Annotated in this window: 72 protein-coding genes and 2 other annotated features (2 of these 74 cut by a window edge); of the genes, 2 read left to right on the top strand and 70 right to left on the bottom strand. The window is 39.8% G+C overall.

Translation table 11 applies throughout. The features are described from left to right. Together gerD and MKX72_RS00865 are read left to right on the top strand one after the other, a co-directional pair. A protein-coding gene (gene gerD / locus MKX72_RS00870; protein WP_033580786.1) for a spore germination lipoprotein GerD crosses the window boundary here: on the top strand, positions 1-464 show its 3' portion. The gene continues 166 nt to the left of window position 1, outside the view; the window shows 464 of its 630 coding nt (coding positions 167-630); the start codon falls outside the window, past its left edge; its stop codon occupies positions 462-464. Positions 465-651: 187 nt separating this feature from the next. Then, the gene (locus MKX72_RS00865; RefSeq protein WP_014462003.1) at positions 652-1560 is read left to right on the top strand and encodes a LysR family transcriptional regulator; all 909 of its coding nucleotides are present in this window, start codon (positions 652-654) and stop codon (positions 1558-1560) included. A 38-nt stretch (positions 1561-1598) separates the two neighbouring features. Here the strand turns inward: MKX72_RS00865 and MKX72_RS00860 are convergent, their stop codons facing one another. The 70 genes from MKX72_RS00860 to MKX72_RS00515 all read right to left on the bottom strand — a co-directional run. Then, positions 1599-2672 carry an Mrp/NBP35 family ATP-binding protein gene (locus tag MKX72_RS00860; protein WP_014462004.1) on the bottom strand — a complete coding sequence of 358 codons (1074 nt, stop codon included), beginning with the start codon at positions 2670-2672 and terminating at the stop codon, positions 1599-1601. Positions 2673-2762: 90 nt separating this feature from the next. Beyond that, entirely contained in the window at positions 2763-3470 is a 708-nt protein-coding gene (cwlD, locus tag MKX72_RS00855; RefSeq protein WP_014462005.1) for an N-acetylmuramoyl-L-alanine amidase CwlD, read from the bottom strand. 70 nt (positions 3471-3540) lie between these two features. Then, positions 3541-3963, bottom strand: coding sequence for a DUF2521 family protein (locus tag MKX72_RS00850; protein ID WP_028412723.1), 423 nt, complete (start codon positions 3961-3963; stop codon positions 3541-3543). A 111-nt stretch (positions 3964-4074) separates the two neighbouring features. Continuing rightward, positions 4075-4467, bottom strand: a complete 393-nt coding sequence (rpsI, locus tag MKX72_RS00845) for a 30S ribosomal protein S9 (RefSeq protein ID WP_013054959.1) — start codon at positions 4465-4467, stop codon at positions 4075-4077. Between the two features lie 22 nt (positions 4468-4489). Beyond that, on the bottom strand, positions 4490-4927 hold the full coding sequence (gene rplM, locus MKX72_RS00840; protein WP_013054958.1) for a 50S ribosomal protein L13: 438 nt from the start codon (positions 4925-4927) through the stop codon (positions 4490-4492). 156 nt (positions 4928-5083) lie between these two features. Continuing rightward, entirely contained in the window at positions 5084-5824 is a 741-nt protein-coding gene (gene truA / locus MKX72_RS00835; RefSeq protein ID WP_013054957.1) for a tRNA pseudouridine(38-40) synthase TruA, read from the bottom strand. Between the two features lie 18 nt (positions 5825-5842). Continuing rightward, positions 5843-6640, bottom strand: coding sequence for an energy-coupling factor transporter transmembrane component T family protein (locus MKX72_RS00830; RefSeq protein WP_028412724.1), 798 nt, complete (start codon positions 6638-6640; stop codon positions 5843-5845). Further along, positions 6637-7506 carry an energy-coupling factor ABC transporter ATP-binding protein gene (locus tag MKX72_RS00825; protein WP_028412725.1) on the bottom strand — a complete coding sequence of 290 codons (870 nt, stop codon included), beginning with the start codon at positions 7504-7506 and terminating at the stop codon, positions 6637-6639. Before MKX72_RS00825 ends, MKX72_RS00830 begins: the two co-directional genes overlap by 4 nt. Further along, positions 7482-8321: an energy-coupling factor ABC transporter ATP-binding protein gene (locus tag MKX72_RS00820; RefSeq protein ID WP_013054954.1), complete on the bottom strand. Its 840-nt coding sequence runs from the start codon at positions 8319-8321 to the stop codon at positions 7482-7484. Before MKX72_RS00820 ends, MKX72_RS00825 begins: the two co-directional genes overlap by 25 nt. Positions 8322-8459: 138 nt before the next feature. Beyond that, positions 8460-8822: a 50S ribosomal protein L17 gene (gene rplQ / locus MKX72_RS00815; protein WP_013054953.1), complete on the bottom strand. Its 363-nt coding sequence runs from the start codon at positions 8820-8822 to the stop codon at positions 8460-8462. Positions 8823-8866: 44 nt separating this feature from the next. Beyond that, entirely contained in the window at positions 8867-9811 is a 945-nt protein-coding gene (locus MKX72_RS00810; RefSeq protein WP_013054952.1) for a DNA-directed RNA polymerase subunit alpha, read from the bottom strand. A 180-nt stretch (positions 9812-9991) separates the two neighbouring features. Continuing rightward, positions 9992-10381 (bottom strand): 30S ribosomal protein S11, encoded by a 390-nt coding sequence (gene rpsK, locus MKX72_RS00805; protein ID WP_028412666.1) that lies wholly within the window; start codon positions 10379-10381, stop codon positions 9992-9994. Positions 10382-10404: 23 nt separating this feature from the next. Next, the gene (gene rpsM / locus MKX72_RS00800; protein ID WP_013054950.1) at positions 10405-10770 is read right to left on the bottom strand and encodes a 30S ribosomal protein S13; all 366 of its coding nucleotides are present in this window, start codon (positions 10768-10770) and stop codon (positions 10405-10407) included. 24 nt (positions 10771-10794) lie between these two features. After that, positions 10795-10908, bottom strand: coding sequence for a 50S ribosomal protein L36 (rpmJ, locus tag MKX72_RS00795; protein ID WP_003156543.1), 114 nt, complete (start codon positions 10906-10908; stop codon positions 10795-10797). 37 nt (positions 10909-10945) lie between these two features. Next, positions 10946-11164 carry a translation initiation factor IF-1 gene (gene infA / locus MKX72_RS00790; RefSeq protein ID WP_010285101.1) on the bottom strand — a complete coding sequence of 73 codons (219 nt, stop codon included), beginning with the start codon at positions 11162-11164 and terminating at the stop codon, positions 10946-10948. Positions 11165-11399: 235 nt separating this feature from the next. After that, positions 11400-12146, bottom strand: coding sequence for a type I methionyl aminopeptidase (gene map, locus MKX72_RS00785; RefSeq protein WP_028412665.1), 747 nt, complete (start codon positions 12144-12146; stop codon positions 11400-11402). After that, positions 12143-12796, bottom strand: coding sequence for an adenylate kinase (locus tag MKX72_RS00780; RefSeq protein WP_013054948.1), 654 nt, complete (start codon positions 12794-12796; stop codon positions 12143-12145). The genes map and MKX72_RS00780 overlap by 4 nt, the downstream gene beginning before the upstream one ends. 66 nt (positions 12797-12862) lie before the next feature. Beyond that, positions 12863-14155: a preprotein translocase subunit SecY gene (gene secY / locus MKX72_RS00775; RefSeq protein ID WP_013054947.1), complete on the bottom strand. Its 1293-nt coding sequence runs from the start codon at positions 14153-14155 to the stop codon at positions 12863-12865. Beyond that, positions 14155-14595: a 50S ribosomal protein L15 gene (gene rplO / locus MKX72_RS00770; protein WP_013054946.1), complete on the bottom strand. Its 441-nt coding sequence runs from the start codon at positions 14593-14595 to the stop codon at positions 14155-14157. Before rplO ends, secY begins: the two co-directional genes overlap by 1 nt. Before the next feature lie 33 nt (positions 14596-14628). After that, the gene (gene rpmD, locus MKX72_RS00765; RefSeq protein WP_013054945.1) at positions 14629-14811 is read right to left on the bottom strand and encodes a 50S ribosomal protein L30; all 183 of its coding nucleotides are present in this window, start codon (positions 14809-14811) and stop codon (positions 14629-14631) included. A gap of 14 nt (positions 14812-14825) precedes the next feature. Next, positions 14826-15326 carry a 30S ribosomal protein S5 gene (gene rpsE / locus MKX72_RS00760; RefSeq protein WP_013054944.1) on the bottom strand — a complete coding sequence of 167 codons (501 nt, stop codon included), beginning with the start codon at positions 15324-15326 and terminating at the stop codon, positions 14826-14828. 20 nt (positions 15327-15346) lie between these two features. Continuing rightward, positions 15347-15709: a 50S ribosomal protein L18 gene (gene rplR / locus MKX72_RS00755; RefSeq protein WP_013054943.1), complete on the bottom strand. Its 363-nt coding sequence runs from the start codon at positions 15707-15709 to the stop codon at positions 15347-15349. A 32-nt stretch (positions 15710-15741) separates the two neighbouring features. After that, entirely contained in the window at positions 15742-16281 is a 540-nt protein-coding gene (rplF, locus tag MKX72_RS00750) for a 50S ribosomal protein L6 (protein WP_013054942.1), read from the bottom strand. 30 nt (positions 16282-16311) lie between these two features. Beyond that, complete coding sequence (gene rpsH, locus MKX72_RS00745) at positions 16312-16710, bottom strand: 30S ribosomal protein S8 (protein WP_013054941.1); 399 nt, start codon at positions 16708-16710, stop codon at positions 16312-16314. Positions 16711-16740: 30 nt separating this feature from the next. Continuing rightward, positions 16741-16926, bottom strand: a complete 186-nt coding sequence (locus MKX72_RS00740) for a type Z 30S ribosomal protein S14 (RefSeq protein ID WP_013054940.1) — start codon at positions 16924-16926, stop codon at positions 16741-16743. Between the two features lie 33 nt (positions 16927-16959). Next, positions 16960-17499 carry a 50S ribosomal protein L5 gene (rplE, locus tag MKX72_RS00735; protein WP_013054939.1) on the bottom strand — a complete coding sequence of 180 codons (540 nt, stop codon included), beginning with the start codon at positions 17497-17499 and terminating at the stop codon, positions 16960-16962. 31 nt (positions 17500-17530) lie between these two features. Further along, the gene (gene rplX, locus MKX72_RS00730) at positions 17531-17842 is read right to left on the bottom strand and encodes a 50S ribosomal protein L24 (protein ID WP_013054938.1); all 312 of its coding nucleotides are present in this window, start codon (positions 17840-17842) and stop codon (positions 17531-17533) included. 49 nt (positions 17843-17891) lie between these two features. Then, positions 17892-18260, bottom strand: coding sequence for a 50S ribosomal protein L14 (gene rplN, locus MKX72_RS00725; protein WP_013054937.1), 369 nt, complete (start codon positions 18258-18260; stop codon positions 17892-17894). Positions 18261-18311: 51 nt separating this feature from the next. Further along, the gene (gene rpsQ, locus MKX72_RS00720) at positions 18312-18575 is read right to left on the bottom strand and encodes a 30S ribosomal protein S17 (protein ID WP_013054936.1); all 264 of its coding nucleotides are present in this window, start codon (positions 18573-18575) and stop codon (positions 18312-18314) included. A gap of 25 nt (positions 18576-18600) precedes the next feature. Beyond that, positions 18601-18801: a 50S ribosomal protein L29 gene (gene rpmC, locus MKX72_RS00715; RefSeq protein WP_013054935.1), complete on the bottom strand. Its 201-nt coding sequence runs from the start codon at positions 18799-18801 to the stop codon at positions 18601-18603. Continuing rightward, positions 18791-19225 (bottom strand): 50S ribosomal protein L16, encoded by a 435-nt coding sequence (rplP, locus tag MKX72_RS00710; RefSeq protein ID WP_013054934.1) that lies wholly within the window; start codon positions 19223-19225, stop codon positions 18791-18793. Before rplP ends, rpmC begins: the two co-directional genes overlap by 11 nt. 2 nt (positions 19226-19227) lie before the next feature. Further along, positions 19228-19884 (bottom strand): 30S ribosomal protein S3, encoded by a 657-nt coding sequence (gene rpsC / locus MKX72_RS00705; protein ID WP_013054933.1) that lies wholly within the window; start codon positions 19882-19884, stop codon positions 19228-19230. A gap of 3 nt (positions 19885-19887) precedes the next feature. Continuing rightward, entirely contained in the window at positions 19888-20229 is a 342-nt protein-coding gene (gene rplV / locus MKX72_RS00700; RefSeq protein ID WP_013054932.1) for a 50S ribosomal protein L22, read from the bottom strand. A 19-nt stretch (positions 20230-20248) separates the two neighbouring features. Next, on the bottom strand, positions 20249-20527 hold the full coding sequence (gene rpsS / locus MKX72_RS00695; protein WP_013054931.1) for a 30S ribosomal protein S19: 279 nt from the start codon (positions 20525-20527) through the stop codon (positions 20249-20251). Positions 20528-20584: 57 nt separating this feature from the next. Continuing rightward, positions 20585-21415, bottom strand: a complete 831-nt coding sequence (gene rplB / locus MKX72_RS00690) for a 50S ribosomal protein L2 (RefSeq protein WP_013081374.1) — start codon at positions 21413-21415, stop codon at positions 20585-20587. Positions 21416-21442: 27 nt separating this feature from the next. Continuing rightward, positions 21443-21730 (bottom strand): 50S ribosomal protein L23, encoded by a 288-nt coding sequence (gene rplW / locus MKX72_RS00685; RefSeq protein ID WP_028412664.1) that lies wholly within the window; start codon positions 21728-21730, stop codon positions 21443-21445. After that, a complete protein-coding gene (rplD, locus tag MKX72_RS00680) occupies positions 21730-22353 on the bottom strand; it encodes a 50S ribosomal protein L4 (RefSeq protein WP_013081372.1) in 624 nt (207 codons plus the stop codon). The genes rplW and rplD overlap by 1 nt, the downstream gene beginning before the upstream one ends. Before the next feature lie 28 nt (positions 22354-22381). Next, positions 22382-23011: a 50S ribosomal protein L3 gene (rplC, locus tag MKX72_RS00675; RefSeq protein ID WP_013054927.1), complete on the bottom strand. Its 630-nt coding sequence runs from the start codon at positions 23009-23011 to the stop codon at positions 22382-22384. A gap of 41 nt (positions 23012-23052) precedes the next feature. Further along, positions 23053-23361 (bottom strand): 30S ribosomal protein S10, encoded by a 309-nt coding sequence (rpsJ, locus tag MKX72_RS00670; RefSeq protein ID WP_013054926.1) that lies wholly within the window; start codon positions 23359-23361, stop codon positions 23053-23055. 315 nt (positions 23362-23676) lie between these two features. Further along, complete coding sequence (gene tuf / locus MKX72_RS00665) at positions 23677-24867, bottom strand: elongation factor Tu (RefSeq protein ID WP_013081371.1); 1191 nt, start codon at positions 24865-24867, stop codon at positions 23677-23679. A 116-nt stretch (positions 24868-24983) separates the two neighbouring features. Then, entirely contained in the window at positions 24984-27062 is a 2079-nt protein-coding gene (gene fusA, locus MKX72_RS00660; protein WP_028412663.1) for an elongation factor G, read from the bottom strand. A 57-nt stretch (positions 27063-27119) separates the two neighbouring features. Next, entirely contained in the window at positions 27120-27590 is a 471-nt protein-coding gene (gene rpsG, locus MKX72_RS00655; RefSeq protein WP_013054923.1) for a 30S ribosomal protein S7, read from the bottom strand. Positions 27591-27640: 50 nt separating this feature from the next. After that, positions 27641-28063, bottom strand: a complete 423-nt coding sequence (gene rpsL, locus MKX72_RS00650) for a 30S ribosomal protein S12 (protein WP_013054922.1) — start codon at positions 28061-28063, stop codon at positions 27641-27643. Positions 28064-28162: 99 nt separating this feature from the next. After that, entirely contained in the window at positions 28163-28411 is a 249-nt protein-coding gene (locus MKX72_RS00645) for a 50S ribosomal protein L7ae-like protein (protein WP_013054921.1), read from the bottom strand. Between the two features lie 131 nt (positions 28412-28542). Beyond that, a complete protein-coding gene (rpoC, locus tag MKX72_RS00640) occupies positions 28543-32136 on the bottom strand; it encodes a DNA-directed RNA polymerase subunit beta' (protein WP_013081369.1) in 3594 nt (1197 codons plus the stop codon). A 62-nt stretch (positions 32137-32198) separates the two neighbouring features. Further along, complete coding sequence (gene rpoB, locus MKX72_RS00635) at positions 32199-35762, bottom strand: DNA-directed RNA polymerase subunit beta (RefSeq protein WP_028412662.1); 3564 nt, start codon at positions 35760-35762, stop codon at positions 32199-32201. Positions 35763-36007: 245 nt separating this feature from the next. Next, positions 36008-36610, bottom strand: coding sequence for a class I SAM-dependent methyltransferase (locus MKX72_RS00630; protein WP_034263652.1), 603 nt, complete (start codon positions 36608-36610; stop codon positions 36008-36010). A 112-nt stretch (positions 36611-36722) separates the two neighbouring features. Then, positions 36723-37085 carry a 50S ribosomal protein L7/L12 gene (gene rplL / locus MKX72_RS00625; protein WP_013054917.1) on the bottom strand — a complete coding sequence of 121 codons (363 nt, stop codon included), beginning with the start codon at positions 37083-37085 and terminating at the stop codon, positions 36723-36725. 44 nt (positions 37086-37129) lie between these two features. Then, positions 37130-37630 carry a 50S ribosomal protein L10 gene (gene rplJ, locus MKX72_RS00620; RefSeq protein WP_013054916.1) on the bottom strand — a complete coding sequence of 167 codons (501 nt, stop codon included), beginning with the start codon at positions 37628-37630 and terminating at the stop codon, positions 37130-37132. A 40-nt stretch (positions 37631-37670) separates the two neighbouring features. Beyond that, positions 37671-37814, bottom strand: a sequence feature (ribosomal protein L10 leader region). Positions 37815-37879: 65 nt separating this feature from the next. Continuing rightward, complete coding sequence (gene rplA / locus MKX72_RS00615; RefSeq protein WP_013054915.1) at positions 37880-38575, bottom strand: 50S ribosomal protein L1; 696 nt, start codon at positions 38573-38575, stop codon at positions 37880-37882. Between the two features lie 110 nt (positions 38576-38685). Next, on the bottom strand, positions 38686-39111 hold the full coding sequence (rplK, locus tag MKX72_RS00610) for a 50S ribosomal protein L11 (RefSeq protein WP_013054914.1): 426 nt from the start codon (positions 39109-39111) through the stop codon (positions 38686-38688). A gap of 165 nt (positions 39112-39276) precedes the next feature. After that, positions 39277-39810, bottom strand: a complete 534-nt coding sequence (gene nusG, locus MKX72_RS00605; protein WP_014462032.1) for a transcription termination/antitermination protein NusG — start codon at positions 39808-39810, stop codon at positions 39277-39279. A gap of 195 nt (positions 39811-40005) precedes the next feature. Further along, positions 40006-40185 (bottom strand): preprotein translocase subunit SecE, encoded by a 180-nt coding sequence (gene secE / locus MKX72_RS00600; RefSeq protein WP_013054912.1) that lies wholly within the window; start codon positions 40183-40185, stop codon positions 40006-40008. 53 nt (positions 40186-40238) lie between these two features. Further along, positions 40239-40388, bottom strand: a complete 150-nt coding sequence (rpmG, locus tag MKX72_RS00595) for a 50S ribosomal protein L33 (RefSeq protein WP_013081365.1) — start codon at positions 40386-40388, stop codon at positions 40239-40241. A gap of 81 nt (positions 40389-40469) precedes the next feature. Beyond that, positions 40470-41120, bottom strand: a complete 651-nt coding sequence (gene sigH, locus MKX72_RS00590; RefSeq protein WP_028412660.1) for an RNA polymerase sporulation sigma factor SigH — start codon at positions 41118-41120, stop codon at positions 40470-40472. 68 nt (positions 41121-41188) lie between these two features. After that, on the bottom strand, positions 41189-41698 hold the full coding sequence (locus MKX72_RS00585; protein ID WP_013081364.1) for an NYN domain-containing protein: 510 nt from the start codon (positions 41696-41698) through the stop codon (positions 41189-41191). Positions 41699-41700: 2 nt separating this feature from the next. Next, positions 41701-42444, bottom strand: coding sequence for a 23S rRNA (guanosine(2251)-2'-O)-methyltransferase RlmB (gene rlmB, locus MKX72_RS00580; RefSeq protein ID WP_014462034.1), 744 nt, complete (start codon positions 42442-42444; stop codon positions 41701-41703). Further along, the gene (locus MKX72_RS00575) at positions 42434-42859 is read right to left on the bottom strand and encodes a Mini-ribonuclease 3 (RefSeq protein WP_013054907.1); all 426 of its coding nucleotides are present in this window, start codon (positions 42857-42859) and stop codon (positions 42434-42436) included. The genes rlmB and MKX72_RS00575 overlap by 11 nt, the downstream gene beginning before the upstream one ends. Before the next feature lie 7 nt (positions 42860-42866). Further along, positions 42867-44264, bottom strand: a complete 1398-nt coding sequence (gene cysS, locus MKX72_RS00570) for a cysteine--tRNA ligase (protein ID WP_033580789.1) — start codon at positions 44262-44264, stop codon at positions 42867-42869. Continuing rightward, the gene (gene cysE, locus MKX72_RS00565; RefSeq protein ID WP_025753192.1) at positions 44254-44910 is read right to left on the bottom strand and encodes a serine O-acetyltransferase; all 657 of its coding nucleotides are present in this window, start codon (positions 44908-44910) and stop codon (positions 44254-44256) included. Before cysE ends, cysS begins: the two co-directional genes overlap by 11 nt. 72 nt (positions 44911-44982) lie before the next feature. Further along, positions 44983-45206 (bottom strand) — a binding site (T-box leader). 39 nt (positions 45207-45245) lie between these two features. Continuing rightward, complete coding sequence (gene gltX / locus MKX72_RS00560; protein WP_033580791.1) at positions 45246-46703, bottom strand: glutamate--tRNA ligase; 1458 nt, start codon at positions 46701-46703, stop codon at positions 45246-45248. A gap of 105 nt (positions 46704-46808) precedes the next feature. Further along, on the bottom strand, positions 46809-47288 hold the full coding sequence (ispF, locus tag MKX72_RS00555; protein ID WP_013054903.1) for a 2-C-methyl-D-erythritol 2,4-cyclodiphosphate synthase: 480 nt from the start codon (positions 47286-47288) through the stop codon (positions 46809-46811). Beyond that, positions 47285-47986 (bottom strand): 2-C-methyl-D-erythritol 4-phosphate cytidylyltransferase, encoded by a 702-nt coding sequence (gene ispD, locus MKX72_RS00550; RefSeq protein ID WP_028412657.1) that lies wholly within the window; start codon positions 47984-47986, stop codon positions 47285-47287. Before ispD ends, ispF begins: the two co-directional genes overlap by 4 nt. Positions 47987-48011: 25 nt before the next feature. Beyond that, positions 48012-49109: a PIN/TRAM domain-containing protein gene (locus MKX72_RS00545; RefSeq protein ID WP_014462040.1), complete on the bottom strand. Its 1098-nt coding sequence runs from the start codon at positions 49107-49109 to the stop codon at positions 48012-48014. A 147-nt stretch (positions 49110-49256) separates the two neighbouring features. Further along, on the bottom strand, positions 49257-50336 hold the full coding sequence (disA, locus tag MKX72_RS00540; RefSeq protein ID WP_013054900.1) for a DNA integrity scanning diadenylate cyclase DisA: 1080 nt from the start codon (positions 50334-50336) through the stop codon (positions 49257-49259). A gap of 3 nt (positions 50337-50339) precedes the next feature. Next, complete coding sequence (gene radA / locus MKX72_RS00535; protein ID WP_013054899.1) at positions 50340-51716, bottom strand: DNA repair protein RadA; 1377 nt, start codon at positions 51714-51716, stop codon at positions 50340-50342. A gap of 123 nt (positions 51717-51839) precedes the next feature. After that, positions 51840-54281 carry an ATP-dependent protease ATP-binding subunit ClpC gene (clpC, locus tag MKX72_RS00530; protein ID WP_033580792.1) on the bottom strand — a complete coding sequence of 814 codons (2442 nt, stop codon included), beginning with the start codon at positions 54279-54281 and terminating at the stop codon, positions 51840-51842. A gap of 20 nt (positions 54282-54301) precedes the next feature. Beyond that, positions 54302-55375 carry a protein arginine kinase gene (locus MKX72_RS00525; RefSeq protein ID WP_013054897.1) on the bottom strand — a complete coding sequence of 358 codons (1074 nt, stop codon included), beginning with the start codon at positions 55373-55375 and terminating at the stop codon, positions 54302-54304. 3 nt (positions 55376-55378) lie between these two features. Beyond that, positions 55379-55921, bottom strand: a complete 543-nt coding sequence (locus tag MKX72_RS00520; RefSeq protein ID WP_028412656.1) for a UvrB/UvrC motif-containing protein — start codon at positions 55919-55921, stop codon at positions 55379-55381. 41 nt (positions 55922-55962) lie between these two features. Continuing rightward, a protein-coding gene (locus tag MKX72_RS00515) for a CtsR family transcriptional regulator (RefSeq protein WP_013054895.1) crosses the window boundary here: on the bottom strand, positions 55963-56420 show its 3' portion. 4 nt of this gene lie beyond the right edge of the window; the window shows 458 of its 462 coding nt (coding positions 5-462); its start codon lies beyond the right edge, outside the window; its stop codon occupies positions 55963-55965.

The raw sequence follows: 56420 nt of genomic DNA, 5'->3' as shown, positions 1-56420 counted from the left end.
TTATGAAAGACCCTTCTGTTAGACAAGATATTTTAATGGATCAAAACGCGATAAAAGATACAATTTCTCAAACCTTAGTATCAGATAAGGGCGTGGAATTTTGGAAAAAAGCCATGGATGATCCGAAGTTTGCTGAAAGCTTTGCTAAAAGTTTGGAAAAAGAAAATAAGACGGTCATCAAACAACTAATGAAAGATCCTGAATATCAAGGAATGCTTCAAGATGTTTTAAAGGATCCGGCTATGGAAAAAGAAGTACTGACTGTTTTAAAGAGTAAAGAATATCGCACTTATTTACAAAAGATTATGACCGAAACGTTTGATAGCCCTCTTTATCAATCTAAAATTCAAGACATTCTTTTGAAAGCCGCTGAAGAAACACAAGGTGGACAAAAACAAAGCAGCGACGATGGCGGTTCTTCTTCCGCTGGATCTGACTCAGGGGGAGAACAGCAACAGCAGTGATTAAATACGCATCTCACATGAGATGCGTATTTAATTATGTCATTTATTTTTATTAAAAAACCTAAATGACTTCTTTATATTTTTTAATACTTAGTATTTTTATTGGAATTGTAAACTTTAATTCTTAGCTTTATGGTAAAATATTAGAAATTAACACAATCGTTTTATAGCAAAAGGAGGGAATTCGATGGAATTTCGCGTTATTAAAACGTTTCAAACCATTGTTCGTTTAGGAAGCTTTCAATTAGCCGCTGAATATTTAAAGTACTCTCAGCCTACCATTACACTGCACATTCAAAAGTTAGAATCCGAACTAGGATTTAAGCTTTTAGAACGAGGAAAAAGCATTAAACTTACTGAAGCAGGTAAAATCTTTTACGAACGGGCAAATATTTTACTAAAGGAATATGAATATCTAAATAATACCTTAAAGGATTATTCAACAGGCGAAGCTGGCACGATCCGTATAGGTGCTGCAGAGCCTACAGCAAGCAGTCGACTGCCTTCCATTCTCTCATTATTTAAAAAAAGATATCCCAACACAGAAATTAGCTTACTCGTTGCAGACGAAAAGCACCTTCATCAACATATACGCAATCAAGAAATTGATTTCGCGATTGGCACTGTATCAGAATCGTTCAGAGATATAGAGTTTGAGGCATTGCTAACAGAAAAACTTGTGCTGCTACTACCATTCAATCATGCGCTAACAAAAAGAAAAACAATCTTTGCAAAAGATTTAATACACGAAACGCTGATTACAGCTGGGCAATCTTCCGTTCAAAAGAAAATTGAGCAGCTAATCTTTGAACGAACAGGACAGCTGCCTGCTAAAGTCCAGTTAGGCACTATTAGCACACTTCAGCATTTTGTAAAAGAAAACTTAGGAATAGCCGTTGTTCCACAAATAAGCGCAACTCTTCCGCCGGATCAAGTGGTGGTTAAAACGATTCATGACTTACATGAGGGGCCTGCAATCGGCATTTTAAAGCACCAGTCTCACACCGTAAGTACAGCTGGAAAAACATTTTTAGCTCTCTTAAAACAAAACCTCGCATTTGATTTAAAAAAGACGCAGATTGAACTCTCTGTATAATAATAAAAAGCACGCGCTCGAACAGCGCGTGCTTTTTATTATTTTCCTGTTGCTGCTTTTTCATTTTCGCAAATAAATGCAATCTTGCTTGCAATCTCTCCATATATTTGACCTAAACGATGTGATTCGTCGTAAATGGAAGGTGCAAAATCTTCTTCATTCCAATCAGGCTGACTTAACGGAAGCTGTCCTAACAGCTCTGTCTGAAGTTCCTCAGCCAGTTTTGGACCCCCGCCTTTACCAAATACATACTCTTTTTCCCCTGTTAGCTGGCTTTCAAAGTAAGCCATATTTTCTACAACTCCAATGACCTCATGATCGGTTTTCAAAGCCATAGCACCCGCTCTAGCTGCAACAAATGCCGCTGTAGGATGTGGTGTTGTAATAATCACTTCTTTACAAGCAGGAAGCATGGAGTGAACGTCTAATGCGACATCACCTGTTCCTGGAGGTAAGTCTAGTAAAAGATAATCTAATTCTCCCCATTCAACTTCTGTAAAGAAGCTCGTCAACATTTTTCCGAGCATAGGTCCTCGCCAGATAACAGGTGAATTATCTTCTACAAAGAAGCCCATGGAAATAACTTTTACTCCGAAACGATCAACTGGAATAATCTTTTCACCTTCTACTACAGGACGTTGTGTGATTCCCATCATGTCTGGGACGCTGAATCCATAAATGTCAGCATCAATTAAACCAACTTTTTTTCCTAAACGAGCTAGAGAAACGGCTAAGTTAACAGAGACTGTTGATTTACCAACGCCTCCTTTACCGCTGGCAATAGCAATAAATTCTGGTGCATTCGGACTAGTTAGTAAGTTGCCAGTATTCGGCTGCTCAGCGCGGTACTGCTGAAGTTCCTCAGGCGTAAACTCAACAAATCGCAGTCCAACCGACTGTACACCTGCTTTTTTTAATTCTTCTACAATTGTGCCTTGCAGGCTCAACTGTTCACTCGTACCTGTTTTTGCAACAGCAATCTTCAGGCTTATATGCTGTTTTTCAGCTTTAATTGTTATTTCTTTAATCGCATCTGTTTCTGATAGTTTTTTATTTAAAAATGGATCTGTAATTTCCCCTACTACTTCTTTTACTTGCTTTTCCGTTAGCATACTCCCACCACCATGTTAAAATCTATTTATTTATACTATCAAGTATATCATACATATTAGATTTTTCTGAATAGAAGGGTGCTATGCTTTTTATTTAGGCTTTTCTCCAGTAAAATACCGGCTGACTCCTTCATAAATGGATTCAGCTAACTTTTTTTGATAGCGTTTCGATTGAAGCATTTTACGTTCTGTAGGATTTGACAAGAATCCTACTTCAACCAAAGCACCGGGTGGCTTAGAATGCTTAAGAAGGTAAAGAGTTTGAATAGCTTTTGCTTCACGGGTCGTATTGTCCAGATTATTTCTTAGCTCTTGTTGAATGAGTTTGGCCACTTGCTCGTTTTCTTTTAGGGATCCGTAATAGAAAGTTTGAGCCCCTCTCCACGCAGAGGATGGAATAGCATTCAAGTGAATACTTAAGTACAAATCAGCGTTGGATTTATTAATCATCGTTAAGCGATTTTTTAAGTCTTCTACTTTTCTGCGACTGTATCCTCTTGTATCTTTGGCCGCTAGGTCTTCGTCTTTTTCTCTCGTCATAATAACAAGTGCCCCTTGCTCTTGCAGATAGTCTCGAAGCATTAACGAAATTTTAAGAGTTATTTCTTTTTCAAGCACCTCATCCTCTCCTACCGCTCCTCCATCAACACCGCCATGTCCAGGATCTAGTACAATAACTTTCCCGCTAAGAGGAAGTGAAAGCGAACCGGATGATGTTCTATGATCTATTTGATATTGTACAATGACAAAAAGAACAAGAAGCGCTATAATTGTGCTCATTATTTTTACTTTAGACATTTTATCCCTTCCCTTCTTGCCTCACCTATTTATTTCTATATGGGACAAGAACGGGAATTATGAGTACTTTTTAATGCAAACGTAAACGGCGTCTTTTTTCTGCGGTTCGATAACCTTCTTTCCACCAGTCTTGCACATATCCTTGACACAAATAATACAGGCCATCTTGATAAAGATCTGTTACAGACATGCTGACGGCTCCGTACAATGTATCAATTAAAAGAGACTCTTCTTGCTTACTGTGCTTCTGAACATCTTCGTAGCCTTTACCACGTTTACTCACCCGGGCACCTAATAAAAATGATTCGATAGCAATGTCAAGACAGTACTCCTCCACATGTTCGTCTCCTAGCATATTCCACTGAAACATTGGATGAAAATAACGGCGCAGCCTCTCTTGAAGCAAATCAAACGATAGTTCCCTTAGGACTTTGCGTTCATATTTCATTTCTTTTTCATAACGTTTTTCTTTTAAATATGTAACCTCGTTCACGATAACGCCTCCCTTTTTTACATATTGTCTGCACAAGCCTTCGTCTCATACGCAAACAACAAATAAAAAAAGCCTTGGTCCAAAGACCAAGGCTTGAAACGTAATATAAAATTAACGTTTTGAGAATTGTGGTGCACGACGAGCGCCTTTAAGACCGTATTTTTTACGTTCTTTCGCACGAGCGTCACGAGTTAATAGACCAGCACGTTTTAATGTTCCACGGTATTCAGGGTCTGCTTCTAATAAAGCACGAGAGATTCCGTGACGAATAGCGCCAGCTTGACCTGCATAACCTCCACCATTAACGTTTACAAATACGTCATAGTTACCTACAGTTTCAGTTAAAGCAAGTGGTTGTTTTACTACTTCACGTAGTGCAGCAAATGGAATGTATTCCTCGATTTCACGACCGTTGATTGTTACGCGACCGTTACCTGGTACTAAACGTACACGAGCAACAGAGCTTTTACGACGACCAGTTCCGTAATATTGTACCTGTGCCAAGATAATAACCTCCTCTTATTAATTATCCGCGAAGTTCGTAAACTTCTGGTTTTTGTGCTTCATGTGGATGTGTTTCACCAGCATACACATGTAATTTTTTGAACATTTGACGGCCTAGGCTACCTTTTGGAAGCATGCCTTTGATTCCTAATTCAAGCATTTTCTCAGAGTAGTTAGTACGCATTTCTAATGCTGTACGTTGTTTCAAACCACCTGGGTGCATGCTGTGACGGTAATAAATTTTATCAGTTAATTTTTTACCTGTTAATTCGATTTTTGACGCATTGATAAGGATCACGTGATCACCAGTATCAACATGTGGTGTAAAAGTTGGTTTATGTTTACCGCGTAAGATTGATGCTACTTCACTTGCTAAACGACCTAAAGTTTTACCTTCAGCATCGACAACATACCATTTACGCTCTACTTCGTTTGCTTTCGCCATGAAAGTTGTACGCATGAGTTTCCCTCCTAATTTTCATCATCAATTATAAAATTATTTCAACCTTCTATTTCAACACGATTAATTTCCGGGGCTAACCGTGGGGTTAAAATACATACCATATGATATATTATATCTTTAAGCTACTAATGTCAAGAAAATGTTACACCAGGTTTAGTTGTCATAGAAAACGCGCCATAAATATAGTCCTTGCGAAGGCGCAGTTTTCCCTGCACGAGGACGTGATTTGCTTTCTAGAATATCTTTTATAGCATCTGGTTCAATACGGCCTTGTCCTACTTCTAAAAGCGTTCCAACAAGAATACGAACCATATTATACAGAAAGCCACTTCCAACGAATCTAAACACAAGCTGACTATTCTCTTCATACATATCAATCTTGTAAATCGTACGAATCTTATCTTCCACTTCTGTCCTCGCTGAACAAAAGCTTGTAAAGTCGTGTGTACCGAGTAAATATGTGATGGCTTTTTTCATTTTTGAGTAGTCTAATGGATAAGGGTAATGGTATGCATAAGAACGAGTGAAAGGATTTCGATCTTCGCCGCGCAAAATATGATAGCGATACTCTTTTGAAGTAACGTCATACCGGGCGTGAAAATGTGCATCAACTTCACATACATTCTTCATTACAATATCATCTGGTAGCATTGAATTCAATGCTTTTTTCCACTTATCACATGGAATATTTAGGTTTGTGTCAAAATGAATGACTTGCCCCTGTGCATGAACATTTGTGTCCGTTCGTCCAGAGGCGTAAATCGGAACTTTTTTGTTATGCATTTTCTCTAAAACGGCTTCAATCTCCAGTTGAACTGTTCGCTTATTGGGCTGAACTTGATAACCTGAAAAGTGTGTGCCGTCGTATGCAACTATACATTTTAAACGTTTCATCTTTTCACCAAACAATCTTTACGTTCTAATCAGCACTAAAACAACTGCTACTGCCAGCAGAAGTAAAAGCATAATTGTATCTATGCTTCCCCATTTTAATTGACGATACTTTGTACGCCCTTCTCCGCCTTTATATCCTCTTGCCTCCATGGCAATAGCTAACTCTTCAGCACGCTTAAATGAACCTATAAATAAAGGAACAAGCAAAGGAACGACAGCTTTCAACCGATCCGTAACGGGACCGCTGCTAAAGTCCACTCCTCGTGCTGTCTGCGCTTTAATAATTTTATCTGTCTCTTCCATCAATGTAGGAATAAAGCGAAGAGAAATGGACATCATTAAAGCTAATTCATGAACAGGAAGCTTGAGCTTTTTAAATGGATTCAACAAGCTTTCCATTCCATCTGTTACTTCAATGGGCGTAGTCGTTAACGTTAGCATCGTCGTAATTAAAATTAAGAACAAGAAGCGCAAGGAAATTAAAACACCTTGAATAAGGCCGCCTTTATAGACAGAAAACCATCCCCATTCAAACAAAAGAGGACCTTCCTTCGTCATAAAAATGTGCAAAAGAAACGTGATGATAATAATAAATAGAACGGGCTTTAACCCTCTTAAAATAAAGGAAACGGGCACTTTACTCATGGCCACTATCACAAGGGTATACACACCTAAAAAAGCATAGCCGATAGGGTTATTTGCTAAAAACACAATTAATACATACGCAAATACGAGAAGCAGCTTGGCCCGAGGATCCATTCGATGGACAACAGAATGACCCGGGACATACTTACCAATAATGATTGAGTTCATCATATTCGTTCACCTTGCTGCATAAGGTGCTGCACTTTCTCTACCACTTCAGAAAAGGTAATAACCGTATCCGATGCTTCAAGCTGAAATTTCTCTTGCAGCTTCAGCATAAAGCGAAGCGATTCTGGAACATCCAATCCATATTCTTTTAGCTGCGTATGCTGACCGAAAACTTCTCTAGGTGACCCTTTCATCGCAATCGTTCCTTTATTCATTACAATTAGCTCATCAGCGTACATAGCTGCATCTTCCATGCTGTGAGTCACGAGAATCGTCGTCAAGCCTTTTTCTTTATGAAGACGATAAATCATATTCATAATTTCTTGACGGCCTCTAGGGTCCAATCCAGCAGTTGGCTCATCTAAAATTAGCACATTAGGATTCATCGCTAGAATACCTGCTATCGCTACACGACGCATTTGTCCACCACTCAAATCAAAAGGAGATCTGGTGAGAATGTCTTCTGGCAACCCCACTAACTTGATAAGCTCTCGTGCTTTTTGCTTTGCTTCTTCTTCCAAAACGCCATAATTCATTGGTCCAAAAGCTATATCTTTTTCCACCGTTTCTTCAAAAAGCTGATGTTCTGGAAATTGAAACACCACGCCTACCTGCTGACGAATAGCTTTTAAATTCTTTTCTTTTCGATTGGCTTTAATGGTGCGCTCACCGATTTGAATTTCACCAGCAGTTGGCTTCAATAAGGCATTCAGATGCTGTATGATTGTTGATTTCCCAGAACCAGTATGGCCAATAACAGCCAAAAATGTACCTGATTGAATGCTTAAATTTAAGTCATGCAGAGCAATTCGTTCAAATGGTGTATTAACTTGATAACGATGCTCTACTTCTTTGAATATAATGTCCATAGTTCGTCCACCAAGTCCTCATCTGTTAAATGAATTTTTGATAAAGGAATTCCTACGGAAGCAAAACGATGGCTTAGTTTAACGGAAAACGGCAAGTCTAGTCCAATATCCGTTAACTTGGAACCTAATGCAAATACTTCGCGTGGAGTACCTGTTGCATAGATCTTCCCTTTGTTCATCACAACGACTCTGTCAGCCATTGCTACTTCATCTAAATCGTGGGTAATTGAAATAACCGTCAGTTGTTTTTCTTCTTTTAATTTTCTAACAGTTTCAAGTACTTCAGTTCGTCCAATAGGATCTAACATAGATGTTGCTTCATCTAGAATGATAACAGATGGCTGTACGGCAATTATACCCGCAATGGCCACACGCTGTTTTTGTCCACCTGATAGCTGATGAGGCTCTTGATCCAGAAAAGCACTCATATTGACCATTTCGATTGCTTCAGGTATACGTTTTTCCATAATTTCAAATGGAATCCCGTTGTTTTCAAGCCCAAACGCAATATCATCTTGAACGGTTGAGCCAACAAATTGATTATCTGGGTTTTGAAACACCATTCCAATCTGCTTGCGCACATCCCATATTGTTTCTTCAGATAAAAGAGTATCGCCCACTCGAACCGTTCCTTTTTCAGGTAGCAAAAGGCCGTTTAGAATTCGTGCCAGCGTCGATTTCCCAGATCCATTATGTCCAGCTATCGCTAACCATTCACCTTTATAAGCAGAGAGAGAAAGGTGATCTAATGTTAGGTCTGCTTCAGGATCGTATCGAAAGCATAAATCTTTTACCTCTAAAGACATTTCTTTCAACGCTATCTTCCTCTCAGCTTTTTCTATTGCAGCATTGCCTACATTGGTTTTTTACGCTATTTACCCGGTTTAAGGTATAAAAAAAGGGCAACGACTAGTTACACACTGTCTCGCCCTTTTCTATCTGTATTAAAAATATTAAACTAATTCAATGATAACCATTGGAGCACCGTCACCACGGCGAGGTCCAACTTTTAAGATACGAGTGTAACCGCCTTGGCGATCTTCGTAGCGAGTAGCGATATCGCTGAATAGTTTTTGTAAAGCGCTTTGACCAGCTTCCTCGTTAGCTACTTCATTACGGATGTAAGATGCAGCTTGACGACGAGCGTGTAGATCTCCACGTTTACCTAAAGTAATCATTTTTTCAACAGTTGAACGTAATTCTTTTGCACGAGCTTCAGTTGTCTCAATGCGTTCACTGATGATTAAATCAGTTGTTAAATCACGAAGAAGCGCCTTGCGTTGTGCGCTTGTACGACCTAATTTACGGTAAGACATGTGAGGTCCCCTCCTTTGTTAAGTAGTTAAACAGGTAGATATAATCAGTCGTCCTTACGTAGACCCAAACCTAATTCTTCAAGTTTAGCTTTAACTTCTTCTAAAGATTTACGGCCTAAGTTACGAACTTTCATCATATCTTCTTCTGTTTTATTAGCAAGCTCTTGTACAGTATTGATGCCTGCTCGTTTTAAGCAGTTGTAAGAACGAACAGATAAATCCAGTTCCTCGATCGTCATCTCTAGAACTTTTTCTTTCTGGTCTTCTTCTTTTTCTACCATGATCTCTGCTTTTTGAGCTTCATCTGTTAAGTTAACGAAGATATTTAAGTGTTCCGTTAGAATCTTTGCACCTAAAGCAACAGCTTTTTCTGGCTCGATGCTACCGTCAGTCCAAACATCCAACGTTAACTTATCGTAATTTGTCATTTGACCAACACGAGTATTTTCTACATAATACGATACGCGAGTAACAGGCGTATAGATTGAGTCAATTGGAAGTACACCAATTGGTTGGTCTTCACGCTTGTTAGCATCGGCAGGATTATAACCTCGACCTGTGCGAGCAGTAAGTCTCATACGGAAATGAGCATCTGACTCAAGTGTTGCAATATGAAGATCCGGATTTAGAACTTCGATATCACTGTCTGCTTGAATGTCAGCAGCCGTTACTGTACCAGGACCTTTAACATCGATCTCAAGTGTTTTCTCTTCATCAGAGTAAATCTTTAACGCTAACTTTTTAACGTTTAAAATGATGTTTGTTACATCTTCAACAACTCCAGGAACTGTTGAAAATTCATGTAATACACCTTCAATTTGAATAGATGTTACAGCTGCACCAGGGAGTGAGGATAATAGGATACGACGTAAGGAGTTACCCAAAGTAGTACCATATCCACGCTCAAGTGGTTCGACGACGAATTTACCGTACTTTCTATCATCGCTGATTTCTACCGTTTCGATTTTTGGCTTTTCAATCTCTATCAATATAAACCCTCCTTCAAAACGTCGAAACCTCGGCTAGACGGCTGATTTCTCAAATGCCTAACCGAAATTCCCTATTAGACAGTTCCCGAATGTGCACAACAAATGGAAAACATTTCGTTGCATGAATAAATTCTACACCATCATCATTATAGACAACGAAATAGAATCTATACATATTAATTATACACGACGACGTTTTGGTGGGCGGCATCCGTTGTGAGGTACAGGAGTAACATCTCTAATAGCTGTTACTTCTAAACCTGCAGCTTGAAGAGCACGGATAGCTGCTTCACGACCAGCACCAGGGCCTTTAACTGTAACTTCAAGAGTTTTCATTCCGTTATCCATAGAAACTTTTGCAGCAGCTTCAGCAGCCATTTGCGCAGCAAATGGAGTGGATTTACGAGAACCTCTGAAGCCAAGTGCGCCTGCACTAGACCAAGCAATCGCATTACCGTGAACATCTGTAATTGTTACAATAGTGTTGTTAAACGTTGAGCGAATATGAGCTACACCAGCTTCAATATTCTTTTTCACGCGACGTTTACGTGTATTAGTTTTACGTGCCATCTGTTAATGACCTCCCTTACTAATTATTTCTTCTTGTTCGCTACAGTACGGCGTGGGCCTTTACGTGTACGAGCATTGTTTTTACTGTTTTGACCACGAACTGGTAAACTACGACGGTGGCGGATACCACGGTATGAACCAATCTCAATTAAACGTTTGATGTTTAAAGAAACTTCACGACGAAGATCGCCTTCTACTTTATAGCTATCTAAAATATCACGAATTTTACCTAATTCTTCTTCTGTTAAGTCACGAACGCGAGTATCTTCAGAAACTCCAGCTTCAGCTAGAACTTTTTCAGCAGTTGGACGACCAATACCGAAAATGTATGTTAATGAAATTACTACACGCTTGTCACGAGGAATATCAACACCAGCAATACGTGCCATATGAATAGTGCACCTCCTTATTGATTAACCTTGTTTTTGTTTATGCTTAGGGTTTTCACAAATTACCATTACTTTACCTTTTCTACGGATAACTTTACATTTTTCGCAGATTGGTTTAACTGATGGTCTGACTTTCATGTTTCATACCTCCTTGATAGTACGGAGTGCATAGGTTTTATTTGAAACGGTACGTAATTCTACCGCGAGTTAAATCGTATGGTGACAATTCTACAGTTACTTTATCACCAGGTAAGATTCGAATGAAATGCATGCGAATTTTTCCTGATACGTGAGCAAGTACTGTATGACCATTTTCTAATTCTACCTTGAACATAGCGTTAGGTAAAGTCTCAGCAACTGTACCTTCAACTTCAATTACATCGTCTTTTGCCATTAAAGTGCTCTCCTTTCTTTGAAACAGTAACAAGCTATCATTAAACGACTTAAAAAGAACCTGTTCTGAACATCCGGAGATCGTAATCATTAAATTCAAGATGATTGACGCTAATATACATCTTTACCATTTTAACAGCAATTCAGACGAAAAACGATCATCGTGAATTTAGATAATTACTGTTTACTGTCCAGTGCATCTAGCGAGGAATGGATAGAGATAACATCCTTTAACATTACAATGCTGTCAGAATTTCATATCCCGTCTCAGTAATTGCAATAGTATGTTCGAAGTGCGCACACATTTTACCATCCACTGTCACAACTGTCCAGTTATCAGGTAATGTTTTTACATATCGCATACCAGCATTCACCATTGGCTCAACTGCCAATACCATGCCTGGACGTAGACGCGGTCCTTTATTCGGTGGACCATAATGAGGTACTTGCGGATCTTCATGTAAGTCTTTGCCGACGCCATGGCCAACATATTCTCTTACAATCGAAAAGTTACGTGATTCTGCGTACTGTTGAATAGCATGTGAAATATTCGACAAACGCTCACCCGGCTTCGCTTCTGCTAATCCTTTGTAGAGAGATTGCTCAGTCACATCAAGCAGCTCTTGATTTTCTAATGAAATCTTTCCTACTCCATATGTCCAAGCTGAGTCACCATGATAGCCACCGAATTTAGCTCCGATGTCTAAACTGATGATATCCCCTTCATTAAGCTTGCGTTCTCCCGGAATACCATGAACTAATTCTTCATTCACAGAAGCACATACACTGCCGCGAAAACCATTATACCCTTTAAAAGACGGAATTGCATCATGTTGACGAATAAAATTTTCAGCAATTGCATCCAATTCTATAGTCGTAATACCTGGAACGATATGTTTTTTCAACTCTTGATGAGTTAAAGCCACGATTCGTCCAGCTTCACGCATGACCTCAATTTCCTCTGGTGTCTTGCAAATGATCATTGCTTAACCCCAGCAAGTAATTGACGAACATCCTCAAACACAATGTTAATATCTTGATTACCATTAATATTGCGTAGATAACCTTTTTCTTGATAGAAATCAAGTAGAGGTTGAGATTGTTTAACATTAACTGAAAGTCTAGTTGAAACCGTCTCAGCATTGTCATCTGCACGTTGATAAAGCTCTCCGCCACATTTGTCACAAACTCCTTCTTTCGCAGGAGGATTGAATACTAAGTGGTAAGTAGCTCCGCAATCTTTACAAATGCGGCGTCCAGTAAGACGCTCCATTAAAATGCTTTGATCTACATCAATATTAATCACATAATCAATTTGCTTGTTTAGTTCTTTTGTAATTGTTTCAAGAGCTTCTGCTTGGGCTACTGTTCTCGGGAAGCCATCAAGTAAAAAGCCGTTTTCACAATCTTGTTTGTTTAAACGCTCGCGCACAATTCCAATTGTTACTTCATCAGGAACAAGGTTACCTTGGTCCATAAATGATTTAGCTTTTAAACCTAGTTGCGTTCCTTCTTTAATTGCAGCTCGGAACATATCTCCTGTTGAGATATGAGGGATATCGTAATGCTCAACGATTTTTTCTGCTTGAGTACCTTTCCCAGCACCAGGAAGGCCCATTAACACTAAATTCATTTCTTGCTTCCCCCTCAGTATCTTATCCGTTTAATGGGAAAGCAGCCTGCCTCCCACTAAACAGCTTTACTTAATAAATCCCTTATAATGGCGTTTCACTAATTGACTCTCAAGTTGTTTCATTGTCTCAAGAGCTACACCGACAACAATTAACAAACTAGTACCGCCGATCTGAGCAGATGAGGGTAGGTTTGCAATTTTGATGAACAGAACCGGCAACACAGCAATTAACGCAAGGAATATCGAACCGATTAATGTCAGACGATATAACACTTTCGTTAAATAAGCTTGTGTGCTTTTACCAGGACGAATGCCTGGGATGTAGCCACCTTGCTTTTTCAAGTTCTCTGCTACTTGTTCAGGGTTAACTTGAACAAATGTATAGAAGTAACAAAAAGCAATGATTAACGCTACATACACTATCATACCAATTGGCTTAGTATAGTCAAATGTATTCTGAATCCACGTCGTTACATCATTTGGACCGAAAAATGATGCAATTGTTGGTGGTGTGATAATAAATGAAACTGCAAAGATAACAGGAATAACCCCAGCAGCATTTACTTTTAACGGTAAATGAGTGGATTGACCTCCAACAGGATTACGACCAGCTGAACCCTTTGCATATTGAATAGGAATTTTTCGTAGCGCTTGTTGGAAGTAAATAACCCCAACAATAATAGCTAAAACTGCAATCGCAATTAAAACTACCGTTACGATACGAATGAATAATTGATCCCCAACGTCTTCAAATTGCTGTGCATAAATTTGATTTAATGTTGTCGGAATACCAGCTGCAATCCCAGCAAAGATAATGATAGAAATACCATTACCTACGCCTTTTGCAGTAATCTGTTCTCCTAACCACATTAAGAAGGCAGTACCTGCCGTTAACACTGTAGCAATTAGAAGATACGTAGAAATTCCTGGATTAGCGATCAATTGTCCGCCCGAAATATTGTTGAATCCTATAGACATACCTAAAGCCTGGATAAATCCAAGCACAATTGTTCCATAACGAGTTACTTGAGCTAATTTACGGCGCCCAACATCTCCCTGCTTTGACCATTCTGTAAACTTAGGTACAACATCCATCTGCAATAATTGGACGATGATGGATGCTGTAATATAAGGCATAATGCCCATAGCAAGAATGGAAAAGTTTTTTAACGCGCCGCCGCCAAATGTATTCAGAACTCCGAATACATTTAACCCATCTTGCAATTTTAGTACATCCGTATTAACACTTGGTACAGGAATAAATGTACCAATTCGGAAGACAATTAACATTAACAAAGTGAAAAAGATTTTTTGTCTTATTTCACGCACGCGCATTAAATTGGAGATTGTTTGAAACATTAGATCACCTCAACTGTACCGCCAGCAGCTTCGATAGCTTCTTTAGCAGTTGAAGAGAATTTAGCAGCTTTAACAGTTAGCTTAGAGTTTAATGTACCGTTTCCTAGTACTTTAACGCCAGCTTTTGCTTTGCTTACTAAACCAGTTTCGATTAATAATTCTGGTGTTACTTCAGTTCCATCTTCAAAACGGTTAAGAGCTTCTAAATTAACGATCGCGTATTCTTTGCGATTGATATTAGTGAACCCACGTTTTGGAAGACGACGGAATAAAGGAGTTTGACCACCTTCGAAGCCAGGTCTTACGCCACCGCCAGAGCGAGCGTTTTGCCCTTTGTGACCTTTACCTGAAGTCTTTCCGTTACCTGAACCAGTACCACGACCTACACGGTTACGTACTTTACGTGAACCTTCAGCTGGTTTCAATTCATGAAGTTTCATTCCGGAGCACCTCCTTAGAGTGACAATTTATACTTATTGCTCTTTTACTGTAACAAGGTGAGCTACTTTGTTAATCATTCCGCGAATTGCAGGATTATCGTCTTGAACGACAGTTTGATTTAACTTACGTAGGCCAAGTGTACGAACAGTTACACGTTGATCTTCTGGACGACCAATTACGCTACGAGTAAGGGTAATTGCTAGTTTGTTTGCCATTCCATATCCCTCCCTTATCCTAACAGTTCTTCTACAGTCTTGCCACGTAGTTTTGCAACATCTTCAGCACGTTTTAGGTTAGCTAAACCGTTAAGAGTTGCACGTACCATGTTGATTGGAGTGTTTGAACCTAAAGATTTAGATAGAATATCACTTACTCCACCCAATTCTAGTACCGCACGAACTGGGCCACCAGCGATAACTCCTGTACCTTCAGAAGCAGGTTTTAAGAAAATTTGACCTGCACCAAATTGTCCAAGGATTTCGTGTGGAATAGTTGTACCAACCATAGGTACAGTAATTAAGTTTTTCTTCGCATCTTCAATTGCTTTACGGATTGCATCTGGTACCTCTTGTGCTTTACCAGTACCGAATCCAACGTGACCGTTTTTGTCACCAACTACAACTAATGCAGCGAAGCGGAAACGACGTCCACCTTTCACAACTTTAGCTACGCGGTTAACGGTAACAACACGTTCTTCAAGCTCTAATTTATTTGGATCAATACGACGCATGATTTTCCCTCCTTTTACAATTAGAATTGTAATCCAGCTTCACGAGCAGCGTCAGCTAATGCTTTAACACGGCCATGATATAAATAACCGCCACGGTCGAATACTACTTCGTTTACACCTTTTTCTACTGCGCGTTTAGCGACTAATTCGCCAACTTTGATAGCAGCTTCAGTGTTACCAGTGCTTTCTAAAGTCAGGTCTTTATCTAACGTTGAAGCACTTGCGATTGTTACTGAATTTAAATCGTCGATAACTTGTGCGTAAATATGTTGATTAGAACGGAACACGTTTAAACGCGGACGAGTTGCAGTTCCAGATAACTTCGCACGAACACGAGCATGTCTTTTTTTACGAACTTTGTTTTTATCAAGCTTCGTGATCATTTCGGGCACTCCTTTCTTTTACCTAACCGGCATTACTTCTTAGCAGTTTTACCTTCTTTACGACGTACATATTCGCCTTCGTAACGAATACCTTTACCTTTGTAAGGCTCTGGTGGACGAACGTCACGAATATTTGCAGCTAATGCACCTACGCGTTCTTTATCAATACCTTTAATAACGATCTTAGTTTGAGAAGGAACTTCGATTTCGATTCCTGTTTCAGGAGTAATCTCAACTGGGTGAGAGTATCCAACGCTCAATACTAATTTGCTACCAGATTTTTGTGCACGGTAACCTACACCGACTAATTCTAAACCACGTTCGAATCCTTTAGTAACACCTTCAACCATGTTACCTAAAAGGCTACGAGTAGTTCCATGAAGAGCGCGGTGCTCTTTATTGTCACTAGGACGATTAACAACTAATACGTTGTCTTCAACTTTAATTTCGATTTCAGGGTGGAATGTACGAGTTAATTCACCCTTTGGTCCTTTTACAGTTACAGTGTTGCTCTCGTTCGTAACTGTAACACCTGCTGGAAGTTCTAAAGGCTTTTTACCAACACGTGACATAGTTACACCTCCATTCACATTTAAAACTTATTACCAAACGTACGCTAATACTTCTCCACCAGTTTGCTTTTGACGAGCTTCTTTGTCAGTTAAAACACCTTGAGAAGTAGAAACGATTGCGATACCTAAACCGTTAAGTACACGTGGTACTTCGTTAGTTTTTGCATAAACACGTAGACCAGGTTTACTGATACGTTTTAAGCCTGTAATTACACGTTCGTTATTTGAACCGTATTTTAAGAAGATACGGATAATACCTTGTTTGTTGTCTTCGATGTATTCTACATCACGTACGAAACCCTCACGCTTAAGGATTTCTGCAATTTGCTTCTTAATGTTAGAAGCAGGAACTTCAATTTTCTCATGACGAACCATGTTCGCATTGCGGATACGAGTTAGTAAATCTGCAATAGGATCAGTCATTACCATATTAATTTACCTCCTTCCCAAACTTGGGTTTTACCAACTAGCTTTTTTAACACCAGGAATTTGACCTTTATAAGCAAGCTCACGGAAACAAATACGGCAAAGCTTGAATTTACGTAGTACTGAGTGTGGACGTCCACAACGTTCGCAACGTGTATACTCTTGTACTTGGAATTTTTGCTGGCGTTTTTGCTTCGCAATCATTGATTTTTTAGCCACATTTTCGCCTCCTCTGCTTAACGTTGGCAGTTATTACTTCTGGAATGGCATACCGAACTGAGTTAAAAGCTCACGAGCTTCTTCATCAGTGTTTGCTGTTGTAACAATAACGATATCCATACCACGAACTTTAGTTACTTTATCATAATCGATCTCTGGGAAGATCAATTGTTCTTTAACACCTAACGTGTAGTTTCCACGACCATCAAATGCTTTTTTAGATACACCACGGAAATCGCGCACACGTGGAAGTGATACTGATACTAATTTATCGAAGAATTCGTACATACGCTCGCCGCGTAAAGTAACTTTCGCACCGATTGGCATACCTTCACGAAGACGGAAACCAGCGATAGATTTTTTCGCACGAGTTACAACAGGTTTTTGACCAGTGATTTCAGCTAGTTCTTCAACAGCGTTATCTAAAGCTTTTGAGTTAGAAACAGCATCACCGATACCCATGTTGATTACGATCTTGTCGATTTTTGGCACTTGCATTACAGATTCATAATTAAACTTGCTAACTAGAGCAGGAGTAATCTCTTTTGTAAATTTCTCTTTAAGACGGTTCATGTGAACTAAACCTCCCTTCACATTTCATTAATTATTTATCTAAAGTTTCACCAGATTTTTTTGCTACACGTACCTTTTTGCCATCGATAACTTGGTACCCAACACGAGTTGGCTCACCAGATTTAGGATCCAACGGCATTACGTTTGATACGTGGATAGGTGCCTCTTGGCTAACGATTCCACCTTGTGGATTTACTTGAGAAGGTTTAGAGTGTTTTTTCACAACGTTCACGCCTTCAACAAGTACACGGTCTTTCTTTGGGAAAGCTGCAAGTACTTCACCTTGCTTACCTTTGTCTTTACCAGAGATAACCACTACTTTGTCGCCCTTTTTAACATGCATCCTATTCGCACCTCCTTAAAAGGCATTTTGTATTTGTTCTATATATCAATTAGATAACTTCTGGAGCCAATGATACGATCTTCATGAAGTTGTTATCACGTAATTCACGAGCAACTGGTCCGAAGATACGAGTACCACGTGGTCCTTTGTCGTCACGGATGATTACGCAAGCATTTTCGTCGAAACGGATGTAAGAACCGTCAGTACGGCGAACACCACTTTTTGTACGTACAACAACAGCTTTAACAACGTCACCTTTTTTAACAACGCCTCCTGGTGTTGCTTGTTTCACCGTACAAACGATAACATCACCAATGTTTGCTGTCTTACGACCTGAACCACCAAGTACTTTAATAGTAAGTACCTCACGTGCACCAGAGTTGTCTGCAACTTTTAAACGAGATTCTTGTTGAATCATGTACGAAACCTCCCTTCGGATGAATCATTCTTATCCGATCTATCTTAACTATTAGATGATAACAGCTTTTTCTACAACTTCTACTAGACGGAAACGTTTAGTAGCTGATAACGGACGAGTTTCCATGATCTTCACGATATCGCCTAGTTGAGCTGTATTGTTTTCATCGTGAGCTTTGAATTTCTTTGAGTATTTTACACGCTTGCCATAAAGCGAATGCTTTTTGTAAGTTTCAACAAGAACAGTAACAGTCTTATCCATTTTGTCAGAAACTACGCGGCCAGTGTAAACTTTACGTTGGTTGCGTTCACTCATTCTGAAAGCCTCCTCTCAGACTTAATTATTTATTAGCAGCAATCTCTCTTTCACGAACTACAGTTTTCATACGAGCGATCGATTTGCGCACTTCGCGAATACGAGTAGTATTCTCTAATTGTCCAGTCGCTAATTGGAAACGAAGGTTAAACAACTCTTCTTTTAAAGCCTTAACTTTTTGTTCAATTTCAGCAGTGGTAAGGTCACGAATTTCATTAGCTTTCATTAGAATCACCACCAATTTCTTCACGTTTTACAAACTTACATTTTACAGGTAGCTTGTGTGCAGCTAAACGTAAAGCTTCACGTGCAACCTCTTCAGATACACCTGAAATTTCAAACATTACTTTTCCAGGTTTAACAACTGCTACCCAACCTTCAGGAGCACCTTTACCAGAACCCATTCGGACTTCTAGAGGCTTAGCAGTATAAGGTTTAGAAGGGAAAATTTTAATCCATACTTTACCGCCACGTTTCATGTAACGAGTCATTGCGATACGAGCAGCTTCGATTTGACGGTTTGTAATCCAAGAAGCTTCAGTAGCTTGTAAACCGAATTCACCGAAATGTACTTCCGTACCACCTTTAGCGCGTCCACGCATTTTTCCGCGATGTTCGCGACGATATTTAACGCGTTTTGGTAATAACATAATTATTTTCCTCCTTCCTCAGTTTTCTTTTTAGTAGGAAGAACCTCTCCACGATAGATCCATACTTTCACACCAAGTTTACCATAAGTAGTATCTGCTTCAGCGTGAGCATAGTCAATATCAGCGCGAAGTGTATGAAGTGGAACTGTACCTTCACTGTAATATTCAGAACGAGCAATATCAGCTCCGCCTAAACGACCAGATACCATTGTTTTGATACCTTGTGCGCCAGCACGCATACTACGTTGGATAGCTTGCTTTTGAGCACGACGGAATGATACACGGTTCTCAAGTTGGCGAGCGATGTTTTCAGCTACTAGTTTAGCATCTAAATCTGCTCGTTTAATTTCAAGGATGTTAATGTGTACACGCTTGCCTGTTAATTGGTTAAGAGCTTTACGAAGTGATTCTACTTCAGTACCACCTTTACCAATTACCATACCAGGTTTTGCAGTGTGGATCGTTACGTTTAAGCGGTTAGCAGCGCGTTCGATTTCAACTTTAGAAACAGCTGCATCGTTTAAACGTTTAGCGATATATTCACGTACTTTTAAGTCTTCATGTAATAAGTCAGCGTAGTCTTTGCCAGCGAACCATCTTGATTCCCAATCACGGATGACACCGACGCGAAGACCGACCGGATTTACCTTTTGACCCATGAATTATCCCTCCTTCTTTTCTGATACCACGATTGTGATGTGGCTTGTGCGCTTGTTAATTTGGCTTGCACGTCCCATAGCGCGTGGACGGAAACGTTTTAAAGTTGGACCTTCGTTAACAAAAGCGTCAGTAATAACTAAATTGTTAGCGTCCATTTCATAATTGTGTTCTGCATTGGCAATAGCAGATTTTAATACTTTCTCAACGACTGGAGAAGCAGCCTTTGGCGTGTGAAGTAGCACTGCTAGCGCTTCACCCACTTGCTTACCTCGAATTAAATCTACAACTAAACGAACTTTACGAGGAGCAATACGTACTGTTCTCGCGACAGCTTTAGCTTGCATTTAAAAGCCTCCTCTCATATTAGCGTCTTGTTTTCTTATCATCACTTGCGTGACCTTTGTAAGTACGAGATGGTGCGAATTCACCAAGTTTGTGACCTACCATGTCTTCAGTAACATAAACTGGTACATGTTTACGACCGTCATATACAGCAATTGTATGACCAATGAACTGAGGGAAGATAGTTGAACGACGAGACCAAGTTTTTACTACTTGCTTGCTGTCAGTTTCGTTTAACTTCTCAATTTTGTTGATTAAATGGTCATCTACAAAAGGTCCTTTCTTTAAGCTGCGACCCATAAATGAACCTCCCTTCGTGATTGTCCTACGGTTCGTTTGAACCGTAGCTCAATCCCGTTATTTTTTACGACGACGAACGATAAATTTATCGGATTTGTTTTTCTTCTTACGAGTTTTGTAACCAAGTGTTGGTTTACCCCATGGACTCATTGGAGACTTACGTCCGATTGGAGAACGTCCTTCACCACCACCGTGTGGGTGATCGTTAGGGTTCATTACAGAACCACGTACAGTTGGACGAATACCTAACCAACGAGAACGACCGGCTTTACCGATGTTGATTAACTCGTGTTGTTCGTTACCAACTTGACCTACAGTTGCACGACAAGTTGCAAGGATCATGCGTACTTCACCAGAAGTTAAACGTACTAATACGTATTTACCTTCTTTACCAAGTACTTGAGCAGATGTACCTGCAGAACGAACTAATTGTCCACCTTTACCAGGTTTCAATTCGATGTTGTGTACTACTGTACCAACAGGGATGTTAGCTAAAGGAAGCGCGTTACCTACTTTAATGTCAGCTTCAGGACCTGACATAACTTCTAAACCTACTTTTAGGTTTTTAGGAGCAAGGATGTAACGTTTTTCACCATCAGCATAATGAATTAATGCGATGTTAGCTGAACGGTTTGGATCATATTCGATTGTAGCAACGCGTCCAGGTATTCCATCTTTATCGCGTTTAAAATCGATGATACGGTATTGACGCTTGTGCCCACCACCTTGGTGACGAACAGTCAATTTACCTTGGTTGTTACGACCACCTTTTCTCTTGACAGGTGCAAGTAACGATTTTTCTGGTTTGTCAGTAGTAATTTCAGCGAAATCAGAAACTGACATACCACGACGACCATTTGAGGTTGGTTTATACTTTTTAATCGCCATCTCAATTTCCCTCCTTCTCTAGTAATCTTAAGCTTCGAAGAATTCGATTTCGTTGCTCTCTTGAGTTAGTGTTACTACCGCTTTACGACGACGGTTAGTAAGACCACTGTAGCGACCTACACGCTTGAATTTACCTTTGTAGTTCATGATGTTTACTTTTTCAACTTTTACGTCAAAGATTTTTTCGATAGCATCTTTAACCTCAGTTTTATTAGCTTTTACATCAACATCAAACGTATATTTTTTCTCAGCCATTAAGTCTGTTGAACGTTCTGTAATTACGGGGCGCTTAATAATATCACGAGGATCTTTCATTATGCAAGCACCTCCTCTACTTTTTCAACTGCGTCTTTAGTGATTACAAGCTTATCATGGTTCATAACGTCTAATACGCTTAAACCATTAGCTGCAACAACTGTTACACCAGGAATATTACGTGCTGAAAGTGCAACATTTTCGTTAAGATCAGCAGTTACTACTAATGCTTTGCGTTCTACTGTTAGGTTTTTAAGAACTGCTACCATTTCTTTTGTTTTTGGAGCGTCAAAAGAAAGAGCTTCAAGAACAACGATGCTGTTATCTTGAGCTTTAGTTGATAATGCAGACTTAATTGCTAAACGACGAACTTTTTTAGGTAATTTGTAGCTATAGCTTCTTGGAACTGGACCAAATACTACGCCACCACCACGCCATTGTGGAGAACGGATAGATCCTTGACGAGCACGACCAGTACCTTTTTGACGCCATGGCTTACGGCCACCGCCTCTTACTTCAGAACGATTTTTAACTTTAGAAGTACCTTGACGTTGAGATGCGCGTTGCATTACGATCGCGTCGAAAAGTACTTTGTTGTTTGGTTCGATACCGAAAACGGCATCTTGAAGTTCGATCTCTCCAACGTTTTCACCGTTTTGGTTAAACAATGCTACTTTTGGCATTGGTTATTCCTCCTTTCTCGAAGAATTATTATTTAGATTTAACTGCAGATTTAACAGTAACTAGAGATTTTCTAGCTCCTGGCACGTTACCTTTTACTAATAAAAGATTGCGTTCTGCGTCAACTTTAACGATTGATAAGTTTTGCACAGTGATGCGCTCTCCACCCATGCGTCCTGGTAATAATTTACCTTTAAATACGCGGTTTGGAGCTACAGGACCCATTGAACCTGGGCGACGGTGGTAGCGAGAACCATGAGACATAGGTCCGCGAGATTGTCCGTGGCGTTTAATAGCACCTTGGAAACCTTTACCTTTTGAGATTCCTGTTACATCAATTACATCGCCTTCTGCGAAAATATCAACCTTGACTTCTTGACCAACTTCATATGCTGAAGCGTCCACACCGCGTAACTCACGGATGAAGCGCTTAGGAGCAGTATTAGCTTTAGTAGCATGTCCTTTTGCAGGTTTGTTAGATAGTTTTTCACGGATATCTTCGAAACCTAATTGGATTGCTTCGTAACCGTCTGTCTCAGCGTTTTTAACTTGAAGAACTACGTTAGCAGAAGCTTCAATTACTGTTACTGGGATCAAGTCACCATTTTCAGCAAATACTTGAGTCATACCGATCTTTCTTCCTAAGATTCCTTTGGCCATTAGTCACACCTCCTAAGTATCTTTTCATTCTTTATTTTAAATTAAAGTTTAATTTCGATATCTACACCAGATGGTAAGTCTAAACGCATTAATGAATCAACAGTTTGTGGTGTTGGATTCACGATATCAATTAAGCGTTTATGCGTGCGCATTTCGAACTGCTCACGAGAATCTTTATATTTGTGTACTGCACGTAGAATTGTATAAATTGATTTTTCAGTCGGTAATGGAATCGGACCAGATACAGCCGCACCAGAACGTTTTGCAGTTTCTACGATTTTCTCAGCAGATTGATCAAGAATTCTGTGATCATATGCTTTTAAACGAATGCGAATTTTTTCTTTTGCCATTATTTTCCCTCCTTTTTCGCCTATTTTACAATAGACATTCTCCGCGGAAATTTCCCCACACTCGCCATGGCAAAGCGGCCGGGTGTGTCGGCAACCTTCCGCATCATCGCAGTCAAAGACCAACATTTTTATTATACTAAAAATGGGTTCATATTGCAACAATAAAGTTAAAAAACTTTTTTATGTGTCGCACACTTTTTTCATTATATATAAAAGGAGATCATTTTGCAAGTGTAATAGTAAAAACTATCTTTACCTTTTATCACCAAATAAAAAAGGAGTAGGTTACCCTACTCCCTTTACTGAAACGAGAAATTACTCGCTGATTTTAGCTACAACGCCAGCGCCTACTGTACGTCCACCTTCACGGATTGAGAATTTAGTACCTTCTTCAATCGCGATTGGAGCGATAAGTTCAACAGTCATTTCGATGTTGTCGCCAGGCATTACCATTTCTACGCCTTCAGGTAAGTTACAAATACCAGTTACATCAGTTGTACGGAAGTAGAACTGTGGACGGTAGTTTGTGAAGAATGGAGTGTGACGTCCACCTTCGTCTTTAGAAAGAACGTATACTTCAGCAGTAAATTTAGTGTGTGGAGTGATTGAGCCTGGTTTAGCTAATACTTGTCCACGTTGGATTTCTTCACGTGCTACACCACGAAGTAAAGCACCGATGTTGTCGCCAGCTTCAGCATAGTCAAGAAGCTTACGGAACATTTCTACACCTGTTACAGTAGTAGATTTTGGCTCTTCAGTTAAACCGATGATGTCGATAACGTCACCAACTTTAACTTGTCCACGCTCTACACGACCTGTAGCAACTGTACCACGACCAGTGATTGAGAATACGTCCTCAACTGGCATCATGAATGGTTTTTCAGTGTCACGTTCTGGAGTTGGGATGTACTCATCAACAGCGTCCATAAGCTCGATGATTTTAGCTTCCCAATCAGCTTCGCCTTCAAGAGCTTTAAGAGCAGAACCTTTGATTACTGGTACATCGTCACCAGGGAAGTCGTATTCAGAAAGAAGGTCACGTACTTCCATTTCTACTAATTCAAGTAGCTCTTCGTCGTCTACCATGTCACATTTGTTTAAGAATACAACTAGGTAAGGTACACCTACTTGACGAGAAAGAAGGATGTGCTCACGAGTTTGTGGCATTGGACCATCAGCAGCAGATACTACTAAGATACCGCCATCCATTTGAGCAGCACCAGTGATCATGTTTTTAACATAGTCAGCATGTCCTGGGCAGTCAACGTGTGCATAGTGACGAGTGTCAGTTTCATACTCAACGTGTGCAGTTGAGATTGTGATTCCACGCTCGCGCTCTTCTGGAGCAGCGTCGATCATGTCGTAAGCCATTGCTGCACCTTTACCACTTTTCTTAGCAAGAACAGTAGTGATAGCAGCTGTTAAAGTTGTTTTACCATGGTCAACGTGACCAATTGTACCGATATTGGCATGTGTTTTTGAACGGTCGAATTTTTCCTTAGCCATTCGAAAATCCTCCTTAAAATTCATGTAGTTTATGGTTTATGAGGCCGTGAAAGGGAATGAGCTCCACTTTCACAGCGTACATAAGTAGTTATACTTCAATAAAGAGTGAAAATCAATTATTCACCTTTATTTTTTTTAATAATTTCTTCTGAAATTGATTTAGGAACTTCTTCGTAGTGATCGAAGTGCATAGAATATGTTCCGCGACCTTGAGTGTTTGAACGTAATGCAGTTGCATAACCAAACATTTCAGAAAGTGGAACGAATGCACGTACAACTTGAGCGTTACCGCGTGCTTCCATACCTTCTACACGTCCACGACGAGACGTAACGTCACCCATGATATCTCCTAAGTATTCGTCAGGGATAACAACTTCAACCTTCATCATTGGTTCAAGGATAGCTGGGTTACATTTTGATACTGCGTTTTTAAGAGCCATAGAAGCGGCAATTTTAAACGCCATCTCACTTGAGTCAACGTCATGGTAAGATCCATCAACTAAAGCAGCTTTGATATCGATTAATGGATAACCAGCAAGAACACCGTTTTGTAATGCATCTTCAAGACCAGCTTGAACTGCAGGGATGTATTCACGTGGAACTACACCACCAACGATTTTGTTCTCAAATTCAAAGCCTTTTCCTTCTTCGTTAGGTTCGAACTCAATCCAAACGTGACCGAATTGTCCACGACCACCAGATTGACGAGCGAATTTACCTTCAACTTTCGCACCAGCGCGGAAAGTTTCACGGTAAGCTACTTGAGGAGCACCAACGTTTGCTTCTACTTTGAATTCGCGACGCATACGGTCAACGATGATATCAAGGTGAAGCTCACCCATACCAGAGATGATGATTTGACCAGTCTCTGTATTAGTTTCCGCACGGAAAGTTGGATCTTCTTCTTGTAACTTTTGAAGAGCTGTCGTCATTTTATCTTGGTCAGCTTTTGATTTTGGCTCAACAGATAAAGAGATAACTGGCTCTGGGAATTCCATAGACTCAAGAATTACAAGACTCTTTTCGTCACATAGAGTATCACCAGTAGAAGTATCTTTTAATCCTACAGCTGCCGCGATATCTCCAGCGTATACTTCAGAAATCTCTTCACGAGAGTTAGCATGCATTTGTAGGATACGACCTACACGCTCACGCTTACCTTTTGTAGAGTTTTTGATGTATGAACCAGAGCTTAGTACACCAGAGTACACACGGAAGAACGTTAATTTACCAACATAAGGGTCCGTCATAACTTTGAACGCTAATGCTGAGAAAGGAGCGTTGTCGCTAGACTCACGCGTAACTTCTTCTTCTGTGTCAGGTACGATACCTTGGATTGCTGGTACATCAACTGGAGATGGTAGGTAATCAATTACCGCATCTAGCATTAATTGTACACCTTTGTTTTTGAATGCTGAACCACAGATAACTGGGTAGAATTCAACGTCACAAGTACCTTTACGGATACCAGCTTTTAGTTCTTCAACTGTAAGCTCGCCTTCGTCTAAGTACTTCATCATTAACTCTTCGTCAAGTTCTGCAACAGCTTCTACTAGGCTTGCACGGTATTCTTCAGCTTGCTCTTTGTATTCCTCAGGAATTTCACGAGATTCTGAACGAGTACCTAAGTCATCTTCGTAGAAGTATGCTTTCATTTCCACAAGGTCAATGATTGCTTCGAAGTCATCTTCAGCACCGATTGGCAACTGAATTGGGTGAGCATTTGCACCTAAACGATCGTGGATCGTTTTTACAGAGTACAAGAAGTCAGCACCAATTTTGTCCATTTTGTTAACGAATACGACACGGGGAACACCGTACGTAGTCGCTTGACGCCATACTGTTTCTGTTTGAGGCTCAACACCAGATTGAGCATCAAGAACTGCCACAGCGCCATCAAGTACACGTAATGAACGCTCAACTTCAACAGTGAAGTCTACGTGTCCAGGAGTATCGATGATGTTAACGCGGTGACCTTTCCAAGAAGCAGTTGTCGCAGCAGACGTGATAGTGATACCACGTTCTTGCTCTTGCTCCATCCAGTCCATTTGTGAAGCTCCTTCATGAGTTTCACCAATTTTATGGATACGGCCAGTATAATAAAGAACACGCTCAGTTGTTGTTGTTTTACCAGCATCAATGTGAGCCATGATCCCAATATTACGAGTGTTTTCTAAGGAGAACTCTCTTGCCATCTTAGGTATTTCTCCTTCCATATTATAATTTGTTTTTTAAAAAGTTTCGTTAAAAGATTACCAACGGTAATGAGCAAATGCTTTATTAGCTTCTGCCATTTTGTGAGTATCTTCACGTTTCTTAACTGCAGCACCAGTGTTGTTAGCTGCGTCAAGGATTTCGTTAGCTAAACGCTCTTCCATCGTTTTTTCTCCACGAAGACGAGCATAGTTTACTAACCAACGAAGACCTAAAGTAGTACGACGCTCTGGGCGTACTTCTACAGGAACTTGGTAGTTAGAACCCCCTACACGGCGTGCTCTAACTTCTAGTACAGGCATGATGTTTTTAAGAGCTTGGTCGAATACTTCCATAGCTTCTTTACCACTGCGCTCTTGTACTAAATCGAATGCTCTATAAAGAATAGCTTGTGACTTACCGCGCTTTCCATCAAGCATCATTTTGTTGATTAAGCGAGATACAAGCTTAGAATTGTAAATTGGATCTGGTAATACGTCTCTTTTTGCAACAGGTCCCTTACGTGGCATTCTACTTCCTCCTTTCACTTTTAAAAGTTTATCTATTAATTGTTAAGCTATTATTTTTTAGCTGCTTTTGGTCGCTTAGTACCATATTTAGAACGACCTTGCATACGGCCATCCACACCAGCAGTATCAAGTGCACCACGTACGATATGGTAACGTACCCCTGGTAAATCTTTTACACGTCCACCGCGGATAAGTACCACGCTGTGTTCTTGTAAGTTGTGACCAATACCTGGGATATAAGCTGTTACCTCGATACCGTTTGTTAAACGTACACGAGCATATTTACGAAGAGCCGAGTTCGGTTTCTTCGGTGTCATAGTACCCACACGTGTACATACACCACGTTTTTGTGGAGAAGATTGGTTAGTTTGAGCTTTCTTGAAGCTGTTGTAACCTCTGTTTAAAGCAGGTGAGTCAGATTTTTTACCTTTACTCACACGACCATTACGGATTAATTGGTTAATAGTAGGCATTTAATTTTTCCTCCTTTCGCCTTTTGTAAGACCACACATCCAGGTGGTTCATTTTTTAGCAAAAAACAAAGTCTTTGAAACTAAAAGTTCAAAAACGTGTTAACTAATAATTGCAACAGTTGCAGCGTTAACTTCTATCCTACAAGCTTGACCAAGCTTTCGCATAGAAGGGACATACGTATACGGAACGTTTTCTTGCTGTGCCGTTTTTGCCACAATGGATGTGACATAAAAATCAGCGTCTTCAGCAATGATGACTTCCTTTACTGTACCTTTTTTTAATGCTTTCACCGTCTGCTTTGTTCCTACAATAATATGATCAGCCTGTAATACTTTTTCATAAGACATTATCATATCCTCCAAAGTAACAGGTAGTTTATAGGAGCACCTTTGATATAGTATCATTCCCTAGAATGGATGTCAACTAACGTTTCGTAGTTTTTTTAAAAAACATCCATTCTAGAGTAATGATTTTATAATTAGTCGATTGTTACCGTTTCTTCAGCTTGGTTTTTGATTGGTTCAGCATTACGATATCTCGTCATACCTGTACCAGCCGGAACTAGCTTACCAATGATAACATTCTCTTTAAGTCCAAGCAACTCATCACGTTTTCCTTTGATTGCAGCATCTGTAAGAACACGAGTTGTTTCTTGGAATGACGCAGCAGATAAGAAGGAATCAGTTTCAAGAGATGCTTTTGTAATACCAAGTAATACAGGACGGCCTGTCGCTGGACGATTGCCTTCAAGTAATACTTTTTCATTAGCATCAGTGAATTGGTGAATATCAAGTAATGAACCTGGTAATACATCTGTATCTCCTGAATCCATTACGCGCACTTTACGAAGCATTTGGCGAACCATTACCTCTACGTGTTTATCTCCAATTTCTACCCCTTGCATACGGTATACTTTTTGCACCTCACGAAGCAAGTACTCTTGTACAGCCGTGATGTCTTTTACTTTTAGTAATTCTTTAGGATCAATTGAACCTTCCGTTAATTCTTGACCACGTGCAATGCGCTGTCCTTCAATAACTTTCAGGCGTGCACTGTACGGAGCTGTGTAAGAACGAGTTTCAATCTCTCCTTGAACAGTAATTTCGTGCTGACGATCGCGTCCTTCAGAAATGCCGGCAATTGTACCTTCAATTTCAGAAATAACGGCTTGACCTTTAGGGTTACGCGCTTCGAAGATCTCTTGGATACGCGGTAAACCTTGAGTGATATCGTCTCCAGCAACCCCACCTGTATGGAATGTACGCATCGTTAACTGTGTACCTGGCTCACCGATAGATTGAGCAGCGATGATACCAACTGCCTCACCCACTTCAACTTCTGAACCAGTTGCAAGGTTACGACCGTAACATTTTTTACATACACCGTGGCGAGTGTTACATGTGAATGCAGAACGAATCCATACTTCTTCAACACCAGCATCCACAATTGTTTCAGCTAGGTCTTCTGTAATTAGTTCGTTTTCTTTCACTAACACTTCGTTTGTTCCTGGGTGAAGTAGTGTTTTTCTTGCATAACGTCCAATTAGACGCTCATCAAGTTTCTCAATTTCTTCTGTTCCTTCTTTGATTGCAACAGCCAGAATACCGCGGTCTGTACCACAGTCGTCATCACGTACGATAACGTCTTGTGCCACGTCAACCAGACGACGAGTAAGGTAACCTGAGTCAGCTGTTTTAAGAGCCGTATCGGCAAGACCTTTACGTGCACCATGGGTAGAGATAAAGTACTCTAATACTGTTAAACCTTCACGGAAACTAGATTTGATTGGTAACTCAATGATACGACCAGACGGGTTGGCCATTAGTCCACGCATACCTGCAAGCTGAGTGAAGTTAGATGCGTTACCACGGGCACCAGAGTCACTCATCATGAAGATTGGGTTGCGTTTGTCTAATGACGCCATTAATTTACCTTGGATAACGTCTTTCGCGCTACTCCATACAGAGATAACACGCTCATAACGCTCATCTTCAGTAATTAAACCGCGACGGAATTGTTTTAGTACGTTATCTACTTTAGCTTGCGCTTCTGTTAAGATAACTTCTTTTTCTCCTAAAACCACGATATCAGCTACACCAACTGTAATACCAGCTTTAGTAGAATATTTGAAACCTAGGTCTTTCATACGGTCAAGCATTTTAGAAGTCTCAGTAATTTTGAAACGTTTAAATACTTCAGCGATAATATTACCTAAGATTTTTTTCTTAAACGGTGCGATAGCCGGTTGATTCTTGATGAATTCCTTCACATCTGCACCTTTTTCAACAAAGTACTTCTCAGGAGTTTTCACTTCTAAGTTTTCTCTTGTTGGTTCGTTAATGTATGGGAACGATTTTGGTAAAATTTCGTTGAAAACTAATTTACCAACCGTTGTAACAAGCAACTGTTGATTTTGTGCTTCTGTAAACGTTTCGTTGTTTAAAGAACCTGCATACACACCTACACGTGTATGCAGATGCACATAACCGTTTTGGTACGCTAATAGTGCTTCATTTGTATCCTTGAACACCATGCCTTCTCCAACTGCCTCTTCACGCTCAAGCGTTAAGTAGTAGTTACCTAATACCATATCCTGTGAAGGTGTAACAACTGGTTTACCATCTTTAGGGTTCAAGATATTTTGAGCAGCAAGCATTAAGATACGTGCTTCTGCTTGTGCTTCCGCAGATAATGGCACGTGAACCGCCATTTGGTCACCGTCAAAGTCAGCGTTATATGCTGTACATACAAGCGGATGAAGACGAATAGCGCGACCTTCTACAAGCGTAGGTTCAAATGCTTGAATACCTAGTCTGTGTAGCGTTGGTGCACGGTTTAAAAGAACTGGATGCTCTTTAATAACCGATTCTAATACGTCCCATACTTCAGGTTGCACACGTTCAATTTTACGTTTTGCACTCTTGATGTTATGAGCTAAACCGCGTTCAACAAGCTCTTTCATTACGAAAGGTTTGAAAAGCTCTAACGCCATTTCTTTTGGAAGACCACATTGATACATCTTTAAGTTCGGACCTACAACGATTACCGAACGGCCAGAGTAGTCAACACGTTTACCTAATAAGTTTTGACGGAAGCGACCTTGCTTACCTTTTAACATGTGAGAAAGAGATTTTAATGGACGGTTACCTGGTCCTGTTACCGGACGGCCACGACGACCATTATCGATTAATGCATCTACAGCTTCTTGAAGCATACGCTTTTCGTTTTGAACGATAATGCTAGGAGCTCCAAGGTCTAATAAACGCTTTAAGCGGTTGTTACGGTTAATTACACGGCGATATAAATCATTTAGATCAGACGTAGCAAAGCGTCCACCATCTAATTGAACCATTGGACGAAGTTCTGGCGGAATAACCGGTAGAACGTCTAAAATCATCCAAGAAGGTTCGTTACCAGAATGACGGAAAGCCTCTAGTACCTCTAAACGTTTAATAGCACGTGTACGACGTTGACCTTGAGCAGTTTTCAATTCTTCTTTCAAAGCATCTACTTCTTTATCAAGATCGATGTCATGCAATAATTTTTTAACAGCTTCAGCACCCATTGCTGCATGGAAAGTTTGTCCGTACTTCTCACGATACGCACGGTATTCTTTCTCTGATAAAAGCTGTTTCTTTTCAAGTGGTGTATCACCAGCATCTGTTACTACATAAGAAGCAAAATAAATGATTTCCTCTAGCGCACGAGGGGACATGTCTAAGACAAGTCCCATGCGGCTAGGAATACCTTTGAAGTACCAAATATGTGAAACAGGTGCAGCTAGTTCGATGTGACCCATGCGTTCACGACGAACTTTTGCGCGCGTAACTTCTACGCCACAACGATCACATACAACACCTTTATAACGAACGCGCTTATATTTTCCGCAGTGACATTCCCAGTCCTTTTGTGGACCAAAAATACGCTCACAGAATAAGCCGTCTTTTTCAGGTTTTAACGTACGATAGTTGATCGTTTCAGGTTTTTTTACCTCACCGTACGACCAAGAACGAATTTTATCTGGCGAAGCTAGACCGATTTTCATATACTCAAAGTTATTTACATCTAGCAAGGAGCCTACCTCCCTTTTAATCTACAGGTTTTTTCCCTTAACGTTTATATGAAAGTAATTCCTTACTCTTTTGTGACAGGATCTTTTTGTCCTTCAGAAAGGCTTTCTTCGTTATCTGCAATAATTGATTCTGTTGGTTGCTCATGGTCCTCTTCTGAGTCCATGATATCAATTTCTTGCTCGTCAGCAGAAAGCATCTTCACATCCATACCTAAACTTTGTAGTTCTTTGATTAATACTTTGAACGATTCAGGTATGCCAGGTTCTGGAATGTTTTCACCTTTAACAATTGCTTCGTATGTTTTCACACGACCTACTACGTCGTCTGATTTCACTGTTAAGATCTCTTGTAATGTATAAGCAGCACCGTATGCTTCAAGTGCCCATACTTCCATCTCACCAAAACGCTGTCCACCGAACTGCGCTTTACCACCAAGTGGTTGTTGTGTAACAAGTGAGTATGGTCCAGTAGAACGAGCGTGAAGTTTATCGTCTACCATGTGAGCAAGTTTGATCATGTACATGATTCCTACTGATACACGGTTATCGAATGGTTCACCTGTTCGACCATCATATAGAACTGTTTTAGCATCACGAGACATGCCAGCTTCTTCGATTGTTGCCCAAACATCTTCCTCACGCGCACCATCAAATACTGGAGACGCAACGTGAATGCCAAGCTTACGAGCAGCCATACCTAAATGAAGCTCTAGCACCTGACCGATGTTCATACGAGATGGTACCCCTAATGGGTTTAACATGATGTCAATTGGCGTACCGTCTGGTAGGTAAGGCATATCTTCTTCCGGTAAAATACGTGAAATTACACCTTTGTTACCGTGACGACCGGCCATTTTGTCACCTTCAGAGATTTTACGCTTCTGAACAATGTATACACGGACTAATTGGTTTACACCTGGTGGTAATTCGTCGCCATCTTCACGGTTGAAGACTTTAACATCAAGGATAATTCCACCGCCGCCGTGCGGTACACGAAGAGAAGTATCACGAACTTCACGCGCTTTTTCACCGAAAATAGCGTGTAGAAGACGTTCTTCAGCTGTTAGTTCTGTTACACCTTTTGGCGTTACTTTACCAACTAAAAGATCTCCATCTTTTACTTCTGCACCAATGCGGATGATTCCACGCTCATCTAAGTTGCGAAGCGCATCTTCACCTACGTTTGGAATGTCACGCGTAATTTCTTCAGGTCCAAGTTTCGTATCACGAGACTCAGATTCATATTCTTCAATATGAACAGACGTATATACATCGTCTTTCACAAGGCGTTCACTCATGATGATGGCATCCTCATAGTTGTAACCATCCCATGTCATGAAACCAACCATTACGTTTCGTCCTAAAGCAAGCTCACCTTTTTCCATTGAAGGACCGTCGGCTAAGATCTCACCTTTTACTACTTCGTCGCCAACTGAAACAATTGGACGCTGGTTGTAACAAGTACCTTGGTTAGAACGAACGAATTTTAATAATTTGTATTGATCTAAGTTACCTTTAACTTTTTGTCCGTCTACTTCTTCATAGCGGCGAACAAAAATTTGTTTTGCTTCTACGCGCTCTACAACGCCAGGGTATTTACAAATCACGGCTGCACCAGAGTCTTTACCAGATACATATTCCATACCTGTACCTACGATTGGTGCTTCAGGATTTAATAAAGGTACTGCTTGACGTTGCATGTTCGCACCCATTAATGCACGGTTAGAGTCATCGTTCTCTAAGAATGGGATACATGCTGTAGCGGCAGATACAACTTGTTTTGGTGATACATCCATATAGTCTAAACGATCGCGACGGATAACCGTGTTTTCTCCACGGAAACGTGCAACGACATTTTCATCTAAGAATGAACCATCATCACCTAGACGAGCGTTCGCTTGGGCTACAACATAGTTATCTTCTTCATCAGCTGTTAAGTAGTCAATTCGCTCTGTCACTTTACCTGTTTCAGGATCGATACGACGGTAAGGTGTTTCGATGAAACCGAATTTGTTTACTTTTGCATAAGAAGAAAGTGAGTTGATTAACCCGATATTCGGACCCTCTGGCGTTTCAATCGGACACATACGGCCATAGTGGGAGTAGTGAACGTCACGCACTTCGAAACCAGCGCGTTCACGCGTTAAACCACCAGGTCCTAGAGCTGAAAGACGACGTTTGTGCGTCAATTCGCCTAATGGATTCGTTTGATCCATGAACTGTGATAATTGAGAACTTCCAAAGAACTCTTTAATCGCCGCAATAACTGGACGAATATTAATTAATTGTTGAGGTGTGATTGTATTCGTGTCTTGAATTGACATTCTTTCACGAACAACACGTTCCATACGAGATAAACCGATACGGAATTGGTTTTGTAACAATTCACCTACAGAACGCAGACGACGGTTACCTAAGTGGTCGATGTCATCTGTGTCTCCTACTTGATGAAGCAAGTTAAAGAAGTAACTGATTGATGCTAAAATATCAGCAGGTGTGATATTTTTAACTTCTTCTGTTACATAAGCGTTGCCTGATACAGTGATGACTTTTTCACCTTCTGGATCATTTGGCGCATAAATCTTAATAGATTGTAATGTAACATCGTCTTCTACTACTCCACCAACCGGACTATAAGTTTTGAAGTTTACTCCACCTTCAAGCATCGGAATCAAGCGATCTAGCAGACGGCGATCAATCATTGCGCCTTTTTCTGCAATAATTTCACCTGTTTCAGGATCAACTAATGTTTCAGCTAGCTTTTGATTAAATAAGCGATGTTTGATATGAAGCTTTTTATTAATTTTATAGCGACCTACGTTCGCTAAGTCATATCGTTTTGGATCAAAGAAGCGAGATACTAATAGAGACTTCGCATTCTCAACTGTCGGTGGTTCACCCGGACGTAAACGCTCATAGATTTCTAATAGCGCTTTTTCCGTTGTTTCCGTATTATCTTTTTCAAGCGTATTACGGATGTATTCATTATCACCGATTAAATCGATAATCTCTTGGTCAGAACCGAAACCTAGCGCGCGTAACAGCACTGTTACTGGCAGTTTACGAGTACGATCAATACGCACGTATACTACATCTTTTGCATCAGTTTCATATTCTAGCCATGCACCACGGTTAGGGATAACAGTTGCTGTATATCCTTTTTTACCGTTTTTATCAAGCTTTCCACTATAGTAAACACTTGGTGAACGAACCAACTGTGATACGATAACACGCTCAGCACCATTAATTACAAAGGTACCTGTTTCGGTCATCAATGGGAAATCTCCCATGAACACATCTTGGTCTTTTACTTCACCTGTTTCTTTATTAATTAACCGCACCTTAACACGAAGAGGTGCTGCATAAGTTACATCACGTTCTTTAGACTCTCCTACTGAATACTTTGGCTCACCTAAGCTGTAATCAATAAATTCTAGTGATAAGTTACCTGTAAAATCATCAATTGGAGAAATATCTTGGAACATTTCTCGTAAACCTTCATCTAAAAACCATTGGTATGAAGCCGTTTGAATCTCGATTAAGTTCGGTAACTCTAAAACTTCACTAATACGAGCATAACTTCTGCGTTGGCGGTGGCGTCCATACTGAACTAGTTGACCTGTCAACTGATTCACCCCTCAAATCAAGCGTTATTATTCAAAATATATAATAAACCATATGTTTATTATTGAACAAAAGAAAAATGGTCTCTTTAAATAGAAAACCACAATTTCATAAAAACGTACTATTGATTTTATTAGTTTTTCCCATATAATTCAAAATTATACCTTTTATTTTATGTATAACCCGAGCTTATATGGAATATTTATATATTGGCATTTTATAATGCTAACATACTAAAAAATATTAGTCAACATTTTTTAGCACATATGATATAATACCCTTTTTTCTTTTCTACTACTTCTACTTCATTAAATAGAGATTCTAATTTCGCAAGAGCAGATGGCGCTCCTTGCTTTTTCTGAATCACAATCCAAAGTTCTCCTTGGTCAGCAAGGTGATCTAATGACTTTTCTAGAATTTCATGAACAACTTTTTTACCCGCACGGATCGGCGGATTACTAAGAATAGCTGCAAAATTCGTTTCCTTCACATTTTCATAGCAAGAGCTTTGATAGATTGAAACATTTGATACTGAATTAACTTCAGCATTTTTTTGAGCTAGTGCTAATGCACGTTCATTAACATCGACCATATGAACGTTTCTTTGGCTATCCTCTTTTGCAAGAGCCAACCCAATCGGGCCATATCCGCACCCAACATCCAGAAGCGGGCCGGGACTCTCAGGCATTTGAAACGTTTCAATTAACAGGCGCGATCCAAAATCGATCTCTTTTTTTGAAAAAACACCGCTGTCACTCGTAAATGAAAAAGAGGTTCCTCTCAATTCAAATGAAAAGCGCTCTTCATTACTTGCAGACGATGGTGTATTAGAAAAATAATGTTCTGTCAAAATAGAACCTCCTAATCAATATGTTCTTCTTTACTATAAATGAAAAGGATGACAGAAGCAAAAAAGCTCGCTTGTACAAGCGAGCTTTTTTATATCAGTTGTTAAGCAATAATTACTTAACTTCTACAGAAGCGCCAACTTCTTCAAGTTTAGCTTTTGCTTCTTCAGCTTCTTCTTTAGAAATACCTTCTTTAAGAGCTTTTGGAGCGTTATCAACGATTTCTTTAGCTTCTTTTAAGCCAAGACCAGTGATTTCACGTACTACTTTGATAACTTTGATTTTTTGTCCGCCAGCACTTTCAAGTACTAGGTCAAATTCAGTTTTCTCAGCAGCAGCTTCACCAGCAGCACCGCCAGCTACAGCTACAGGAGCAGCAGCAGTTACGCCAAATTCTTCTTCGATTGCTTTTACTAAATCGTTAAGTTCTAAAACAGTCATATTTTTAACTGCTTCAATGATTTGTTCTTGAGTCATTGTTAATTTCCTCCTTGTGATTGTGTTATATATAACAGACTAGATTATGCACCTTGTTCTTCTTTTTGATCTGCCACAGCTTTTGTAGCAAGAGCAAGGTTGCGAATTGGAGCTTGAAGCACGCTAAGCAACATAGAAAGTAAGCCTTCGCGAGATGGTAGTTCTGCAAGTGCTTTAATTTCTTCAACAGATGCAACATTACCTTCAATTACACCAGCTTTGATTTCTAACGCTTCGTGTTCTTTAGCGAAGTTGTTTAAAATTTTAGCTGGAGCAACAACATCTTCTCCACCAAATGCGATTGCATTTGGACCTACTAACGCATCATTAAGATCTGTTAGTTCAAGTTTTTCTACAGCACGGCGAGTTAAAGTGTTTTTGTAAACTTTGAACTCAATGCCTGCTTCACGTAATTGCTTACGAAGTTCAGTAACTTCAGCAACATTCAAACCACGGTAGTCAACGACAACTATTGAGTTACTCGCTTGAAGTTTTTCAGCAATTTCGTCTACGACTTGTTTCTTTTGTTCAATTACGTTGCTCATCTTTACACCTCCTGTAGATTTCCTTCCGTACACTCAGACAAGGTGCAATAAAAAACCTCCATGACAATAAAGACATGGAGGTGTAGTAAGCGAACCATAACGTTTCACTAATTTATCTCACACACCTCGGTAGGAAATTAAGCTTTGCAGCACCTACTGTCTACGGTACAAATGTTATTCTTTTTAACAACATTATCTATTATAATCAGGGACTTTCAAAAAGTCAACACCGATTTATTTCCAAATTTATTAAGCAGAGAATGAAGCAGTATCAACTTTGATACCAGGGCCCATTGTTGAAGTAACAGCTACGTTCTTCATGTATGTGCCTTTTGCTGCTGCCGGCTTAGCTTTTACCATAGTTTCGAAGATTGTAGTGAAGTTTTCAACTAACTTGCTCTCTTCGAAAGATACTTTACCGATTGGTACGTGGATGTTACCAGCTTTATCAACACGGTATTCTACTTTACCAGCTTTGATTTCGTTAACTGCTTTTTGAACATCAAATGTTACTGTACCAGTTTTAGGGTTTGGCATTAAACCTTTAGGTCCTAATACACGACCAAGTTTACCAACTTCACCCATCATGTCTGGAGTAGCTACGATTACATCGAACTCGAACCAACCTTGTTGGATTTTGTTGATATAGTCAGCATCGCCAACGTAGTCAGCGCCTGCAGCTTCAGCTTCTTTAGCTTTTTCGCCTTTAGCGAATACTAATACACGTTGAGTTTTACCTGTACCGTTTGGTAGTACTACTGCACCACGAATTTGTTGGTCAGCTTTCTTAGGGTCAACTCCTAAACGGAATGCTACTTCTACAGTTGCATCAAATTTAGTTGTGTTTGTTTTCTTTACTAATTCAATCGCTTCTTGTACTGAATAAGTTTGTGTACGATCTACAAGCTTAGCAGCTTCAACGTACTTTTTACCTTTTTTAGCCATTTTTGTTTCCTCCTTATGTGGTTTTAACGGAATAACCTCCCACTAATAAAGGTTGCGAGCATAGGAAAACTTCCATTTCTCGCAACCTTCTAACACCCAATCAAATGGAATTAGTCTTCAACTACGATTCCCATACTGCGCGCTGTACCTTCTACCATGCGCATTGCAGATTCAACGCTAGCAGCGTTTAAGTCAGGCATTTTAGTTTCAGCAATCTCACGCACTTTGTCACGCTTGACTGTTGCAACTTTATTACGGTTTGGTTCACCAGAACCAGACTCAATACCAGCCGCTTTCTTAAGTAGTACAGCAGCAGGTGGAGTTTTCGTAATAAATGTAAATGAACGGTCTTCAAATACCGTGATTTCAACAGGAATGATAAGACCAGCTTGATCAGCTGTGCGAGCGTTAAACTCCTTACAGAAACCCATGATGTTAACACCGGCTTGACCTAATGCAGGACCAACTGGTGGCGCTGGATTTGCTTTACCTGCAGGAATTTGTAACTTAACAAGTTTAATTACTTTTTTAGCCACGAGACACACCTCCTTAAGTCCGTGATGTGGTAATAGGGCGATGCCCTCCCACTCAATGTTCTTTATATATAAAATAAAGAAATAGTTGTTTTAGTCTCTAGTTTTGAGACATACTGACTTATGAAATATTAACATTAAACTTCATGAATTGCAAGGTCTTACAGATTATATTTTTTCAATTTGTGTAAAGTCTAGCTCTACTGGCGTTTGTCTTCCGAACATATCGACATGAACCTTAACTTTACGTTTATCTGTATCGATTTCTTCAATGGTACCTTCGAAGTTTGCAAACGGACCTTCTTGAACCAATACTGTTTCTTTTAGTTCAAAGTCAAAGTCAGCATGCTGCTCGTCCATGCCCATTTGTTTTAAGATCATTTCTACTTCTTCTGGTAGAAGAGCAGTTGGCTTTGATCCAGAACCTGCTGAACCTACAAAGCCCGTAACGCCAGGTGTATTACGAACTACATACCATGAATCATCTGTCATGATGATTTCAACTAACACGTACCCTGGGAATACTTTTTTCTTTGTAATCTTTTCTTTGTTGTTCTTAATTTCTCTTTCTTCTTCTTCAGGAACAACAACGCGGAAAATTTTATCTTGCATACCCATTGTTTCTACGCGCTTTTCTAAATTTGTTTTTACTTTATTTTCATATCCAGAATAAGTATGGACTACATACCAATTTTTCTCCATTTCTGAGGACTATACGTCCTTCCCTCCCAGCTCACTATAAAATAAGATGTCCTAATCTATTGCACAGACAACGCACTAGGAAAATAGTTGACTCCTAGCACAATCATTCTTAAAGCAAATTAAAAAACCCGTCTCCGGGCTTTTCTGAAAAAAACATAATTTAGCTTTATTATACCATGATTTAAGTCAATTTATTCAAGGGATTAAACGAATAAGTGACGAAATTCCGTAATCAACTACTACAAAAAAGAGTGTCATAAATACAACTGTAGAAATAACAGTAATTGTATAACGAGTTAGCTCATTTTTTTTAGGCCAACTTACCTTCTTCATCTCACGCCCAACATCACGCAAGAAATTTCCTACACGGTTCATGTTTGTAACCTCCAATAAATTAAAAGGGGTATTAGTCTGTGCAGATTATTGATCTACTTTGTTTCACGATGAATCGTATGTGCGTTACACGTTTTGCAAAACTTCTTCATTTCTAAACGCTCTTCGTTTTGCTGTGTGTTTTTCATAGTCGTATAGTTACGACTAGCGCATTGCACACACGCAAGTACAACTTTTTTACGCATAATGTCAACCACCTATAGAGTGATAATGTCTATAAAAAAGTATCACAGACTTTCTTAGCATGTCAATATGAGGATAGAAGGCTACATTGTGATTTCACGAATCTCGAGGTAGCGCTCTAATTTCCTCTTCACACGCTGAAGTGCATTGTCGATGGATTTGACGTGGCGGTTTAACTCTTCTGAAATTTCTTGATAAGATTGACCATCTAAATAAAGAACGAGAACTTTTCGCTCAAGATCACTTAACAGTTCAGCCATCTTTAATTCAATATCATCAAACTTCTCTCGATTAATGAGCAACTCTTCTGGATTTGCTACTTTTGTCCCCGAAATAACATCCATTAAGGTTCGGTCGGACTCTTCATCATATATTGGCTTGTCCAATGATACATAAGAGTTTAATGGAATATGTTTTTGCCTTGTTGCGGTTTTAATAGCGGTAATAATTTGCCTGGTAATGCAAAGTTCAGCAAAAGCTTTAAACGAAGTTAGCTTATCTTCTCTAAAATCTCTAATTGCCTTGTATAACCCTATCATACCTTCTTGTACAATATCTTCACGGTCTGCCCCAATTAAAAAATACGACCGCGCCTTTGCTCGCACAAAGTTTTTGTATTTATGAATCAAATACTCTAATGCGTCAATATCGCCTTTATGCACAAGATCGACAACTGTTTCATCCTCTTGTTGTTCGAAATGAGCATGCAGTTTTCTCCCATAAGTATCGCCCATATCGATCCCCCCGACCGCACAGTAGATAGAAATATTATACAGTAGCTAATTCCGTACCGTCAATAACCTCACCGCTGTCCCCGGCGCCATTTTTCGAAAATTTCGGCTACTTGATTGGAAAGTTGAATGCGTGCCGCTGGCTTTTGATTTTGAATAGACTTCACATCAAGATTAATATGTTTCTCAATTTGCTCAATTTCGTTGTACAATTCTCGAGCAGAAATTCTAAGCGCACCTTGTCCAAAGATTGCCCACTGCTCCGTAAAATCAGATGTAGCAACATGAATCTGTGTCTTTACATTGTTTAGCTCTTGAGCCAGCTTTTCAATGTACTCATCCGCTGTTTCATTTTCTCGTGTAAATACAACGTCAACCTTATGATTTTTTGCCTTCTTTTCAATTCCTTCGACCATATGAGCATCGAAGACAATAATGACACGATACCCCATATATGCTTGATACTCTGCCATCTTTTCAATTAACAGGTCTCGAGCACCCGCTAAATCATTATCTCTAAGCTTTCTTAGGTCGGGCCACGCACCTATCATGTTATAACCATCCACCAGTAGAATATCCATTTTTATTCACCTAGAGGATGGCGTTTTCGGTAAACCTCATACATGAGAAGACTAGCTGCTACAGATGCATTTAACGATGTAACATGCCCAACCATTGGAAGCTGTACAAGAAAGTCGCATTTTTCACGAATCAAACGACTCATGCCTTTTCCTTCACTTCCAATCACTAACGTAAGCGGCATACCTCCATCTAAGTTGCGGTAATCGTCACTTTCTTTCGCATCCGTTCCAACAATCCATACGCCTCGATCTTTTAATTCATCAATCGTCCTTGATAGGTTTGTTACCCTTGCTACAGGAATATGTTCAATCGCTCCTGTAGACGCCTTTGCTACAGTGGCCGTTAATCCAACTGAACGGCGCTTTGGAATAATGATACCGTGTGCGCCAACGGCATCGGCTGTTCGCATAATAGAACCTAAATTATGGGGATCTTCGAGCTCATCTAACAGAAGGAAAAACGGACTTTCATTACGTTTTTCCGCTAAGTTAAATAAATCATCTAACTCTGCATACTGATAAGCAGCAACTTGTGCAGCTACTCCTTGATGAATACCGTCTACCATTTGCTCAATTTTCTTTTTCGGTACAAACTGCACCAATACACCATTACGTTTTGCTAACTGCGTGATTTGCCCCATAGAACCGCCTTGCGATCCTTCGGCAATCCATAGCTTGTTAATGTCACGCCCAGACTTTAGGGCTTCTAGGACCGGATTACGTCCAATGATAAATTCATGTTCCATGATTCATTCCTCCCTCTCCTTCATCGACGAAAGAGATAGCTTTAGTAATAAGTTCCATCATTCTTTCTTCTTCACCTAAAAGATACAAATAGCCTACGACCGCTTCAAATGCTGTACTGTAGCGATACGTTTGCACATCTGTGTTTTTAGGGACTGTACCAGACTTTGCATTGCGTCCTCGGCGCAGTACACCTTCTTCTTCTTCAGTAAAAAAGTTTTCATTTTTAAAATAATATACGATTTGTGCTTGTGCTTTTGCTGATACATATTTTTTAGCTTTATTATGAAGCTGGTTAGGGCGCACTGTCCCTAACACCAGCAGGTGGCGGCGAACATGTAAATCAAACACCGCATCACCCATATAAGCAAGAGCTAAGCTATTTAGCTGTTTTACATCTAATTTACTGCTGCTCATAACACTATTATCCTCTTTTCCATCTTGTTCCTTGCGCCGTATCTTCTAAAATAATATTTTTAGCCTTTAATTCATCTCGAATTTGATCTGCTAATTGGAAATTACGATCTTTACGAGCTTGAATACGATCTTGGATCAATTGATCAATTTCTTCGTCTAAAAGTTCAGCTTCTCCAAATGCAATGCCTATTGCAGCACCTAGTTCTTTAAACTCTTTAATAAAGGCTTCAATTACATCTGTAGACGTTGTTTGTTCTAATAAATACAAGTTAGCTTGCTTTGCTAGCTCGAACAGAACAGAAATGGCATTTGCCGTATTAAAATCATCATCCATCTCTTCAACAAAGGTCTCGCGAAGCTCTTTTAGCTTTTCAAACCATTCTGAAGCATCTTCTTGAAGATTTGTTGCTGCCTCTAGACGGTGAGTTAAGTTGCCGTAAGCTGTTTGCAGACGCTCAAACCCTTTGCGCGTATTCTCTAAAATTTCTTCGTTATAGTTAATTGGGTGACGATAGTGAACAGATAAAATAAAGAATCGAAGTAGGGAAGGATCATGCTTTTTAATAATGTCATGAACTAACACGAAGTTCCCTAGTGATTTAGACATCTTTTCATTATCAATATTGATATATCCGTTATGAAGCCAGTATTTCGCAAACGATTTCCCAGTGAGCGCTTCTGATTGAGCAATTTCATTTTCGTGATGAGGGAAAGCTAAATCCTGACCTCCCGCGTGGATATCAATTGTATCACCTAAATACTTGCGCGCCATCGCCGAGCATTCAATATGCCAGCCTGGTCTTCCTTGACCCCAAGGACTATCCCATGCAATCTCTCCATCTTTGGTTGCTTTCCAAAGAGTAAAGTCTAATGGATCTTCTTTCTTTTCTCCAACTTCGATACGAGCACCGGATTGCAATTCATCAATGGACTGATGTGATAATTTTCCGTATCCTTCAAATTTACGCGTACGATAGTATACGTCGCCCTCTGACTCATACGCATAGCCTTTTTTCACCAGTTCATCAATGAATTCAATAATGATATCCATATTTTCAGTTACGCGTGGATGCACATCGGCATGCTTGCATCCAAGAGCTGACGTATCTTCAAAGTAGGCATCGATAAAGCGGTTTGCGATCGTTGGAACATCTTCTCCTAACTCTTTTGCTGCCTTAATTAATTTATCATCCACATCTGTGAAGTTTGAGACATACTCCACGTCGTAGCCTCTAAATTCTAAATAGCGGCGCACCGTATCAAATACGATCGCAGGACGTGCATTTCCAATATGAATATAGTTATACACGGTCGGTCCGCACACGTACATTTTGACTTTGTTTTCTTCTAGCGGTACAAACGTCTCTTTTTGACGTGTTAACGTGTTATATAGCTTAATTGCCATGGTGAATCTTCCCTTCTTTTAATTCCTTTAATTGATTTTGCAGGTGTAAAATTTCTTTCTCTAGCTGTTTGAAACGCTCTGCATCTGGATCTGGCAAATCTTGATGATTCAAATCTTTTGGAATCCGGACGCCATTTTGAATGACGACTCGGCCAGGGATACCAACAACCGTTGAGTTTTCTGGGACGTCATTTAACACAACTGAGCCTGCTCCAATTTTGGAGTGCGCATGAATCGTAATCGACCCTAGCACTTTAGCACCTGTTGCAATTAAGACATTGTCTTCAATCGTCGGGTGACGCTTTCCTTTTTCTTTCCCTGTTCCTCCGAGTGTTACTCCTTGATATACTGTTACATTATCTCCAATTTCGCACGTTTCCCCAATAACAATTCCCATTCCGTGATCAATAAAAAAGCGGCGGCCAATTTTCGCACCCGGATGAATTTCAATCCCTGTGAAGAATCGGCTAATTTGTGAGATTACACGTGCCAGAAAAAACCACTTTCTTTTAAAAAGCCCGTGAGCGAATCTATGTGCCCAAATAGCATGCAACCCTGAATAGGTTAATATCACTTCAATATAACTTCTTGCTGCAGGATCTTGTTCAAATATGGCCTCAATGTCTTCCTTTAACAACTTTAGCATCATCTCACCCCAATTCCGCTATTCCTTTATCTACTCATTGATTGTATAAAAAAACGCCCCTATGTCAAATGACACAGAGACGTATATACGCGGTTCCACTCTGTTTGGATCAACAAACAATCCCAACTCTTCTCTCATAACGTGAAAGTAACCGCTTTTGCCTACTTACTTAGTAGCATTCAACAAAAGACTCAAAGGCGCACTTCAACAAGTTTTGTCATAGGTTACTTTCAGCCGGTGATAACCCTCTCTGATATGCAATGAACTTGCCTACTCTTCCTTCTCAACGATATCCATATTTGATTATTTTATCATATGGGCAAAATAGAAATTTGTTAACTATAAATGCTTTCTAGACGAGCTAAAACTGTTTCTTTCCCTAAAAGAGAAATAGCTTTTGGAAGCTCGGGACCGTGTGTTTCGCCTGTTGTTGCTACACGAATTGGCATAAATAGTTTTTTACCTTTTTGACCTGTTGCTTTTTGTGCAGCCTTTGTTGCTGCCTTAATTTCATCAGCGCTGAATTCTTCTAAGGAAGAAATCTCTTCAGCAAATGCTTTTAACACTTCCGGTACTTGTTCTTCAGCAAGTACTGCTTTTGCTTCTTCACTGTAATCAATTTCTTTCTTAAAGAACATTTCAGTAAGTTCAACAATCTCAGCGCCAAAGCTCATTTGTTCTTGGTATAGAGCGACTAAGTCACGTACCCATTGTTCTGTTTCTGCATCGCGCGTTTCTTCAACTTTTCCAGCTTTCACTAAGTGAGGAACTGATAAAGCTACTACCTCGTCTAAATCCAATTGTTTCATGTATTGGTTGTTCATCCAACGTAATTTGCTTGTATCAAATAGTGCTGGAGATTTTGACAAACGAGCTGGGTCAAAAATTTCAATAAACTGTTCTTTAGAGAAAATTTCTTCTTCTCCCACAGGTGACCAGCCAAGCATTGTAATAAAATTAAATAGTGCTTCTGGCAAGTAGCCTAATTCTTTATATTGCTCGATAAACTGAATGATTGACTCATCACGTTTACTTAGCTTGCGACGATTTTCATTTACGATTAACGTCATATGACCAAATACAGGAGGCGTCCAACCTAAAGCTTCATACACAAGAATTTGCTTCGGTGTATTGGAAATATGGTCATCTCCGCGTAGAACATGTGTCATCTTCATTAGATAATCATCAATGGCTACAGCGTAGTTATATGTTGGTGTACCGTCTTTTTTCACAATAACGAAATCACCAATGCCTTCAGACTCAAACGATACTTCATCTTTGACAATATCATTCCACTTAATTTCTGTGTTACTAGGAACACGGAAGCGAATGCTCGGCTCACGGCCTTCTGCTTCTAGTTCAGCACGCTGTTCAGCTGTTAAGTTACGGCACTTACCTGAATAGCGCGGCATTTGACTGTTCGCCTGCTGTTCTTCACGCTCTTTTTCAAGCTCTTCTGACGTACAGTAACAGTGATAAGCTAATCCTTTTTCAAGAAGTTCTTCCGTATATTTTTGATAGATTTCCGTACGTTCAGACTGGCGGTAAGGACCGTACTCCCCGCCTACGTCGATACTTTCATCCCATTCAATACCTAACCATTTTAAATAGCGCAGCTGACTTTCTTCGCCGCCTTCGATATTACGCTTTTGATCTGTATCTTCAATACGGATAATAAATTTACCGTTTTGATTTCGTGCAAATAAATAATTAAATAGTGCTGTTCTTGCATTCCCTATATGAAGATGTCCAGTTGGACTCGGGGCATAACGAACTCTTACTTCGCTTGACATAACTAAGATGACCTCCAATTTAATATTACTTATAGTATGTATTTATATGTTTTAGACATGTTCTAATTTTATCACCAAATAGGTATCTGTCAAAGTCAACTGTTTTTATTTTTGATAAACTAAAACGGCTGCTTGGGCAGCGATTCCTTCTTCACGTCCCGTAAAACCTAACTTTTCTGTTGTTGTTGCCTTGACGTTAATTTGAGAAATGCTTGCTTCTAACAGCTGCGCAATACGCTCTCTCATTGGTTCAATGTAAGGAGCCATTTTAGGTTTTTGCGCGATAATCGTGCAATCTACATTGCTTAATTCATAACCTTCATCTTTTAGTAGTTTCCATACGTGTTGAAGAAGCTTTGCTGAATCAGCATCTTTAAATTCAGGGTCTGTATCCGGAAAATGCTTTCCGATATCTCCTTTAGCCGCCGCTCCTAATAAGGCATCTGCGATTGTATGTAACAGCACATCTGCATCTGAGTGGCCTAATAATCCTTTTTCATACGGAATTTCTAAACCGCCGATGATTAAAGGTCTTCCTTCTGCAAATTCATGTACGTCGAAACCTTGTCCTACTCGAATGTTCATTTTTCCACTCCTTCAGTCCTGTTTAGCTTTGTTAATATAGCTTCTGCATATAACAAATCTTCTGGTGTTGTTAGTTTTATATTATCGTAATTTCCCTCTACAATCGATACTTTTTGTCCCGCTTTTTCTACTAAGCTTGCATCATCGGTGCCTAAGTATTCATTTGTTTTTGCTTTTTCGTGTGCATCCATTACTACATCAAAAAGAAAAGCCTGCGGCGTTTGAATAGCCCACAAGCTAGAGCGCTCAACTGTTTCAATGACAGTCCCCTGTTCCACACGCTTAATTGTGTCTTTTACTGGAACAGCCAGTACAGCAGCCTTATCACTAGCAGCTTTTTCTACTAACTCATGGATTGTGTTTTGTTGAACAAATGGTCGAGCGCCATCATGAATTAATACCATTTGAGCCTGCTTTAGACTTTTAAGGCCGTTATAAACGCTATGTTGACGTTCATCGCCTCCAACTGTCAATGATTGAACCTTTTGAATTGGATATTCAGTTAATAACTCTTCAAAAATCGCCACTTCTTTTTCGTTTACAACTAGTACAATTCCACTGCACCAAGGATCTTGTTCGAATTTTTGCAGCGTATGAATGATAAGCGGAACGTTTTGAATAGTTAAAAATTGTTTGTTCCGCCCCGCTTTCATTCGCTTCCCCTGCCCTGCAGCTAAAACGATAATTTCATACTTCATAGGTATACTCCCTTTACCTGTTACGTCACAGTGCTTTTTCTAATAACTTGGGTTTCGCAAAAATCATACGGCCTGCTGAGGTTTGGAGTACGCTCGTCACCAGTACATCAATTTGCTTTCCAATGTAATTTCTTCCTTCTTCTACCACGATCATTGTACCGTCATCAAGATAGGCAATACCTTGATTATGCTCTTTACCATCTTTTATAACCAACACATTCATTTCTTCTCCCGGAAGCACAATTGGCTTAACGGCATTTGCTAAGTCATTAATATTTAAGACGCCGACATTTTGAAGTTCACATACTTTATTTAAATTAAAGTCGTTTGTAACGACCAACCCAGAAGTCAGCTTTGCCAATTTGACCAGCTTACTGTCCACTTCTTGAATGTCTTCGAAATCGCCTTCATAAATTTCTACCTTCATTGCCAGTTCCTTTTGAATACGGTTTAGAATATCTAGACCTCGTCTACCTCTGTTTCGTTTTAGAACATCCGACGAATCAGCAATATGCTGAAGTTCCTCAAGCACAAAGCGCGGAATAACAATCGTTCCGTCTAAAAATCCTGTTTGACAAATATCTGCGATACGACCGTCAATAATAACGCTTGTATCTAAAATTTTAAGAGACTTTAGTGATTCTTCATTATCTGCTTCTTCTTCTTGCCCTTTTTTCTTCCCAATTCGAGATGGCATGGAAAACACGTTCACAAGCTCATCACGTTTTTTAAACCCGACTTGAAACCCTAAGTAACCTAAAAGAATACTTAGAAAGATTGGTAAAATGGTACTTACTACTTGAAGTTGAATTCTGCCTAAAAAAGCTCCGACCAAGTAGGCTACAATAAGCCCTAAAATCAATCCTAAGCTACCAAAAAGTACATCCGTTACAGGCGCCTTCAGCAACGCCTCTTCCACTCGGCGAATTAATTCAACTATATAATCAACAATCCAAAACGTGACAAGGAAAAACAAAATAGCTCCCAGTATTGCATCGACGTAAGGTTTTTCTAGAAATGCTACATCTTGCAGATTTAATAATTGAATAAGTTCAGGTATAAAAAAGACGCCCAATGTACCACCTGTAATAATAAAAAATAACTGTACAAAACGTTTTAACACGCCTTCACCTCCCTTTATCATTATAAACAGTTTACAATGATTGAAACCTGTTATTTAACCAAAAAACAGAATTTGTAAACAAACTGTCACTTTTTTTGTATTTTCACAATATCTTAATGAATCAAACATTTAATGTCAATTAATATCCTATAGCTGACGGTTTGTAAGATGCTGCTCTTTTAGTCTTTTTAGGCCTTCTCTAATTTTCCGTGCTCGAATTTCACCGATGCCTTCTACCTCATCCAATTCTTCTACCGACGCATCTGCTATCGTTTTTAAATCCCCTAATTCATCAATGAGATTTTCAATAATAATCGATGGAAGTCTTGGAATTTTATGAAGCATTCGATACCCTCTAGGAATAACGCTGTCTTCAAAGCTTGTATACATAGGATATCCCATTAAGCGAAGGAGCGTTTGGTCATCGAGAAGAACATTATTTGACGGCTGCTGCATGCGTTCAATCACTCGGTAAGGGTCAAAGCTGAGGTCATACATATAATCTTTGATTAATAAAGTTGCTTCTTCCTCTAAGTGAGAAAGCAGTTCATTCATTTGGAGACGAATTAGCCTTCCTTCTGTTCCTAACTCGCTAATATAGCTCAAAATTTCATTTTTAATACGCAAAACCATTTCTGTACGATGAAGCGACTGCAGCACATCTGTATGAGTTACTTGCTCTTCAAACTCCAATGCACTGAGACTTGTAATCGATTCATCTAATACCGCCTTGTACTTTTCAAGGGTTCCAAGCGCTTGATTCGCTTTTGCTAAAATAACGCTAATGTCTTTCAATACATACTGCAGAGACCCTTTGTAAAGCGTAATCACATTCCGTCTTTGTGAAATGGCTATCACCAATACACCTGACTGCTTAGCTACGCGCTCCGCTGTACGGTGACGCATTCCTGTCTGTGAAGAAGGGGTAGAGGGATCTGGCATGAGCTGAGCATTAGCAAACAATATCTTGCTTCCGCTGTCGTTTAAAATAAGCGCTCCATCCATTTTGGCTAACTCGTATAAATGCGCAGGTGTAAATGCACAATTAATCGAAAATCCTCCATCTACCATCTTTTTGACTTGTTCATTGTAGCCCATAACAATTAAGCCGCCCGTCTTTGCCCGCAAGACGTTATCGATACCGTCACGAATAGGGGTTCCTGGTGCTACAAACTGCAGAATTTCTGATATTTGTTTTTGACTAACTGTTGTTTTTTCTCCTTCCACTGCTTATCCTCCTAATGTATATTGCAGAGCCTCCGCTACTGTTGATACCCCAATCACATCAATACCATCTGGGACTTTCCATCCTCCTAAATTTTTCTCCGGAATAATAATTCGTTGGAACCCTAATTTTACCGCTTCTTGAACGCGCTGTTCAATTCTAGACACTCGGCGTACTTCGCCTGTTAATCCTACCTCTCCTACAATAACATCTGTAGCGCTAGAAGCAGCATCTCTGAAGCTTGAAGCAATGCTAACGGCTACAGCTAAATCGATTGCTGGTTCATCTAATTTCACTCCACCTGCTACTTTTAAATAAGCATCTTGATTCTGCAGCAGCATTCCTACACGCTTTTCTAAGACAGCCATGATAAGCGAAACGCGATTATGATCTACTCCTGTCGCCATTCTTCTAGGGTTTCCAAAGCTCGTTGGACTGATTAGCGCCTGCAGCTCTACTAATACGGGTCTTGTCCCTTCCATTGAAGCGACAACAACCGAACCTGCTGCTCCCTGAGACCGTTCTTCTAGAAAGATTTCAGATGGATTCAATACTTCTTCTAGCCCACTTTCTTTCATTTCAAAAATGCCCATTTCATTTGTAGATCCAAATCGGTTCTTAACCGCTCTTAATATACGATACGTATGATGGCGCTCTCCTTCAAAATAAAGAACCGTATCTACCATATGTTCAAGAAGTCTTGGACCCGCAATGGCCCCTTCTTTCGTTACATGACCCACAATAAAGATGGCAATGCCATTCGTTTTAGCAACACGCATTAGTTCAGCCGTACACTCTCGCACCTGTGAGACGCTTCCTGGCGCTGATGTCACATCAGCATGGTAAATGGTTTGAATTGAATCAATCACCACAAAATCAGGCTGCATGCTTGAGATGGCCTCTAGTATTAATTCTAAGTTTGTTTCTGCGTGAACATAAAGCTCTTCAGCTTTTACACCTAGCCTGTCCGCTCTTAACTTCGTTTGTTTGGTTGATTCCTCTCCCGAAATATATAGTACTTTATTTTGTTTCATTGCTAACTGCGCGGAGGTTTGCAAAAGTAAAGTAGACTTTCCGATACCCGGATCTCCCCCTATTAAAACGAGTGACCCTCTGACAATACCGCCTCCTAATACACGGTTTAACTCTGCAGAAGGTGTAAAAATCCGTGGTTCTGTTGTAGATTCAATCGCTGTAATTGACTGAGGTTTTTGAACTTTAGAAGCAGTAGCTCCGGAAAAAGCTCCTCGGCGTGATGATTTCGTTTCTTCCATTTCTTCCACCATCGAATTCCAGCTTCCGCATCCAGGACATTTCCCCATCCATTTTGCGGATTCATATCCGCAATGCTGACATGCAAATTTTGTTTTTCGTTTCGCCATTATGTTATCAATCTCTCCGTTCATTCAATCGATTTCTATCTCTATTGTACACTATTTCCTAAGCTAAAATAAAAAGGGAGGCATACGTGTTTTTTCGTATGCCTCGTCTTGGTTTGAGTAAATTTAGCTGATGCTGCTTGGAGCGGAGGATTTAACAATAAATTCTCCTTTGTCTACATCTAGCGTCACTTTCTGACCTTTTTGAACAACCCCTTTTAGCAGCTCTTCAGATAAACGGTCTTCAATATGTTTTTGAATTGCTCTACGAAGTGGACGAGCGCCGTATTCTGGGTCAAAACCTTCCTCTGCAATCTTATCAATTGCTTCTTTTGTTAATTCAAGATCAATTTCTTGCTCTTTTAAGCGTTTTGTTAACTGGTCCGCCATTAATTTAACGATTTCAGCTAAGTGAGGTTTCTCCAATGAATGGAAGACGATAATTTCATCGATACGGTTTAGGAACTCCGGACGGAATGCGCGCTTCATTTCCGCCATTACTTTTCCTTTCATATCTTTGTAGTCTTGGCCTTCTGCTTCTACTGTGAACCCTAAGTGCTTGCTTCGTTTTAATGTGTCCGCACCTACGTTTGATGTCATAATTAAAATCGTATTACGGAAATCAACTGTACGGCCTTTTGAATCTGTTAAGCGTCCATCTTCTAACACTTGTAATAAAATGTTAAATACATCTGGATGTGCTTTTTCAATTTCGTCTAAAAGAACAACTGAGTAAGGTTTTCTTCTTACTTTTTCCGTTAACTGGCCGCCTTCTTCGTATCCAACATATCCTGGAGGTGAACCTACTAAGCGTGAAGTAGAATGTTTCTCCATGTACTCAGACATATCGATACGAATCATTGCGTCTTCGTCGCCAAAGATTGACTCCGCTAATGCGCGTGCAAGCTCTGTTTTACCAACCCCTGTTGGTCCTAAGAAAATGAATGAACCAATTGGGCGTTTTGGATCTTTCAAGCCTGCTCTAGCACGGCGCACAGCTTTTGCAACTGCTTTTACCGCTTCTTCTTGCCCAATTACACGAGAGTGAAGAATCTCTTCCATGTTTAGCAGTCTTTCTGTCTCTTCCTGTGCCAGTTTAGAGACCGGTACACCCGTCCAGCTAGATACCACCATCGCAATATCTTCTACGGTTACAGCTGAGTTTTCTTTACCTTGCTGCTCTTTCCAAATTTTCTTTGTGTCTTCTAATTCTTCGCGTAGGCGTTGTTCTGTGTCGCGTAAAGATGCTGCTTTTTCAAATTCTTGACTTTGAACAGACGCATCTTTTTCATTGCGTACTGATTCTAATTTTTGCTCTAATTCCTTTAAATTTGGCGGCGTTGTAAATGAACGTAAACGCACTTTTGAACCAGCTTCATCAATTAAATCGATTGCTTTATCCGGTAAGAAACGATCTGAAATGTAGCGATCTGATAGTTTCACCGCTTGCTCGATTGCCTCATCAGAAATAGATACTCGGTGATGCGCTTCATAACGGTCACGAAGCCCTTTTAAGATTTGAATAGACTCTTCCAACGTTGGTTCATCCACTTGAATTGGCTGGAAGCGACGCTCTAACGCTGCATCTTTTTCAATATATTTTCTGTATTCATCTAAAGTCGTAGCACCGATACACTGAAGTTCTCCACGAGCAAGAGACGGTTTTAAAATATTAGAAGCATCGATAGCACCTTCTGCACCACCAGCGCCAATTAATGTGTGTAACTCATCGATAAAGAGAATGATATTACCTGCTTGACGAATTTCATCCATTACTTTCTTCAGGCGATCTTCAAATTCTCCGCGATATTTTGTACCAGCCACGACCGTTCCCATATCCAAGGTCATAACGCGTTTGTCACGTAAAATTTCTGGAACTTCATTGTTGACGATTTGCTGAGCCAAACCTTCAGCGATTGCCGTTTTACCGACACCTGGCTCCCCAATTAATACAGGATTGTTTTTTGTACGTCGGCTTAACACTTCAATAACACGCTGAATTTCTTTCCCACGTCCGATAACAGGGTCTAAGCTTCCTTCGCGCGCTACAACTGTTAAATCGCGTGCTAAGCTGTCTAGCGTAGGTGTATTGGCATTTGAAGAACCTCCGCCTTGATGGCTTGAAGCAGCTTCATTGCTACCTAATAAATGAAGTACTTGCTGACGAGCTTTATTTAGGCTGACACCTAGATTATTTAAAACGCGTGCTGCAACGCCTTCACCTTCACGAATTAAGCCTAGTAAGATATGTTCTGTTCCTACGTAAGAATGACCAAGCTTTCGGGCTTCATCCATTGAAAGTTCAATGACTTTTTTCGCTCGAGGTGTATAATGAATGGTCTGCGTTAATTCTTGGCCTCTGCCAATTAATGCTTCCACTTCTTTTTGAATTTTTTCAGTGCTTAGGCCTAGAGCAGAAAGAGCTTTTGCTGCAATTCCTTCACCTTCACGAACGATACCTAATAAAATGTGCTCCGTTCCAATGTTGTTGTGACCTAGGCGTAGTGCTTCTTCCTGTGCTAAAGCTAATACTTTTTGTGCGCGCTCTGTAAATCTACCAAACATCATATAATCGTCACCCTCCACGTTTAATTTGTGTTTTTATTTATAGTGAGACGTTCTCGAATTAAGGTGGCTCTTTTAATGTCACGTTCCTGAGGCTTTAGGGGCCCTCCCGAATACTTTTGTAAAAAGCCTGGCTGCGTCATAATGATAAGTTCATTCAATATATTTTGACTCAGTCCTTTTATATACCCTAAATCGATTCCTAATCGAACATCTGATAAACATTGTGAAGCTTCTTTGGACTCAATAATACGGCTATTGGCCAATACTCCATATGAACGATACACTCGATCTTCTAACTCTACATGAGATGTTTTAAACAGTGCGTCTCTTGCAGAGTGCTCTTGTGTAATTAACTGCTGTACGACACTATTTAAATCTGCCACAATATCTTCTTCAGATTTCCCTAAGGTTATCTGATTAGAAATTTGAAAGATATTCCCTAAAGCTTCGCTACCTTCTCCATAAATTCCTCTCACCACTAAGCCAAGCTGGTTAATAGCGGGAATAATACGATGAATTTGACGGGTCATCACTAAAGCCGGCAGATGCATCATCACAGATGCACGTAGCCCAGTACCCACATTTGTGGGACAGCTGGTTAAATACCCTCTATTTTCATCAAACGCATAATCTACGTATTTCTCAATCCAATTATCTACTTTATTCGCTGTGCTTAAAGCTTCAGATAATTGAAGGCCTGGAAATAAACATTGTATGCGTAAATGATCTTCTTCATTAACCATAATACTCAAATCTTCTTTTTCTGATAAAAAACAAGCTCCGTTGTTGTCTCCTTCAGCCAAGTTAGGACTGATAAGATGTTTTTCAACCAACACTTGCTTTTGAAGAGGCTGTAATTCGTTCATCTTTAGTAAATGCAAATTCCACTGATTGGTGTTCTCGCTTTTTTGAAAAACTTGCTCAAATACTCGAACCACTTCAACTGCTTGTTCTTTAGAAAAGAGAGTTGGAAAAAGATAATGAGTTAAATTTCGAGCCAGCCTGATTCGACTGCTTAGCACAATATCTGAATTCGAAGCTTCTTGACGCATCCAAGAGCTAACAGGCTGGGAAAAGAACAAATCCTGGGACATGAATTACGCTTCCTCCTCTCTCGATTCGTTCATCTTCTTTTCTAGTAATCGAATGTGATCTCGGAGTTCGGCTGCTTTCTCAAACTCCTCTTTTTCGATATACTCTTTTAAGTTCAATCTTAATGCCTGTAATTCCTTTTTTAAATGAAGATTACTTGCAATTCTTGCTGGTATTTTTCCATGATGTAGATAATTACCTCCATGCAGCCTCTTCAAGAAAGGAATAAGAGGTCGCTCAAATGTTTTGTAGCAATCTGCACATCCAAACCTGCCGATTTTAGCAAATTTTTGATATGTCATGCCACAAGTAGGACAAGAAAGAACGTCCTGACTTTGTTTCTTATAATTTTCAGTTACTGCTGGGTCTAGGTTAAGTAGGCCAGCTAGTAAGTTATTGATTGAAAAACCTTGCTGATTTGAAAAAGAAAATGCATCTCCATTTTCTGAAGCGCATTGTTCACATACGTGCATCTCCGTCTTTTCACCATTAATAATTTTTGTGAAGTGAAGAGTTGCAGGTCTCGTTTCACATTGCTGACAAATCATCCTGTCATCACTCCCTGTTCTAAATAAAATAGATCATGAGCTTATCGGTAGCGTAATGAATTAAGCATTGCTTTTAAAAGATTGGCTCTTAGCTCATCACGATAAGGAAGTTCAATATTAATAACTGAACGATTGATAACGCTCAACATGATTTTTGCTTCTCGTTCTGTGATGACTTTTTCTTCAACTAACCTAATAATGACATTTTCAGCACTTACTTGTGAAATTTCATTTTGAATCATCTCAATCACTTGCTGAAACAAATCCGCTGCATCATGCATTTTTACTTTTGCAATACGAATAAATCCGCCGCCGCCTCGCTTACTTTCTACAAGATAACCTCTCTCAACCGTAAAGCGGGTATTGATAACGTAATTAATTTGCGACGGAACGCATTGAAATTTATCAGCAATCTCACTGCGCCTTATTTCAACAATTTCTCTTTCACTTAATTCAAGTACTTGTTTTAAATACTGTTCGATAATGTCAGAGATATTTG

This window comes from Priestia sp. FSL R5-0597 (assembly GCF_038006305.1).
In the GTDB taxonomy this organism is placed as follows: domain Bacteria; phylum Bacillota; class Bacilli; order Bacillales; family Bacillaceae_H; genus Priestia; species Priestia zanthoxyli.
This window is presented reverse-complemented; position numbering and strand designations above follow the sequence as displayed.

Excerpts from the sequence above, each read along its gene's own strand:
- MKX72_RS00865 (WP_014462003.1), top strand. The coding sequence starts at position 652 with ATGGAATTTCGCGTTATTAAAACGTTTCAAACCATTGTTCGTTTAGGA.
- MKX72_RS00860 (WP_014462004.1), bottom strand. The coding sequence starts at position 2,672 with ATGCTAACGGAAAAGCAAGTAAAAGAAGTAGTAGGGGAAATTACAGAT.
- cwlD (WP_014462005.1), bottom strand. The coding sequence starts at position 3,470 with ATGTCTAAAGTAAAAATAATGAGCACAATTATAGCGCTTCTTGTTCTT.
- rplM (WP_013054958.1), bottom strand. The coding sequence starts at position 4,927 with ATGCGTACAACTTTCATGGCGAAAGCAAACGAAGTAGAGCGTAAATGG.
- truA (WP_013054957.1), bottom strand. The coding sequence starts at position 5,824 with ATGAAACGTTTAAAATGTATAGTTGCATACGACGGCACACACTTTTCA.
- MKX72_RS00830 (WP_028412724.1), bottom strand. The coding sequence starts at position 6,640 with ATGATGAACTCAATCATTATTGGTAAGTATGTCCCGGGTCATTCTGTT.
- MKX72_RS00825 (WP_028412725.1), bottom strand. The coding sequence starts at position 7,506 with ATGGACATTATATTCAAAGAAGTAGAGCATCGTTATCAAGTTAATACA.
- rplQ (WP_013054953.1), bottom strand. The coding sequence starts at position 8,822 with ATGTCTTACCGTAAATTAGGTCGTACAAGCGCACAACGCAAGGCGCTT.
- rpsK (WP_028412666.1), bottom strand. The coding sequence starts at position 10,381 with ATGGCACGTAAAACTAATACACGTAAACGTCGCGTGAAAAAGAATATT.
- rpsM (WP_013054950.1), bottom strand. The coding sequence starts at position 10,770 with ATGGCACGTATTGCTGGTGTTGATATTCCTCGTGACAAGCGTGTAGTA.
- rpmJ (WP_003156543.1), bottom strand. The coding sequence starts at position 10,908 with ATGAAAGTCAGACCATCAGTTAAACCAATCTGCGAAAAATGTAAAGTT.
- infA (WP_010285101.1), bottom strand. The coding sequence starts at position 11,164 with ATGGCAAAAGACGATGTAATTGAAGTTGAAGGTACAGTTGCTGAGACT.
- map (WP_028412665.1), bottom strand. The coding sequence starts at position 12,146 with ATGATCATTTGCAAGACACCAGAGGAAATTGAGGTCATGCGTGAAGCT.
- MKX72_RS00780 (WP_013054948.1), bottom strand. The coding sequence starts at position 12,796 with ATGAATTTAGTGTTAATGGGCCTTCCTGGTGCTGGGAAAGGTACTCAA.
- secY (WP_013054947.1), bottom strand. The coding sequence starts at position 14,155 with ATGTTTCAAACAATCTCCAATTTAATGCGCGTGCGTGAAATAAGACAA.
- rplO (WP_013054946.1), bottom strand. The coding sequence starts at position 14,595 with ATGAAACTTCATGAATTGAAACCAGCTGAAGGTTCACGTAAAGTACGT.
- rpmD (WP_013054945.1), bottom strand. The coding sequence starts at position 14,811 with ATGGCAAACAAACTAGCAATTACCCTTACTCGTAGCGTAATTGGTCGT.
- rpsE (WP_013054944.1), bottom strand. The coding sequence starts at position 15,326 with ATGCGTCGTATTGATCCAAATAAATTAGAGCTTGAAGAACGTGTTGTT.
- rplR (WP_013054943.1), bottom strand. The coding sequence starts at position 15,709 with ATGATCACGAAGCTTGATAAAAACAAAGTTCGTAAAAAAAGACATGCT.
- rplF (WP_013054942.1), bottom strand. The coding sequence starts at position 16,281 with ATGTCACGTGTTGGTAAAAAGCCTTTAGAACTTCCAGCAGGTGTTACA.
- rpsH (WP_013054941.1), bottom strand. The coding sequence starts at position 16,710 with ATGGTAATGACTGATCCTATTGCAGATTTACTAACTCGTATCCGCAAT.
- rplE (WP_013054939.1), bottom strand. The coding sequence starts at position 17,499 with ATGAACCGTCTTAAAGAGAAATTTACAAAAGAGATTACTCCTGCTCTA.
- rplX (WP_013054938.1), bottom strand. The coding sequence starts at position 17,842 with ATGCATGTTAAAAAGGGCGACAAAGTAGTGGTTATCTCTGGTAAAGAC.
- rplN (WP_013054937.1), bottom strand. The coding sequence starts at position 18,260 with ATGATTCAACAAGAATCTCGTTTAAAAGTTGCAGACAACTCTGGTGCA.
- rpsQ (WP_013054936.1), bottom strand. The coding sequence starts at position 18,575 with ATGAGTGAACGCAACCAACGTAAAGTTTACACTGGCCGCGTAGTTTCT.
- rpmC (WP_013054935.1), bottom strand. The coding sequence starts at position 18,801 with ATGAAAGCTAATGAAATTCGTGACCTTACCACTGCTGAAATTGAACAA.
- rplP (WP_013054934.1), bottom strand. The coding sequence starts at position 19,225 with ATGTTATTACCAAAACGCGTTAAATATCGTCGCGAACATCGCGGAAAA.
- rpsC (WP_013054933.1), bottom strand. The coding sequence starts at position 19,884 with ATGGGTCAAAAGGTAAATCCGGTCGGTCTTCGCGTCGGTGTCATCCGT.
- rplV (WP_013054932.1), bottom strand. The coding sequence starts at position 20,229 with ATGCAAGCTAAAGCTGTCGCGAGAACAGTACGTATTGCTCCTCGTAAA.
- rpsS (WP_013054931.1), bottom strand. The coding sequence starts at position 20,527 with ATGGGTCGCAGCTTAAAGAAAGGACCTTTTGTAGATGACCATTTAATC.
- rplB (WP_013081374.1), bottom strand. The coding sequence starts at position 21,415 with ATGGCGATTAAAAAGTATAAACCAACCTCAAATGGTCGTCGTGGTATG.
- rplW (WP_028412664.1), bottom strand. The coding sequence starts at position 21,730 with ATGAAAGATCCTCGTGATATTATTAAGCGCCCCGTAATTACAGAACGT.
- rplD (WP_013081372.1), bottom strand. The coding sequence starts at position 22,353 with ATGCCAAAAGTAGCATTGTTTAACCAAAACGGTGAAAACGTTGGAGAG.
- rplC (WP_013054927.1), bottom strand. The coding sequence starts at position 23,011 with ATGGCCAAAGGAATCTTAGGAAGAAAGATCGGTATGACTCAAGTATTT.
- rpsJ (WP_013054926.1), bottom strand. The coding sequence starts at position 23,361 with ATGGCAAAAGAAAAAATTCGCATTCGTTTAAAAGCATATGATCACAGA.
- tuf (WP_013081371.1), bottom strand. The coding sequence starts at position 24,867 with ATGGCTAAGGAAAAATTCGACCGTTCAAAAACACATGCCAATATCGGT.
- fusA (WP_028412663.1), bottom strand. The coding sequence starts at position 27,062 with ATGGCAAGAGAGTTCTCCTTAGAAAACACTCGTAATATTGGGATCATG.
- rpsG (WP_013054923.1), bottom strand. The coding sequence starts at position 27,590 with ATGCCACGTAAGGGACCTGTTGCAAAAAGAGACGTATTACCAGATCCA.
- rpsL (WP_013054922.1), bottom strand. The coding sequence starts at position 28,063 with ATGCCTACTATTAACCAATTAATCCGTAATGGTCGTGTGAGTAAAGGT.
- MKX72_RS00645 (WP_013054921.1), bottom strand. The coding sequence starts at position 28,411 with ATGTCTTATGAAAAAGTATTACAGGCTGATCATATTATTGTAGGAACA.
- rplL (WP_013054917.1), bottom strand. The coding sequence starts at position 37,085 with ATGACTCAAGAACAAATCATTGAAGCAGTTAAAAATATGACTGTTTTA.
- rplJ (WP_013054916.1), bottom strand. The coding sequence starts at position 37,630 with ATGAGCAACGTAATTGAACAAAAGAAACAAGTCGTAGACGAAATTGCT.
- rplA (WP_013054915.1), bottom strand. The coding sequence starts at position 38,575 with ATGGCTAAAAAAGGTAAAAAGTACGTTGAAGCTGCTAAGCTTGTAGAT.
- nusG (WP_014462032.1), bottom strand. The coding sequence starts at position 39,810 with ATGGAGAAAAATTGGTATGTAGTCCATACTTATTCTGGATATGAAAAT.
- secE (WP_013054912.1), bottom strand. The coding sequence starts at position 40,185 with ATGAACCGTGTAGGAAATTTCTTGCGTGATGTTGGGCGTGAGATGAAG.
- rpmG (WP_013081365.1), bottom strand. The coding sequence starts at position 40,388 with ATGCGTAAAAAAGTTGTACTTGCGTGTGTGCAATGCGCTAGTCGTAAC.
- sigH (WP_028412660.1), bottom strand. The coding sequence starts at position 41,120 with ATGGGCGATACTTATGGGAGAAAACTGCATGCTCATTTCGAACAACAA.
- MKX72_RS00585 (WP_013081364.1), bottom strand. The coding sequence starts at position 41,698 with ATGGATATTCTACTGGTGGATGGTTATAACATGATAGGTGCGTGGCCC.
- rlmB (WP_014462034.1), bottom strand. The coding sequence starts at position 42,444 with ATGGAACATGAATTTATCATTGGACGTAATCCGGTCCTAGAAGCCCTA.
- MKX72_RS00575 (WP_013054907.1), bottom strand. The coding sequence starts at position 42,859 with ATGAGCAGCAGTAAATTAGATGTAAAACAGCTAAATAGCTTAGCTCTT.
- cysS (WP_033580789.1), bottom strand. The coding sequence starts at position 44,264 with ATGGCAATTAAGCTATATAACACGTTAACACGTCAAAAAGAGACGTTT.
- cysE (WP_025753192.1), bottom strand. The coding sequence starts at position 44,910 with ATGCTAAAGTTGTTAAAGGAAGACATTGAGGCCATATTTGAACAAGAT.
- gltX (WP_033580791.1), bottom strand. The coding sequence starts at position 46,703 with ATGTCAAGCGAAGTAAGAGTTCGTTATGCCCCGAGTCCAACTGGACAT.
- ispF (WP_013054903.1), bottom strand. The coding sequence starts at position 47,288 with ATGAACATTCGAGTAGGACAAGGTTTCGACGTACATGAATTTGCAGAA.
- ispD (WP_028412657.1), bottom strand. The coding sequence starts at position 47,986 with ATGAAGTATGAAATTATCGTTTTAGCTGCAGGGCAGGGGAAGCGAATG.
- radA (WP_013054899.1), bottom strand. The coding sequence starts at position 51,716 with ATGGCGAAACGAAAAACAAAATTTGCATGTCAGCATTGCGGATATGAA.
- clpC (WP_033580792.1), bottom strand. The coding sequence starts at position 54,281 with ATGATGTTTGGTAGATTTACAGAGCGCGCACAAAAAGTATTAGCTTTA.
- MKX72_RS00525 (WP_013054897.1), bottom strand. The coding sequence starts at position 55,375 with ATGTCCCAGGATTTGTTCTTTTCCCAGCCTGTTAGCTCTTGGATGCGT.
- MKX72_RS00520 (WP_028412656.1), bottom strand. The coding sequence starts at position 55,921 with ATGATTTGTCAGCAATGTGAAACGAGACCTGCAACTCTTCACTTCACA.